This window comes from Desulfofundulus luciae (assembly GCF_030813795.1).
Lineage (GTDB): Bacteria > Bacillota > Desulfotomaculia > Desulfotomaculales > Desulfovirgulaceae > Desulfofundulus > Desulfofundulus luciae.
Genome location: NZ_JAUSUX010000019.1, coordinates 1 through 53,042 on the forward strand (window position 1 = coordinate 1; position 53,042 = coordinate 53,042).

47 protein-coding genes and 1 riboswitch are annotated in these 53,042 nt (G+C 55.4%); of the genes, 37 read left to right on the forward strand and 10 right to left on the reverse strand.

What is annotated here, in order from left to right:
• Positions 1-110: 110 nt before the first annotated feature.
• From J2Z49_RS10780 to J2Z49_RS10790, 3 genes are read left to right on the forward strand one after another with little or no spacing between them, the layout of a single operon-like run.
• The gene (locus J2Z49_RS10780) at positions 111-866 is read left to right on the forward strand and encodes a globin-coupled sensor protein (RefSeq protein WP_072866957.1); all 756 of its coding nucleotides are present in this window, start codon (positions 111-113) and stop codon (positions 864-866) included.
• Between the two features lie 11 nt (positions 867-877).
• Positions 878-1,207: a hypothetical protein gene (locus tag J2Z49_RS10785; RefSeq protein ID WP_307402969.1), complete on the forward strand. Its 330-nt coding sequence runs from the start codon at positions 878-880 to the stop codon at positions 1,205-1,207.
• 11 nt (positions 1,208-1,218) lie between these two features.
• Positions 1,219-2,088, forward strand: coding sequence for a methyl-accepting chemotaxis protein (locus J2Z49_RS10790; RefSeq protein ID WP_307402970.1), 870 nt, complete (start codon positions 1,219-1,221; stop codon positions 2,086-2,088).
• Here J2Z49_RS10790 and J2Z49_RS10795 read toward each other — a convergent pair.
• Both J2Z49_RS10795 and J2Z49_RS10800 read right to left on the reverse strand, forming a co-directional pair.
• Positions 2,056-4,149: a cell division FtsA domain-containing protein gene (locus J2Z49_RS10795; RefSeq protein ID WP_307402971.1), complete on the reverse strand. Its 2,094-nt coding sequence runs from the start codon at positions 4,147-4,149 to the stop codon at positions 2,056-2,058. The genes J2Z49_RS10790 and J2Z49_RS10795 overlap by 33 nt on opposite strands.
• Positions 4,150-4,229: 80 nt before the next feature.
• Positions 4,230-5,321, reverse strand: a complete 1,092-nt coding sequence (locus J2Z49_RS10800) for a DUF2225 domain-containing protein (protein WP_307402972.1) — start codon at positions 5,319-5,321, stop codon at positions 4,230-4,232.
• A gap of 345 nt (positions 5,322-5,666) precedes the next feature.
• Here J2Z49_RS10800 and J2Z49_RS10805 point away from each other — a divergent pair, with 345 nt between their 5' ends.
• The 16 genes from J2Z49_RS10805 (at position 5,667) to J2Z49_RS10880 (ending at position 24,155) form a co-directional block, all read left to right on the forward strand.
• Positions 5,667-6,260, forward strand: a complete 594-nt coding sequence (locus J2Z49_RS10805) for a TetR/AcrR family transcriptional regulator (protein ID WP_307402973.1) — start codon at positions 5,667-5,669, stop codon at positions 6,258-6,260.
• Positions 6,261-6,547: 287 nt separating this feature from the next.
• Positions 6,548-7,771 (forward strand): efflux RND transporter periplasmic adaptor subunit, encoded by a 1,224-nt coding sequence (locus J2Z49_RS10810; protein WP_307402974.1) that lies wholly within the window; start codon positions 6,548-6,550, stop codon positions 7,769-7,771.
• A complete protein-coding gene (locus J2Z49_RS10815) occupies positions 7,768-10,899 on the forward strand; it encodes an efflux RND transporter permease subunit (protein WP_307402975.1) in 3,132 nt (1,043 codons plus the stop codon). The genes J2Z49_RS10810 and J2Z49_RS10815 overlap by 4 nt, the downstream gene beginning before the upstream one ends.
• A 141-nt stretch (positions 10,900-11,040) precedes the next feature.
• Positions 11,041-11,292 (forward strand): thioredoxin family protein, encoded by a 252-nt coding sequence (locus tag J2Z49_RS10820; protein ID WP_307402976.1) that lies wholly within the window; start codon positions 11,041-11,043, stop codon positions 11,290-11,292.
• Positions 11,293-11,342: 50 nt separating this feature from the next.
• Positions 11,343-11,558 carry a heavy-metal-associated domain-containing protein gene (locus J2Z49_RS10825; protein WP_072866856.1) on the forward strand — a complete coding sequence of 72 codons (216 nt, stop codon included), beginning with the start codon at positions 11,343-11,345 and terminating at the stop codon, positions 11,556-11,558.
• Positions 11,559-11,560: 2 nt separating this feature from the next.
• Positions 11,561-13,486 (forward strand): heavy metal translocating P-type ATPase, encoded by a 1,926-nt coding sequence (locus tag J2Z49_RS10830; RefSeq protein WP_307402977.1) that lies wholly within the window; start codon positions 11,561-11,563, stop codon positions 13,484-13,486.
• Between the two features lie 197 nt (positions 13,487-13,683).
• Positions 13,684-14,259 (forward strand): HPP family protein, encoded by a 576-nt coding sequence (locus J2Z49_RS10835; RefSeq protein ID WP_307402978.1) that lies wholly within the window; start codon positions 13,684-13,686, stop codon positions 14,257-14,259.
• A gap of 36 nt (positions 14,260-14,295) precedes the next feature.
• Positions 14,296-14,862, forward strand: a complete 567-nt coding sequence (locus J2Z49_RS10840) for a CBS domain-containing protein (protein ID WP_307402979.1) — start codon at positions 14,296-14,298, stop codon at positions 14,860-14,862.
• A gap of 16 nt (positions 14,863-14,878) precedes the next feature.
• Positions 14,879-16,522 (forward strand): ATP-binding protein, encoded by a 1,644-nt coding sequence (locus J2Z49_RS10845; protein ID WP_307402980.1) that lies wholly within the window; start codon positions 14,879-14,881, stop codon positions 16,520-16,522.
• A gap of 132 nt (positions 16,523-16,654) precedes the next feature.
• Positions 16,655-17,365 (forward strand): response regulator transcription factor, encoded by a 711-nt coding sequence (locus tag J2Z49_RS10850; protein ID WP_307402981.1) that lies wholly within the window; start codon positions 16,655-16,657, stop codon positions 17,363-17,365.
• 439 nt (positions 17,366-17,804) lie between these two features.
• Entirely contained in the window at positions 17,805-19,133 is a 1,329-nt protein-coding gene (locus J2Z49_RS10855) for a cytochrome c biogenesis protein ResB (protein ID WP_307402982.1), read from the forward strand.
• Positions 19,123-19,938 (forward strand): c-type cytochrome biogenesis protein CcsB, encoded by an 816-nt coding sequence (gene ccsB, locus J2Z49_RS10860; protein WP_307402983.1) that lies wholly within the window; start codon positions 19,123-19,125, stop codon positions 19,936-19,938. Before J2Z49_RS10855 ends, ccsB begins: the two co-directional genes overlap by 11 nt.
• 106 nt (positions 19,939-20,044) lie before the next feature.
• Positions 20,045-20,695, forward strand: a complete 651-nt coding sequence (nrfH, locus tag J2Z49_RS10865; protein WP_307402984.1) for a cytochrome c nitrite reductase small subunit — start codon at positions 20,045-20,047, stop codon at positions 20,693-20,695.
• A gap of 39 nt (positions 20,696-20,734) precedes the next feature.
• The gene (locus tag J2Z49_RS10870; protein ID WP_307402985.1) at positions 20,735-22,144 is read left to right on the forward strand and encodes an ammonia-forming cytochrome c nitrite reductase subunit c552; all 1,410 of its coding nucleotides are present in this window, start codon (positions 20,735-20,737) and stop codon (positions 22,142-22,144) included.
• 459 nt (positions 22,145-22,603) lie between these two features.
• Positions 22,604-23,371 carry an ABC transporter ATP-binding protein gene (locus J2Z49_RS10875; protein ID WP_307402986.1) on the forward strand — a complete coding sequence of 256 codons (768 nt, stop codon included), beginning with the start codon at positions 22,604-22,606 and terminating at the stop codon, positions 23,369-23,371.
• A gap of 16 nt (positions 23,372-23,387) precedes the next feature.
• Positions 23,388-24,155 (forward strand): ABC transporter permease, encoded by a 768-nt coding sequence (locus tag J2Z49_RS10880; RefSeq protein WP_307402987.1) that lies wholly within the window; start codon positions 23,388-23,390, stop codon positions 24,153-24,155.
• Here the strand turns inward: J2Z49_RS10880 and J2Z49_RS10885 are convergent.
• From J2Z49_RS10885 to J2Z49_RS10895, 3 genes are all read right to left on the reverse strand, one after another.
• Positions 24,127-25,335 carry a glycosyltransferase gene (locus tag J2Z49_RS10885; RefSeq protein WP_307402988.1) on the reverse strand — a complete coding sequence of 403 codons (1,209 nt, stop codon included), beginning with the start codon at positions 25,333-25,335 and terminating at the stop codon, positions 24,127-24,129. The two genes, J2Z49_RS10880 and J2Z49_RS10885, sit on opposite strands and share 29 nt — an antisense overlap.
• 153 nt (positions 25,336-25,488) lie before the next feature.
• A complete protein-coding gene (gene deoC / locus J2Z49_RS10890) occupies positions 25,489-26,163 on the reverse strand; it encodes a deoxyribose-phosphate aldolase (RefSeq protein ID WP_307402989.1) in 675 nt (224 codons plus the stop codon).
• 60 nt (positions 26,164-26,223) lie between these two features.
• Positions 26,224-27,615 carry an ArsB/NhaD family transporter gene (locus J2Z49_RS10895; RefSeq protein ID WP_307402990.1) on the reverse strand — a complete coding sequence of 464 codons (1,392 nt, stop codon included), beginning with the start codon at positions 27,613-27,615 and terminating at the stop codon, positions 26,224-26,226.
• A gap of 155 nt (positions 27,616-27,770) precedes the next feature.
• A riboswitch (cyclic di-GMP riboswitch) is annotated at positions 27,771-27,860 on the reverse strand.
• A gap of 158 nt (positions 27,861-28,018) precedes the next feature.
• On the opposite strand from J2Z49_RS10895, the gene J2Z49_RS10900 reads away from it, so the two are divergent.
• Both J2Z49_RS10900 and J2Z49_RS10905 read left to right on the forward strand, forming a co-directional pair.
• Entirely contained in the window at positions 28,019-28,453 is a 435-nt protein-coding gene (locus J2Z49_RS10900) for a universal stress protein (RefSeq protein ID WP_307402991.1), read from the forward strand.
• 141 nt (positions 28,454-28,594) lie between these two features.
• A complete protein-coding gene (locus tag J2Z49_RS10905; protein ID WP_307402992.1) occupies positions 28,595-29,116 on the forward strand; it encodes a nitroreductase family protein in 522 nt (173 codons plus the stop codon).
• A gap of 39 nt (positions 29,117-29,155) precedes the next feature.
• Here the strand turns inward: J2Z49_RS10905 and J2Z49_RS10910 are convergent, their stop codons facing one another.
• Complete coding sequence (locus J2Z49_RS10910; RefSeq protein WP_307402993.1) at positions 29,156-29,662, reverse strand: 4Fe-4S dicluster domain-containing protein; 507 nt, start codon at positions 29,660-29,662, stop codon at positions 29,156-29,158.
• A 283-nt stretch (positions 29,663-29,945) separates the two neighbouring features.
• Positions 29,946-30,614 carry a Crp/Fnr family transcriptional regulator gene (locus J2Z49_RS10915; protein ID WP_307402994.1) on the reverse strand — a complete coding sequence of 223 codons (669 nt, stop codon included), beginning with the start codon at positions 30,612-30,614 and terminating at the stop codon, positions 29,946-29,948.
• A 552-nt stretch (positions 30,615-31,166) separates the two neighbouring features.
• On the opposite strand from J2Z49_RS10915, the gene J2Z49_RS10920 reads away from it, so the two are divergent.
• From J2Z49_RS10920 to J2Z49_RS10945, 6 genes are all read left to right on the forward strand, one after another.
• Positions 31,167-32,378, forward strand: coding sequence for a sulfite exporter TauE/SafE family protein (locus tag J2Z49_RS10920; RefSeq protein WP_307402995.1), 1,212 nt, complete (start codon positions 31,167-31,169; stop codon positions 32,376-32,378).
• 90 nt (positions 32,379-32,468) lie between these two features.
• Entirely contained in the window at positions 32,469-33,020 is a 552-nt protein-coding gene (locus J2Z49_RS10925) for a hypothetical protein (protein ID WP_307402996.1), read from the forward strand.
• 68 nt (positions 33,021-33,088) lie between these two features.
• The gene (locus J2Z49_RS10930) at positions 33,089-35,173 is read left to right on the forward strand and encodes a molybdopterin-dependent oxidoreductase (protein WP_307402997.1); all 2,085 of its coding nucleotides are present in this window, start codon (positions 33,089-33,091) and stop codon (positions 35,171-35,173) included.
• Positions 35,174-35,192: 19 nt separating this feature from the next.
• The gene (locus tag J2Z49_RS10935) at positions 35,193-35,702 is read left to right on the forward strand and encodes a 4Fe-4S dicluster domain-containing protein (RefSeq protein WP_307402998.1); all 510 of its coding nucleotides are present in this window, start codon (positions 35,193-35,195) and stop codon (positions 35,700-35,702) included.
• Between the two features lie 17 nt (positions 35,703-35,719).
• Positions 35,720-38,524, forward strand: coding sequence for an FAD-dependent oxidoreductase (locus tag J2Z49_RS10940; protein ID WP_307402999.1), 2,805 nt, complete (start codon positions 35,720-35,722; stop codon positions 38,522-38,524).
• Positions 38,525-38,610: 86 nt separating this feature from the next.
• The gene (locus J2Z49_RS10945; RefSeq protein ID WP_307403000.1) at positions 38,611-40,494 is read left to right on the forward strand and encodes a methyl-accepting chemotaxis protein; all 1,884 of its coding nucleotides are present in this window, start codon (positions 38,611-38,613) and stop codon (positions 40,492-40,494) included.
• Here J2Z49_RS10945 and J2Z49_RS10950 read toward each other — a convergent pair.
• Complete coding sequence (locus J2Z49_RS10950; protein WP_307403001.1) at positions 40,491-40,670, reverse strand: hypothetical protein; 180 nt, start codon at positions 40,668-40,670, stop codon at positions 40,491-40,493. The two genes, J2Z49_RS10945 and J2Z49_RS10950, sit on opposite strands and share 4 nt — an antisense overlap.
• 97 nt (positions 40,671-40,767) lie before the next feature.
• Entirely contained in the window at positions 40,768-41,631 is an 864-nt protein-coding gene (locus tag J2Z49_RS10955) for an HpcH/HpaI aldolase/citrate lyase family protein (protein WP_307403002.1), read from the reverse strand.
• 191 nt (positions 41,632-41,822) lie between these two features.
• Here J2Z49_RS10955 and J2Z49_RS10960 point away from each other — a divergent pair, with 191 nt between their 5' ends.
• From J2Z49_RS10960 to J2Z49_RS10975, 4 genes are all read left to right on the forward strand, one after another.
• Positions 41,823-42,308, forward strand: coding sequence for a hypothetical protein (locus J2Z49_RS10960; RefSeq protein WP_307403003.1), 486 nt, complete (start codon positions 41,823-41,825; stop codon positions 42,306-42,308).
• A gap of 66 nt (positions 42,309-42,374) precedes the next feature.
• A complete protein-coding gene (locus J2Z49_RS10965; protein ID WP_307403004.1) occupies positions 42,375-43,043 on the forward strand; it encodes a DUF421 domain-containing protein in 669 nt (222 codons plus the stop codon).
• A 157-nt stretch (positions 43,044-43,200) separates the two neighbouring features.
• On the forward strand, positions 43,201-43,860 hold the full coding sequence (locus J2Z49_RS10970; protein ID WP_307403005.1) for a ComEA family DNA-binding protein: 660 nt from the start codon (positions 43,201-43,203) through the stop codon (positions 43,858-43,860).
• A gap of 87 nt (positions 43,861-43,947) precedes the next feature.
• Entirely contained in the window at positions 43,948-44,661 is a 714-nt protein-coding gene (locus tag J2Z49_RS10975) for a lytic transglycosylase domain-containing protein (RefSeq protein WP_307403006.1), read from the forward strand.
• A 78-nt stretch (positions 44,662-44,739) separates the two neighbouring features.
• Here J2Z49_RS10975 and J2Z49_RS10980 read toward each other — a convergent pair whose 3' ends face one another.
• Positions 44,740-44,982, reverse strand: coding sequence for an alpha/beta-type small acid-soluble spore protein (locus tag J2Z49_RS10980; protein ID WP_307403007.1), 243 nt, complete (start codon positions 44,980-44,982; stop codon positions 44,740-44,742).
• A gap of 188 nt (positions 44,983-45,170) precedes the next feature.
• On the opposite strand from J2Z49_RS10980, the gene J2Z49_RS10985 reads away from it, so the two are divergent.
• The 6 genes from J2Z49_RS10985 (at position 45,171) to J2Z49_RS11010 (ending at position 52,616) form a co-directional block, all read left to right on the forward strand.
• Positions 45,171-47,627 carry a DNA internalization-related competence protein ComEC/Rec2 gene (locus J2Z49_RS10985; RefSeq protein ID WP_307403008.1) on the forward strand — a complete coding sequence of 819 codons (2,457 nt, stop codon included), beginning with the start codon at positions 45,171-45,173 and terminating at the stop codon, positions 47,625-47,627.
• Positions 47,628-47,765: 138 nt separating this feature from the next.
• Positions 47,766-48,743 (forward strand): GTPase, encoded by a 978-nt coding sequence (locus J2Z49_RS10990; RefSeq protein WP_307403009.1) that lies wholly within the window; start codon positions 47,766-47,768, stop codon positions 48,741-48,743.
• 63 nt (positions 48,744-48,806) lie between these two features.
• The gene (locus J2Z49_RS10995; RefSeq protein WP_307403010.1) at positions 48,807-49,664 is read left to right on the forward strand and encodes a carbon-nitrogen hydrolase family protein; all 858 of its coding nucleotides are present in this window, start codon (positions 48,807-48,809) and stop codon (positions 49,662-49,664) included.
• A 700-nt stretch (positions 49,665-50,364) separates the two neighbouring features.
• A complete protein-coding gene (locus tag J2Z49_RS11000) occupies positions 50,365-51,396 on the forward strand; it encodes an IS4 family transposase (RefSeq protein WP_307403011.1) in 1,032 nt (343 codons plus the stop codon).
• Between the two features lie 257 nt (positions 51,397-51,653).
• Positions 51,654-52,148, forward strand: coding sequence for an Lrp/AsnC family transcriptional regulator (locus J2Z49_RS11005; protein WP_307403012.1), 495 nt, complete (start codon positions 51,654-51,656; stop codon positions 52,146-52,148).
• A gap of 21 nt (positions 52,149-52,169) precedes the next feature.
• On the forward strand, positions 52,170-52,616 hold the full coding sequence (locus tag J2Z49_RS11010; RefSeq protein ID WP_307403013.1) for a GNAT family N-acetyltransferase: 447 nt from the start codon (positions 52,170-52,172) through the stop codon (positions 52,614-52,616).
• Positions 52,617-53,042: the final 426 nt, after the last annotated feature.

The following is a 53,042-nucleotide window of genomic DNA, read 5'->3' on the forward strand; positions in this document are numbered from 1 at the left end:
AACCTTTTTGTGCCCCATATTTCTGTTGTACCCATTAATTACCATATAATGGGGCAGATGGTTATTTATTTTTTCTACGCGATTTTCATGCTAAAAGCGAGGAAGAGACTATGAAGGTAATGGTCGATCATGAAAAATCACGCCAGACTCAGGTCCAATACCTGGCCATTTCACCGGAAGACCTGGAGATTATGGCCCGGTACCGGGATTTGTTTGTGAAAGAAGCCGACCGCGTGGTGGATTATTTTTACGGGCACATTTTGCAGTTTCCCCAGCTCAAAAAAATTATCGAGAGGCACAGCAATGTAAACAGGCTTAAGGAAACCCAGAAGCAGTATTTTATCAGCCTGACTTCACCGGTTTTGGACGAGCAGTATTTCAAGCAACGCCTGTATATCGGGCGCAAGCACCTTGACATCGGCCTTTCCCCCCGCTGGTATTTGGGGGCCTATCAGATGTACTGCCAGGAGATCCAGCGCATTTTAATTGAACATCATGGAGATGATATGGCCGCCGTCCAGCGCGCTTTCAATGCTTTTGCCAGGAGGATCAACCTGGACATGCAGTTGGCAATCGAAAACTATATCATCCAGCAACTGGAACAATTGATGCAAATGCAGCAGGACGTGGGCAAGGTGGCGGGAGTCATTTCCCATATAGCCGATGAAACCAACCTCCTGGCTTTGAATGCGGCCATTGAGGCCGCGCGGGCCGGGGAGCACGGCCGCACCTTCACCGTGGTGGCCCAGGCGGTGCGCAAGCTGGCCCAGCAGTCGGCAAATTCCGCCAAAGAAATTGCCGGGATGATCCAGAAGAACAGTGAAGCTATTATGAAGATGCAGAAGATCAACGATGATAATCTATAGGGGGGCTTGCCATGGGATTGCAAAATGAGGTGTTGTGCCGCCTGGCCGCCAGGGGCAGTTTGTTCCGGGTGTTGTTTCTTTCCATGATAGTGATGGGATTGCTTATCGGGGTGGTTTTCCCTTTCTTTGTGGTAGCCCTGGGATTACCCTCCGGAATGGTCTTCCGGCCGTCGTTTTTTGGAGCCTGTGTACTGGCGGGGCTGCTCGTCGGAGAGATCAACTACCTGCTGGCTCGTTTTGTGCTGGCCATTCCTTTAAAAAACCTGGCCGGGATGGCTGAACGGGTGGCCAGCGGTGATTTGAAAGACGGGGGCGACCTTTTTTGCAGCCGGGAATTATAAGGCGGGGTGACATGGTGGAAAAAGACGCAATTGGACAACTAATCGGTTCGTTTGAACAAATGCGCCGAAACTTGGCCCACCTGATCGGCGAAGTTGCGGAAGAGGCCAGGAAGGCATCGGAGCTGGCCGAGCAGCTTTCCAGCGCCACGGATCAGATCTCCCAGGGGGCCACGGAAACGGCCAGCGCGGCGGTTCAGATTTCCGCCAGCGTGGAGGAAGTGGCCGGGCGGGCGGAAACGGTGGCCCGAACGGCCGGCCGGGCCGCTTCCCTGGCCGAAGACGGCGGCCGGAAGATGGATGAGGTTAGCCGCCAGATCCGTACCATGCATGATACCACACGCCAGGCGGTGGAACGGGTGGAGCGTTTTGCCCGGATGTCCGAGCAGATCGGGGAAATACTGGGCATTATCAGCAGCATTGCCGACCAGACCAACCTGCTGGCGTTGAATGCGGCCATTGAAGCCGCCCGGGCCGGGGAACACGGCCGGGGCTTTGCCGTGGTGGCCGAAGAGGTGCGCAAGCTGGCAGAGAGATCGGCCTCTTCAGCCGAGGAAATAGGCAACCTGGTGTCCGCCATCCGGGAAGAGATCAGCGAGGTTACTGCCCTGATGGAAGGATCGGCCCGGGAGGCGGACCGGGGCCTGGCGGTGGTTGAGGAGGCCGGCACCGCCTTTAAGGAAATTTTAAGTGCGGTGCAGGAAGTGGATTCCCAGGTGGCCGATGTAGCGACGGCTTCCCGGCAGGTGTCGGAGGCGGTACAAAATATCGCCGCCTCCACCGAGGAACAAAGCGCCCTGCTGCAGGAAACCGCCAGCAGCATTGCCACCCTTTCCAGCATGGCCGAAAGGTTAGAGGCTATGGCTGCCCGGTTTAAGGTTTGAAACGCCGATTTCAATGATATCCCCGTTATGCAACTCATCGGTAAAGGATGCTTCTTTACCGTTGAGGGTCAGGCGGATGGGCGGCTTAAGCCCGCCGGGATCCAGGTCAATGTAATTGAAGACATCGATGAAGATGTAACTGGAACGTCCCGTCAGGTTGACGGTAGATCCGTTTACCGTTACGGTGATGCTTTGAGTGAGCTCGGAACTAAAATTACCCCCGGTTATTTCCGGGTGGCGGGGCAATATTTCCTGGGTAGGGTTTTCCCTGCCCACTGGCCGGTAGTCTACCCTGTCTCCATCATGGAGGCGGTAGGTAGGGGGGACAGCCCGACCGTTCACCAGCACCTCCCACGCGTCCAATTCTACCGGAGAGGCGGCCAGGTGCTCTGCCAGCCACTCAAAAAGGGGTTTCACGGAACATATTTCCACCTCACATTCCGGGGTGATTTCCCGGGCCGGTTCGGCGGCCTGTCCGTTGATTAAACAAAGGGCCGCTGTTTCTACCGGCCTGCCGTTAGCGTACACGGTAATGGTGCCCGGGGGTGGCAAAAGATCTGCTATTGTGGCCCGGGCGTCTTTGCCGTTAACGGCCGGGTGGACCACAATCCGGTCCCCGTGGGCCACCCTGGTTTGCATGTTGGCTTCCCGGTCATTCACCAGGATCCTGGCCGGTTGGGAGAGCCCTCCGTAAATCACCTGGCGCTTGCCGTTTAAGGTAAAGGCCAGGTTTTTCCCGTTTTGCCCGATCAGCAGGCGGGGGTTAAAGCCGGTTATAGCCAGCACATTCCCCACGGTAAATTCCCGTGCATTGAAGAGCCGGTGTTCCACCCCGTTCACCATGATGTGGATAAAATCATGGCCCAGTTTGCGTAAAGCAACGAGGGCAATGCCCGCTACTGTTATCCCTTCCGGACCGGGAATTTCATCGTCGCCCTCCACCATGAGTACCTGTTCCAGGCTGCGCCGGTCCCGCAGGACCACCCGGTTTTTGTCCAGCTCCAGATGCCGGGCAATCTTTTCCGTCAGGCCGGGAACCTGCCCGCCGCCTCCTACGCAAAATACCGAACGGGGCGGCCGGCCCCCGTTCTGGGCCAGGATTTGGGTGCTGATTTCCCGGGCCAATCTTTCCAGAGTCGGGTCGATGCGGGCCAGCAGGTCCTGGCAGGAGATGGTATTTTCCATGCCCACGATGTCCGTGTAACGTATGTCCTCACCCCGGACCAGCTCCCTTTTCATGCGCTCGGCGGTGTCAAAATCAACCAGGCAGGTCTGGACAATTTCTTCGGTAATTTCGTCTCCAGCCACGGGGACCATGCCGTAGGCGGTGATGGATCCGTCCCTGGTGATGGCAATATCGGAGGTGCCGGCGCCGATATCCACCAGGGCCAGGTTTAAGAGGCGGTAGTTTTCGGGAATGGCCGCTTCGATGGCGGCAATGGGCTCCAGGGTGAGGCTTAAAGGCTCCAGTTCCACCCGCTGGAGCACGGCGTAGAGGCTGTTGACCACCGAGCCGGGCAAAAAGGTGGCCAGCACATCGGCTCCAATGGTTTTGCCCCGGTGGCCCACCAGGCTGGAAATGGGGTAGCCGTCCAGGTAATAAGAAACGATGCTGTAACCTACGCACGTGAAATCCTGCCCGCTGGGCGGCGGTTCGGCTGCCAGTTCCCGGTGGGCCTGCTGGATGGCTGCCAGTTCCAGGGCGTTCACTTCAGGCCAGTCAATTTCCCGGCCGCCGGTTTCCCGCTCGATGTGGCAGGACCTGGTAATCAGGGAGCGTCCCGCGGCGGCAATGGCCACATGTCGCAGGGGGAAGCCCAGTTCCCCTTCCAGTTCTTTTTTTACCGCCCGTACCGCTTCGGCCACCCCCGGGATGTCGTGGATCTGCCCGTCCAGCATGGTTCTCCGGCGGTGTTCCACCAGCCGCTGCGCCGCCAGCCTTAACCGGCCGTCCTCGGGGACGGCTACCAGTCCGATTACCGTGCGGGTGCCGATATCCAGGGCAAAGATGGTATTTTCAGGAGATGCTTTTAAAGCCATGCCGCATACCTTCCCGTTCATTGGAGTGGGGGTAGGGTATTTTCTCCCGTTATAGTACCATGGATGTTTTATATGGGACAACTTCGCTGGTTATATTTCCGTTAGCGACCTGTTTCCTCTGCGCCGGATGAACCGGCGGCAGGTTGGCTGGTTGATTTAGCCAGTTTCCTGGTTAAGGCAATCCTGTCCCGGGCCTGCTCGTTCAGGGCGGCGCTGCCCCCACGCACAACCACCGACCGGCGAAAGAAATCCAGTGCTCCGGCATATTGACCCAGTCTGAAGTGCAGTTCGCCAATGAGGTAGGCCAGTTGCTGTTCCTGTTTGGTGGACAGTTTCCGGGAACTGTTAAAGTAAGCCTGCCGGAAGTATTCCAATGCCCGGGCCCGGGCGTCTAACGCAGCTTCTTTCTGTTCTCCGTCCTCATACAGCCAGGCCAGGTGCAACCACAGGCGGGCTATTTTGTCCGGTTCCGCGGCCATCTGTTCTGAGTTGAACAGGGCCAGCCGGTGTGCCTGCAGGGCAAATTCCGGTGTTCCCGGGGCGGCCATCATTTCGGGAAAAGCCCTTTGCCTTTCTGCCTTTCCGTCCTGAAGCAGCTTTTTTTGCCTGGCGGAGAGATTTGGAAAATCGGTGCGCTGGTTGGCGTAAAAGCAGGCCGGGCAAACCCAGACGCTGTACAAAAGCGGTTCAAAATCGCGGTAACGCTGGCGGAAATCGCTATCCTGGCCGGTGACGGATAATTTATGTTCAAACACTTTATGCACCGTAAAAATGGTGCTGCACACCGGGCATTTAACCTCTGACTGGTAAAGAAAGGGGTGCCCTGAACCTGTACGGAGAGTTTCTTTTTGAGCGGGTGGTTTATCCCTTGACGCCCGCATGATTTTTGCGGCCAGCTGCGGGTGCATCTTGATTACCTGTTCCAGGTTTTCCTCATTAATCACCAGCACCAGGGAATCTTCCACCGCCCGGGCGTCGCTTTGCCGCGATAAACCTTCCAGCAGGGAGCTCTGGCCGATAAATTCCCCCGGTCCCACAAGGGCCTGCACTTCCCTCTGACCGCCGGTAACTTTGCTGAGCTCGATCTTGCCCTGTAATACTATATACATTTCCCTTTTATGTTCGCCCCGGCGAAAAAGAAACTCACCCGGCGCCAGGGATTGAATTATTTTCGATCCGGTGTAATCTGGCACCAGTAAACATTCCTTTCCAAATTCATCATAAACGCGAAAATACCACGGTTAGGGTGTTGATGTAAAGGTTTGCCATAAGGCTGTCATGTTTAGTTATTCTACCTGTTCAGAAAAGGATCCTGCCTTGGGGTATGAGTTATTTGTTGCGGCTGTTTTTGCCTGCGGGCATAGTGAAATTGTGATATTGCTCACTGCCGGCGGGCAAAGGGCGGGGTATAATGGCGGGCAGGCAGCAATTTTTAAGGAAAAGGTGGCAGCCTTGACAAACTATACCGGGTATGTTAGTTTACAAGTGAGTAATCACTTAATATAATGGAGTATAATTGTTCAGGAGGCAAATTTTACATGGTGCAGCGATACGATACGCAGATCAGGCAGCAGCAAATCGTCCGGGCCACATTGAAGATTGTTGCCGAAAGGGGCATTTCCGGGTTGACCACTGCCGAAATTGCCCGGGAAGTGGGCATTGCCGAGGGAACCATTTTTCGCCACTTTGCAAGTAAAAATGAAATACTGCTGGCCACCGTACGTTATATACGGGACACCCTCCTGGGCTGGAGCCGGGCCAGGGTTGCCGGGGGAGGTGAACCCCTGGAAAAGCTCGGTGATATTTTGCTTTTTCACCTGGAGCTGTTTGAACAAAACAGCGGGATTCCCAAAATTATTTTTTCCGAGCAGGTGCATCTGCACGACGAAAAGCTGCGTCAGCTGATGTCTGAGACCATTGGCGAATACATGGAGCTTATAGGGACCATTATCCGGGAGGGTATGGAGAAGGGACAGTTCAGGCCCGGCCTGGATGTACCCATGGTCGTTGCTGCCTACCTGGGCCTGGTGCAGGTAAGCCTGTTGCGCTGGTCTTTAAGGGGGTGTCAATCATCCCTTACTGAAACACACGGGCGGATTTTACGTTTTTTATCCACAATACTGCAAAATTAATTTTATGTTATTTAGTGAGTGAATACTTGCTTGCTTTCGGCTGTAAGGGCATTGCTCCAGGATAATGACGGGTAATTGCCTGTACCTGTTAAGTCCGTGGGCACGCAAGAACCGTCCATCATGCTTTCCGGCCGGCCTGTCGCCGGTTAAATATGCCGGTAGCCATAAAGGGTCGCTTTTCTGGCACCGGGCAGCAGGGTTTCCAGCAGTCTTAAAGGCTTTCGCTGAGGAAGGCTTTTACTGGCAGGTTAACACTGGATACTCTTGATGTTAAGGGGGCTTAAGCCGTGAATCTTCCGCTGAACTTTCTAAAGATCTTTTCTACCGTTAAAAGACAGGTCAAAGCGGTTCTGCTGGTTATTATCCTGGTAGCCCTTGGCCTGGTGGTAGGCACAAAGATTATGGCCCTGCGCCAGCTGCCGCCACCGGCACAGGCGGCGGGCGTGCCGGTGGAGACGGTGCCGGTTACCGCCGGTACCATCACGGAGAGCCTGAGCTATACGGGGACCATTGAATCCGCCCACCAGGCGTCCCTGGCTTCCAAAGTAATGGCGGAAATTCGAACGCTTACGGTTAAAGAAGGAGACCGGGTGACCAGGGGCCAGGTTCTGGTAGTTTTAAACGATGAAGAATTAAAAGAGCGCTTAAACCAGGCGGCAGCGGCAGTGGACCAGGCCAGAGCGGTTCTGGAACAGGCCGAGGGCGCCCTTTCCGTCAGCCGGACCAACCTGGAAAAGGCCGCGGCCAATTACAAACGCGGGCAGGAGTTGCTGGCCGCCGGAGCTATAGCCCCGTCCGTTTTTGAAAACCAGTACGAACTCCCCTACCAGCAGGCGAAGGAATCGGCGGAACGCACCGCTCCCGCCCAGGTCAGGGCGGCCAGGGCCCAGCTTGCCCAGGCCGAAGCCGGGCTGGCACTGGCCAGGTCAGCCTATCAGGATGCAACCATCAAGGCGCCTTTTAACGGTGTGGTTACAGCCGTACATAACTATCCCGGTGATCTGGCCGTGCCGGGTAAACCAATTCTTACCCTGGACGATACTGGAAAAATGGTTGCGCGGGTTAAGGTGGCCGAGGCAGACCTGCCCTTTTTAAAAGTAGGGCAAAAAGCAACGCTGCGCTATCCCGGGGGGCGGGAAACCGCCTCGCAGGTTTCCCGGATTTACCCGGCAGAAGACCCCCTCACCCGCAGCACCATCGTGGAGGTGCCGGTTTCTTCTCCCGGAGTCAGGCCGGGGATGAGCGTGGAGGTTTCCTTTGTAGTCGGCCAAAGCGAGCGGGTCCTGCTGGTCCCCCGCCGGGCGGTGAAAACGGAACAGGGCAGGGCCTGGGTGTTCGCCGTCAGAAACGGCAGGGCGGTACAGGTGCCGGTAACTCCGGGGTTAAAGAACGAAACGCACTATGAAATAAAAGGAGACCTTAAGCCCGGCGAGCCGGTGGTGGTGTCCGACTTGACCAGGCTTTATGACGGGAAAGAAGTACTTGTGTACCAGGAAAGGAGAAAGTCATGAACTGGCCCGCCTTTGCCATCAAGCACAAATATACGGTGTTTGCCCTGGTCCTGGCCATAGTGTTTTTCGGCCTCTACGCCAAAAACGTAATTAAACTGGAGCTGTTTCCCGATACGTCTCCTCCCATGGTGAACGTGATCACGGTATACCCCGGGGTTGCCGCCTCGGATGTGGCCAGGGAAGTGAGCAAACCGCTGGAGGAAGAACTGGCTACTATCGAGGGAGTTAAGAAGATCTCCTCGTCTTCCCAGGATGGGCTTTCCGTGGTCAGGGTGGAGTTCAACTACGAAAAAGACCTGGACCAGGCGGCGGTGGACGTGCAAAATGCCATCAGCCGGATAAAGGGAAGCCTGCCCGCAGGCATTCAGGAACCGCAGGTGCTCAAGTTCAGCTCCCAGGATAAGCCGGTGCTTACCCTGGCCTTAAGCAGCGATAGCCTGGATCCGGTCGCCTTGCGTACGCTGGCTGATAACGAAATTAAAAACGCAGTGCAGCTGGTGGACGGGGTGGGGGCCGTGGACGTGCTGGGCGGCCACCGGCGGCAGGTTAATGTTTACGTGGACCGGCACCGTCTGGAGGCTCTTAATATTTCCCTCGACCGGGTGGCGGCGGCCATCGGAGGGGGAAATATCAGCCTGCCCGCCGGGCGGGTTACCCGGCGGGAGCAGGAATACATAATCAGGGTCACGCAGGAGCGCCTGCATCCCGGGGAGCTGGCCAACATCCTCCTCGAAAACCGCGGCGGCCACAACATATACTTGAAAGACGTGGCCCGGATTGAAGATTCCAGCCAGGAACAACGCAGCAGCTATAACTTTAACGGCAAGAATTCCCTGGCCGTTCAGATCATCAAAAAGCGTGAGGCCAACACGGTTGAAGTGGTTGAGAGGGTAAAAGAAAAGCTGGCTGAACTGGAAAGGCAATTTCCCGAAATAAAGTTTGCCGTAGCTGATGATGATTCCATTTTCACCCTGCAGGTAGTGGAGAACATGACCGCCAGCGTCAGGGATGCCCTCATCTTCACCACGGCCATTATTTTGCTATTCCTCATCAGCTTGAATGAATCGGTCATCGTTGCCTTTTCCATGCCCCTGTCCCTGCTGGGAGCCATTGTCCTTATGAAGGCCTCCGGCCTGTCGCTGAACATTATCACCCTTTCCGCCCTCATTTTGAGCGTAGGCATTGTGGTGGATGACTCCATTATTGTGGTGGAAAATATCATGCGCCACCACCATGAGCTCGGGAAGGACATCCGCACCGCGGCCATTGACGGTGCAAGCGAGATCATGCTGCCCGCGGTGGCCGGTACGGCCACCATTGTGGCGGTGCTGATTCCCCTTTTGTTTGTAGGCGGGTTCGTGGGTCAGATGTTCAGCCCCCTGGCCAAAACGCTCATTTACGCCATCAGCTGTTCCCTGCTTGTTTCCCTGACCATTATCCCCCTGCTCACAGTTATGCTGGGCGGCAGGCGCTGGGCGGCGGCTGAAAGGGCGTTAAACGCGGCAATTGCTCCTTTTACGAAAGCCATGAACCGCCTGAAAGACTCCTACGCCCTGCTGGTCGTCAGGGCCTTGAAAAGGCGAAAGATGACCCTGCTCCTGTCCCTGGGGCTAATTTTGCTGAGTATCAAACTCCTGGGCCTGATCGGTATGGAAGTGCTGCCCAGGATGGACGCCGGGTCGCTTTTGATCAGTTTGCAAACCTCCCCCGCCAGTTCCCTGGAGAAGACGATCGGGGTGGTGGCGCGGGTGGAGGAATTGCTGGACAGGGAGCCGGCGGTAATTGCCTACAGCACCCGCATCGGTTATGAACCGGGGTCGCATTACATGGGCGGTACCGGCGCCCTGGGGGTAACCCAGGCGGAAATCACCGTAACCCTTACCTCCCGGAAGGAAAGGAAGGAAACCATCTGGCAAATCGAAGAACGGCTGCGCCGGGAAATGGCCCGCATTCACGACATTGAAACCTTTGTGGTGAAGGAAGTCGGCGGTACGGCTAAAAGCAGCACCGCCGCGCCCATAGACGTACGCATCACCGGGGATGATGTGCGGGTGCTGGATTACCTGGCCGGTGAGGTGCTTGCGCAGTTAAAAACCGTACCCGGTGCGGTCAACCTCTACCGGAGCTGGTCGTTAAACACGCCGGAGGTAAACATGGTGGTGGACGAAACCCGGGCGGCGGCCCTGGGCCTTACCCCGGAAAAAATAGCCCGGCAGGTTTATGCTGCCCTGGAGGGACTGAGGGCGTCCTCCCTGCAGGTGGAAAGCCGCAAGGATACCGATATCGTGGTACGCTACCGGCCCGAGGACCGGGGTTCCCTGGAAAGCATGCTGTCCGTCACCGTCACCTCTCCCCTGGGCGTGCAGGTGCCGCTGCGGGAGCTGGTACATGTGGAGATCAACCCGGCGGCCAGCGTGGTTACCCGGGAAAATCTCCTGCCCTCCATTGATATTCTGGGTTATACTGAGGGGCGGCCCTTCAGCCACGTGATTGCCGATGTGGAAAAGGCACTCCGGGAGGTGAAACTTCCCGAGGGCTACAGGCTGGAAGTGACCGGTGAAAAGGCGGACCTGCAGGAGTCCGCCGGGGATTTAAAGCGTGCCCTGCTTCTGGCCGTGGTGACGGTGTATTTGCTGCTGGTGGCCCAGTTCAGGTCCTTCATTCACCCGGTAACCATTATGATGAGCATTCCTTTAGTGCTCTTCGGGGTAGCCCTGGCCCTGCTGCTGAGCGGCAAGAGCGTTTCTTTGCCGGCAATACTGGGACTGATTCTGCTTATGGGTACGGTGGTGCGCAACAGCATTGTGCTGGTGGAGTTCATCATCCGCGCCCGGGAGGCGGGCACGACCAGGGATGAAGCCATCGTGGAGGCGGTGCGGGTGCGCTTCCGGCCCATCATGATGACCGCCCTGTCCTGCGTGGTGGGGATGCTTCCCCTGGCCCTGGAATGGGCGCTGGGTTCGGAAAGGTTTTCTCCCCTGGCTATAACCGTTATCGGGGGAATGCTGGTGGCCACTTTGCTGACCATGGTGGTCATACCGGTGGTGTACTCGCTGTTTGATGATCTGGTGGACAGAGCTCAATTTAAACCGGCAGGGGTTAAAAATATGGAAACCGGTGCGAATTAAGCCCGTGGACAAGCAAGAACCGTCCCGGCTGGCCACGTTACTTGTCGTGAAATAAATCATTCCAGAACTATGATCTGGATCAATGTTTTGGTGGCAGAAATATGCTAGGGTAAGGGAAAACCACGAAAGGAGCGGGTAAATATGGAGATCAAACTTTTTGGTGCGGATGGGTGTCCGGTATGCCGTCAGCTGGAACAAACGGTCTTCGATGTCCTGGCCGAGATGGGGGTGGCCGCGGCGGTCAATAAGGTCACCGATCCCGGGGAGCGGCTGCAGTACGAGGTTTACCGGCTACCCGGTTTGATGATAGACGGGGAGTTGAAGGCCAGCGGACGGGTGCCGGCCCGCCACGAGCTCATGAACTGGGTGAAGGAAAGATCAGCTAAGTCTTAATAAAACGGGTAACCGGGTAACCAGTAGGCGGAAAGGGGGTTAGAGCTGTTATGCAAACCATAGTTTTTCGCCTTGAAGGGCTGGCCTGTCCCGAATGCGCCCGGAACACCGGAATAATACTGGAAAGACAAAAGGGAGTTAAAAAGGCCGTGGTGACCTATGCCACGGGAAAGGTGAAGGTGGAATATGATCCGGCGGTGGTAACTCCTGAGGAAATCGAAAAGGTCATTGCTAAAACCGGGTACCGGATTACCGGGAGGGGTTAGTTATGTTCAGCTTCCCGTCACAAAGAGAAAGTGCCGTTCCCGTTGCCCCGGTTGGTGGCTTGTTCCGCCTGGAACGCTTGAGGGCGCTGTGGGTGGCTTATGACAAGCTTATAATCACCTTGGGTTCTGGACTGCTCATCCTGCTGGGTTACCTGGCCGGCCGCCTGGGCTGGCCGGCGGCGGCCAACAGGTTGATGGTGCTGGCCACTCTCCTGGCCGGCTACCGGGTTGCTGCGTCAGCCTGGCAGGCTTTGCGCTTCCGGGTGGTGGGCATCAATGCCCTGGTTACCCTGGCCGCCCTGGGCGCCACCATTATCGGCGAATACTGGGAGGCGGCCGTGGTCACTTTTCTGTTTTCCCTGGGAAATTATCTGGAAGCCCGGACCATGGACAAAACCCGTGCCGCTTTGAGGAAACTGATGGAGCTGGCACCCCGGGTGGCCCGGGTGCGCCGGGAGGGAACCGAAGTGGAGGTGCCGGCGGAAGAGGTGGAACCCGGCGAGCTGGTCCTCATCCGTGCCGGGGATAAAATTCCGGTGGACGGCATGGTGGTCCGGGGGCGGGCGGCGGTCAACCAGGCGGCCATCACCGGGGAGTCCCTGCCGGTGCAGAAGGAGCCCGGGGACCACGTGTTCAGCGGTACCGTGAGTGAAAGCGGCTACCTGGAGGTGGAGGCAGAACGGACCGGTGAAGAAACCACCTTTGCCCGGATCATGCAACTGGTGGAAGAGGCCCAGGAGGAAAAGGCCAGGATCCAGCGCTGGCTGGAAAACTTCGCCCGTTACTACACTCCCGGTATTATGGCGGTTTCCGCCCTGACCTACCTGGTGACCCGGGATGCCCTGCTGGCCCTGACCCTGCTGGTAATTGCCTGTCCCGGGGCGCTGGTAATTGCCACTCCCGTTTCCATTGTAGCCGCCACGGGAAATGCCGCCCGCCACGGGGTTCTGATCAAGGGTGGGGAGCACCTGGAAAAGGCCGGGCGGATCCGGGCAGTGGTTCTGGATAAAACCGGCACTCTCACCCGGGGCCGGCCGCAGGTAAGAAAGGTGCGGGTGTGGCGCGGGTCGGAAAAGGAAATGTTGCTAAAAGCTGCTGCCGTGGAAAAACTGTCTGGGCATCCCCTGGCCAAACCCCTGGTGGAAAGGGCGGAGTCCCTGGGGACGATTCCCCTGGCAGAAGATTTTCAGGTTTACCCCGGTTGCGGGGTAACCGGTACGGTGGACGGGGAGATTATCCGGGTGGGTAACCGCCGGTTGATGCAGGAAGCCAGCATCCCCGTTCCGGTGGATGTGGAAAATTACCTGGCAGGCGAAGAGTCTGCCGGACGGACAGCCGTCCTGGTGGCCATAGGGGAGGAAATTTGGGGAGCGGTGAGCATCGCCGACGGGATCCGGGACGAAGCGAAAAATCTGGTTTCCCGGTTGAAGGCTGCCGGAGTACGCAAGGTGGTCATGCTCACCGGTGACAACCAGCGGGTGGCCCGGGCCGTGGCCCGGGAACTGGGAATGGACGAATATCAGGCGGAGGTTTTGCCGGAAGGGAAAGTGGAGGCCATCCGTCGTTTGAAGCAAGAAGGCCTGGTGGTGGCCATGGTGGGGGACGGGATCAATGATGCCCCGGCCCTGGCGGCTGCCGATGTGGGTATTGCCATGGGGGCGGCAGGGACCGACGTGGCCATGGAAACGGCGGACATCGTCCTCATGTCCGACCGCCTGGATAAGCTCCCCTACGCCATCGGCCTCAGCCGTCAGACCTTGAAAAATATCCAGCAAAATGTCACCTTTGCCATTCTGGTGGTGGCAGTTTTGCTGCTGGGTGTTATGGGCAAAAAGGTGGTGCTGGCTTCCGGCATGCTTATCCACGAAGCCAGCGTACTCCTGGTCATCCTGAACGCCATGCGACTTATGCGTTACCGGAATGGATGAGAGTTCATGTAGAAGTCGTATTTATTTTGTGGAGCTGTCCGTCAACCGTGTTACCCACGACCGGGTGGTTCTTTTAAAAGCCGCGAACTGATGGGTAAGATGATGGAGAGCAGATGGCCGTGGTGCATGGGATATCTTTCTTTTATAAGGAGATAGAAAGTAATTTAGAATTAATTTAGCTTGAGGAGTTGATTTTAGTGAGCATAAGTCCGGACTCCCCTCCCGGTATTGAGAAGCAGGATGTTGGGCAGCCGTACATAGCCATTTATTTGCGCAAAATGCTCGGCAGCAGACGTACGGCTCCCTTATCCGCCCCTTCGTGGAAGGAACTTCTCGTTTCCTGGTTTGGGACCTTTTCAGGTATCGGGGTGGTGGCCGTCCTGACCCTGGTTTACAACATGCCCATGATTGTGCCCTCCTTTGGCGCGTCTGCCCTGTTGATTTATGGTTTGCCCGATGCTCCCCTGGCCCAGCCCCGGAATGTCATTGGCGGGCATATTATTTCGGCCATATGCGGCGTAACGGTTTACGCCCTTTTCGGCCTGACCTGGTGGTCCGCGGCGCTGGCCGCCTCCCTGGCGGTACTGCTGATGCTCATTACCAGAACCGCCCACCCGCCGGGCGGCGCCACCGCCCTGGGAGCAGTGCTGGCCAAGGCTTCCCCCATGTACATACTCACGCCCGTGGCCCTGGGCGCCGCCATACTGGTACTGGTGGGGCTGATCACCAACAACCTGCTGCCGGAAAGAAAATACCCGAGATACTGGCTTTAATTAGTGAACCAGGTATAAATGGAAGGGGTTGCAGAAATGAGCAACAGGCCGGCTGTTATTCTGGAGGATGTGGAAGCCGCCCTGCAGCAAGCGGGGAAGGTGATGGATATAACTCCGGAGGATTTGCTGACTATCGTCGATTTGACCCTGGACCAGGCGGAAAAACGTCAAAGTACCTTTGAAGGCAAACAGTGGATCGGGGAAATAATGACTGTACCGGTGATTACCTGTACGCCCGATACCACCATTGAAGAAGCAGCCCGCATCCTGCTGGAAAAGAATATTCACTGCCTTCCCGTGGTTGACCAGGGGGGCAGACTGGTGGGGATCGTCACAGAATCGGATCTTATCTTTCAGTTTTCCGCAGTTCCCGCCGGCGGCTTCCTTCTGGACCTGCTTATGCGCAAGAAATTACCAAAATCCGGTCATACCATTGGGGAAATTATGGTTAAAAAGGTGACCACCGTTCATCCCGGTGATCCCATTCAAAAAGCCATTCAATTGATTATAAAACATGGTTACGGGAGAATTCCCGTGGTGGATGGGGACAACAGGGTGGTGGGCATCGTTGCCCGCAAGGACATCCTGCATTTCCTGAAATGATGCGGGTGGGATGATTATGCGGGGTAGTTTGAGCCGGAAGTTTATGATCCGGATTACCGCAATCCTGCTTTTGATTACCGGCATAAACCTTGGGCTGGATTATTATGAGCAGAAAAATCAGATCCTGCAGGAGTTAAAGGAAAAGTCCCGGGTGATTACCGGCCAGCTTCTGGCCACCAGGGAGTTTATCGCCCGTAATCAGGACCGGATCAATTACGATTCCCGGGGCCATTTTGAATTTAAAGGCCTCAACCCGGCGGCGGTGGGCCGGGGTGTGGGGGAGATATTCAACCAATCCACCGGTTACCACATTAAACAGACCCGCCTCAATCCCCGCAATCCCGGGAATGCTCCCGATGCCTTTGAAATAAAGGGACTGCAAGCCCTGGCCCAAAACCCTTCCTTGACCGAGTTTTACGGTTTTGATGAGCAGAACGGACAAAAGGTTTTCCGGTATATGGTCCCTTTGCGGGTGGAGGAATACTGCCTGCAGTGCCACGGGGAACCGGCGGGACGGCCGGATATTTCCGGTTACCCCAGGGAAGGTTACCGGGTCGGCGATCTGGGAGGGGCCATCAGCCTGATAGTGCCGGTGAACAATTTGCTTGCCGCCCTGCGGCACAACCTGCTGCGCCACCTGGGCTTCTTTTTTATTCTTTTGCTGGTCATCCTTGGCGTGGTTTACTTTTTAATACAGCGTTTGGTCACCGGGCCGTTGAACCAGTTGCGCCTGGCCGCCGTGCGCCTGGGGGAAGGGGAACTGGATCTGTCTTTTCCCAGGTTGGATAGCAGTGCGGAGATCGGCCAGCTGGCCGCCCAGTTCCGCCGGATGGCCCGGCAGTTACACGACCTGTATACCGGCCTGGAGCAAAAGGTGCAGGAGCGTACGGCCCAGCTGCAGGCGGCCAATGAACTCCTGGAACGGCAGCGGCAGGAATTGGAGAATGCCAACCGGGAGCTGGCCCGGGCCAGTGAGATGAAGTCTCGCTTTTTGGCCGGGATGAGCCATGAGATGCGCACACCCCTTACTTCCATCATTGCCTTCAGCGAATTGCTGCTGCAGGAAATAAGGGAGGAAAACAGGTTACAAAGGCAGAATTTACAGGAAATCAAAGCCAGCGCCCGGCGTCTGCTGGCTTTGATTGAGGACTTGCTGGATCTGGCCAGAATTGAGGCCGGCCGTTTCCAGCTGCACCGGGAACTGGTGGATCTGGCTGATATTTTCGAATCCATTGATAAAACCTTGAGCCCCTTGATTGAAGCCAATGGTCTCGGCTGGTACTGGGAGGTGGAGCCGGATGTGCCCCTGATGGAGGTGGACGGGGAAAAGATTCGCCGGGCCATTTTAAACCTGGCCCACAATGCGGTGAAGTTCACCCCTCCCGGCGGGCGGGTGGAGATGCGGGCCGGATTCGACCCCGGGCGGAAAGAGGTGTTCATCCGGGTGGCCGACAATGGTATGGGCATCGAACCGGAAGAGCTGGACCGGGTCTTTGAACGATTCTACCAGGCCGGCAATTCCCGGGCGCATAAATACGGGGGGTCCGGCCTGGGATTGTCCCTGGCCAGGGAACTGGTGGAACTGCACGGGGGATATATCAGTGTAACCAGTAAACCGGGGGAAGGCAGTACCTTTGTGATTCACCTGCCCGTAGCTTGAGCGCCGTGGGAGCCGGTTGCCCTCTCAGTTGCATGGTGCAAGGGCTATGCCTGAGGGAGCTCGTTAGAACGCTTATACCCTGACATGATTATGCAATATGGGTGGTTTTTTGGTTGGCATTGCACTTAAGGCATGTACGTTAATGCAGGGGGGAGAATTTTGGCCCGGATTCTGCTGGTAGATGACGAGATCAGCATCAAGCGGGTGGTGGAGCAGACCCTGGAACGGGAGGGTTTTACGGTGGACTATGCCGCCGACGGGCTGGCGGCCCGGGAGCTCTTTGCCCGCCGGCGGCCGGATCTGGTCATTCTGGATGTCATGCTGCCTGAGATTGACGGGTTTGAGCTCTGCCGGCGCTGGCGGGAGGTGAGCGACGTGCCCATTCTCATCCTTTCCGCCAAAGGGGACATTGTGGATAAAAGTGTGGGGTTTAATTGCGGTGCCGATGACTATTTAACCAAACCTTTCAGCCCGGTGGAGCTGGCTTTGCGGGTCAAGGCGCTGCTGCGCCGCAGCCGGCAGGGCCGGACGGACCGTTCGGACCGGGTGGAAGCGGCAGGCCTGCAAATAGATGCCTTTCAGCGCCGGGTGTGGGTGGAGGGGAGGGAGGTGGAGCTCACGCCAAAGGAATTTGACCTCCTGTGGTTTCTGGCCCGCCACCCCGGCCGGGTATTTACCAGGGAGCAAATCTTTGCACACGTCTGGGGCGATGACGTGTTAAGCGATTTGAGTACGGTAACCGTATTCATGCGCCGGCTGCGGGAAAAAATCGAGGCCGATCCCCGCAAGCCCCGCTATCTGAAAACCATCTGGGGTGTGGGTTACAAATTTGTTGCCGAGTAATGCCTGAATTTCATTTCCCTCACCCGCCATCAGTGAATATTCAGTGAAGCCGCTTTCCCAGCGATGGTGCTATTCAGCACCATCGCTGCGTAATGAGCCCAGAACCCACAGATGTTCGGATGTTGCTAAAGGAAAATATACACGGATTAATACAATTCACTTCGAAATCACCTTAATTACCTTATACCGGTGAGTGCCGGGCGGGTACACTGGATATACGCCCCAGAGTTATTAATAGCTTTTAAGTTTACCTTAAGAATTTGTTAATAAATCGTTTCTGATATATTAACAGGTTTATGTTAATTTAATGTTAAAGTAGTCACAAGCACTTGCCTTTTACCGGATTACCATAAAAAGGTTTTGAATTATTCCTGTTTTGGCGGAAAATGTGCTTTTCTTAAAACCAAAACTACTATTATTTGTAAAAGGATGAATGTCCGTGGTAGAGCGAAACTTTATCAATCGTACCTGGCGTTTGTTTTCTTCCATGCGTTTCGGCTTGATTCTGCTTTGTATCCTTTCCGCAGCCCTGGCCTTTGCTTCCTTGTTCGCCCCCGGTACCGGTCAGGGATACGGGGAGACGGCGTGGCTGGTGCAGGTGCTGGGCCTGGATAACATATACCGTTCCTTCCTGTTCCGCCTCCTTTTCGGTCTATTATGCCTGAATCTCATTGCCTGTTCAATTAGCCGGTTATGTACGTTAAAAGCAACCACTTTCCCGTCCCCGGAACAGATCAAAAAGGACAACATTGAACAAATGCCCCTGGTTTACCAGGCCAGCCTGGAAACCGGCGGGCTTCTGGCAGAAGACCGCCTGGTTGATTTTTTTCGCCGGCGCCATTATTCCGTGCGCAAATACCGCGATGGGTCCACCACCTGGCTCTATGCCAGCCGGGGAAAAGCGGGCCCCTGGTTCAGCTTCGGGCTGCACATCTCCCTGGTGTTAGTGGTGGCCGGCTTTGCCTGGGGGGGAGTGGCCCGGTCGGAAACCCGGGTGGTCCTTCCCGTGGGCGAGCAGGCGGAAGTGGTCACGGGTTCCCACCAGTCTACCGGAGTGGACCGCTTTACCATCAGGCTGGATGACTTTACCACCCTTTACGATGCCAGCGGGGCCATTGATAACTGGGTGAGCAGGGTGACCATCATTGCCAATGGCCGGGAAGTGCAAACGGAGGATGTCATGGTCAACCACCCCTTTAATTATCGCGGCTATCATTTATACCAGTATTCCTACGGCCAGGCCTTAAAGGTGGAGCTTGCCGGTGGAGCACAGGGAAAGCCCCAGGCGGCGGTCCTTTTCCCCAACCGGTTTTACCGGCTGCCCGGCCTGGATCAGTACGGCATATGGTTTGGCTCCTGGAATGAAAACGGTACGGTGGACTATGCCCTTTACAAGGGGCACCAGGAAATAGCTGCGGGTACCCTCTCCACGGGCGAAAGCATTACCCTGCCCGAAAGTGCCGGGATCTTAAGCCTGGCCGGAACCAAACCCTTTTCGGTGCTGCAGGTAAAGCACGATCCCAGCATCCCCCTGGTGTTCGCCGGTTTAACCCTGATGAGTATCTTTTTCTTCCTGACCATGTTTGTGCGGCACAGGCGGTACTGGCTGCGTATGGAAGAGACGGCGGGCGGTGGGCTGAGCCTGGTTCTGGGTGGCGTAGCTTCCATGCATACCCGCGCCCTGGCCCGGGAGGAGTTTGATGGAATGGTCCGTGAAATAGAATCCAGCCTGGCCCGGTGGAAAGGGGGTGAACAGGATGTGGCTTGAACCGCTTGCCTTTAAAATTGCCTTTGGTGCCTATCTGGGGGCGGTTATTCTTTACCTGGCCGATTTTATGGCGGACAAGCCGGCTGCCGGCCGCTGGGCCGCAGCGGTAGCCTGGCTGGGTTTGCTGGGCAATAGCGCCGCCCTGGGTGCCCGGATTGCCGTTACCGGCAGGCTGCCCCTGGCCAACCTTTACGAGTACGGGTTATGCTTTGCCTGGGGGATCATGCTGGGTTACTTGTTGCTGCAGCTGAAGGTAAAGATTAAGGGACTGGGAGTATTTACGACCCTCATGGGCTTTCTGGTAGTTGCTCTGATATCCATGCTGCCCCGGGAGACCGGCGCCCTGATGCCGGCGTTGCGCAGCCAATGGCTGACCTATCATGTATTAACGGCCATTGTGGCCTACAGCGCCTTTGCCCTTTCCTTTGCCGGTGCGGTGCTTTACCTGATCGCCAGCGGGGATTCCCCCCTGTTTGCCCGCCTGCGCCGGCGCCTGCCGGACCGGGAGGTTCTGGACCGGCTGGTTTACCAGGCGGTAGTCATCGGCCTGCCCTTTCAAACTTTGTTGATTGTCACCGGGGCCATCTGGGCCCAGTATGCCTGGGGGGCCTACTGGAGCTGGGATCCCAAGGAAACCTGGTCTTTGATCACCTGGCTGGTGTACGCTGCCTACGTCCACGCCCGGTTTATGCTGGGCTGGCGGGGCCGGCCAGCGGCCTACCTGGCAGTGGCCGGTTTTATCGTGGTCATGTTTACTTTTGTGGGCGTTACCTTTTTAATGGCCGGCCAGCACAGCTACGCCTGAGGACCGTCCGGGATATCATGGAAGGGCCATTGTGCAAATATTTTAGAAACATTCCCGGCCGGCTGCCGTCCGGCGGGTGGTTTCCGGGGGAAGGGGGGTGGGAACAATGTGGGAAGATGCCGTGAATGAGGGAAAACGCGCCGGTATTGGTGACACCCGGAATAAGTCTGAACCGGGAGGGATACCGCCATCCGGTGCCGGTGATACCTCGCAGCCGGCGGAAGGCAGTGCCGGGGGGACAAATGGTGGGGATACCGGAGCCGGTGGCCGCCGGCAGAACTCTCCACCCTGGAAAGGTGCCGTTTACCGCCTGCGCCGCCGCATATGGTCCCTCCTGACCGGCCTGCTGGTGATGGTGGTGATCCTGACTGCCGGTACAAAGGCCGTGGTGTCTTACACCGACCGCCCGGAATTTTGCATCAGCTGTCACGTGATGGAACCCCAGTATGAAACCTGGTTCCATTCGTCCCACCGCCAGTGGGCGTCCTGCAGCGACTGCCATGTACCCCACCAGAACCTGGCGGCCAAGCTGGTGGGCAAGGGTGTCGACGGCACCCGGGACTTTTTCCTCTTCTATACCAACCGTGTGCCGGACCCCATTCACCTCAGCGACCGGGGCGGCCGGATAGTGCGGGAAAACTGCCTGCGCTGCCATGGTAATCTGATGGAGAACGTGATTGACCATGAGGACAGGGATTGCTGGGAATGTCACCGTTCGGTGCCCCACGGGCAGGGAACACGGTTATTAATCAATTAACCACCATAGTTTTTACGGATGCGAAAGGAGGAGATATTCTTGAAAAAAACCTGGTGGGCCTGGTTGCCGGTACTGATCCTCCTGTTACTGGCCGGATGCGCCCCGCCCAGGGCCGAAATGGTCAAAACGGCTTCCATCCCTCCAGGGGAAGTGGACCCTGCCGTTTGGGGAAAGGTCTACCCCCTGGAATACGATAGCTTCATGATGACGAAGGAGGGGGGGCAGGGCGAAAGCAAGTACAAGGGTTCTGAGCAGAAGGACAAATTAAGTGAATATCCTTTCCAGCTGGTGCTGCTGGACGGCTGGGGTATGGGGGTGGAATTCAACGAGCCCCGGGGGCACGTCTACATGCTCAAGGACCAGCTGGATGTAGACCCGTCCCGGCGCAAGGCAGGGGGCGTATGCCTTTCCTGCAAGTCGCCCTATGCACCGCAGTTGAAGGAACAGATGGGCCTGGCTTACTTCCAGCAGCCCTATGACCGGGTGCACGCCATGATCCCGCAGAATCATGCGGAACTGGGGTTATCCTGCATTGACTGTCATGACCCGGCCAATATGGATTTAAAGTTAAGCCGCTGGTTTGTAAACGATGCCCTGAAAGCCCTGGGCAAGGATCCGGCGGGTTTAACCAGGCAGGAAAAGCGCACCATGGTTTGTGCCCAGTGCCATAACACCTACGTCATTCCCAAGGATCAGAACATGAAGTCCGTGGGCCTCTTCCTGCCCTGGCAGAAATCCCAATGGGGTCACATCACCATTGAAGACATTGAAAGTGTGATCAAGTCCGACCCGGCCAACCTGGAGTGGAAGAACACCCCCACCGGGATCAAGCTGGGTCACATCCGTCACCCGGAATTTGAGCTGTATTCCAACGGCAGCGTCCACTGGCGGGCCGGGGTGGCCTGCGCCGACTGCCACATGCCCTACGAGCGGGTGGGCAGCAGCAAGATTTCCTCCCACCACGTGCAGAGCCCGCTGAAGGACAACATGAGGGCATGCACCCAGTGCCATGACCAGAGCCCGCAATGGCTGCGGGATCAGGTGATCCATATTCAGGACCGGGTGAACAATATGTATACCCGGGCCGGAAACGCCGCCGCCCAGGCGGCCAAGGCCATCGAACTGGCCAACAAGACGGCCGGGGTGAACCAGGAACTTCTGAACCAGGCCAAGCAGCTTTATGAAAAGGCCTACTACCGGGTGACCTTTATTGGCGCAGAAAACAGCATGGGCTTCCACAACCCGGAAGAAGCCCTGCGTGTGCTGGGTGACGGGCTGTATTACGCCGACCAGTCTTTGATGAAAGCCCGGGAAGCCCTGGTGAAAGCGGGGGTACAGGTGCCGGATAAATTTGACCTGGAACTTTCCAAATACGCCAAACGGGGTACCAAGGGCGTCCCCTACCGGCCGGAGCAAAACCTGGAGTTTACCTTTGACGGGACGAAATAGGTTGACAAAGCATGTATATTAATTTATCACCTCGTTGATTATGAAGTTTTATTCAAAAGCAGGTAACATAAGGAAACTCCCCCGCAAGATCGGGGGAGCTTCTTTGTGTGCGCCCGGCATGGGCGTTAACTTGGTGGTGAAAGTCCACTGCAGGCGAGGCAGCACGAGTCTGCCAGCCAAGGGAGCTAGCCGCCCCCTCCTACTCGATGGCGAGGGACACCGCTACTTTGATATGGCGGAGTACTGGGGGTGGAAGGCCAACCCGGGAAACGGTGCAAGGGGGGAGTAATGCCGATACCTGCATAAGCGTGGCCTAAAACGGGATGTTCTTACCTGCCGGAGGGAATTTACACCATAATTTGGACTTGACCGGCAGGAGATTACAAGTATAGTAAGAACTTAATAGTACGAACTTATGAGTTTCGAGATTTCAAGATTTTGGGGATTTGGTGATGGTGAGTGGCGATCTATGCTGATGGTTTTTTTCTGGATCGGGTATGGCGTACGGCTGCCGGCAATGAAGGGCAGCCGGTCACCATACTTGAGGACGTTACGGCTCATTTTCCCGGGGGTACCATCACGGCCCTGGTGGGGCCGTCGGGTTCGGGTAAAAGTTCCCTGCTGCGTCTTTTAAACCGTCTGGATGAACCCAGCCGGGGCAGGCTTTACTGGCGGGGCAAACCTCTGGAAGGGTACCCCGTGCGGGAACTGCGGCGTCAGGTGGGCATGTTGTTTCAAACCCCGGTCCTTTTTCCCGGTACCGTAGAAGAAAATCTCCTTTACGGTCCCCGGGTTACCCGCTCGGCCCCGCGCATAGAGCCGGCAGAGTTGCTGGAACAGGTCGGGCTGGACGGCGAGTTTTTGCGGCGGGAGGTAAGCGGTCTTTCCGGTGGTCAGGCCCAGCGGGTTGCCCTGGCCCGGGCACTGGCCAACCGGCCGGCGGCCCTTTTGCTGGACGAACCTACTTCAGCCCTGGACCCGGAGGCCCGGGATGAGATAGAGCTGTTAATCACGCGGCTGCAGCGGGAAAATGCCCTCACCGTGGTGTGGGTAACCCACGATGCCGCCCAGGCCCTGCGGGTAGCCCGGGTGCTGGCCGTCATGCAGAAGGGGCGCCTTACGGCCTGTGGCCCGAAGGAGGATTTCATGTGCGGCGAGGTCGATCCCTGGGTGCGCCAGTTCTTCCAGGAGGGCCGGCACACCACGCACGGGTGCTGCCGGTCGTGAGGAGAGGTGAAATCCCTTGACCGATGCAGCCCTTTTATCCACCCTGGCCCTGGTGCTGGTGTCCGTGCTTTTGTCTTTGTGGCAGCAACTGCGCCTGGAGCGGGATTTGCTGGTGGGGACGGTTCGCACCTTTTTGCAGTTGCTGGCTATCGGTTATGTGCTGACCTTTGTGTTCAGGCAGAATCGCTGGTATTTTACCGCGGGGATATTGCTGCTGATGACCCTGGTGGCCGCCCACAATGCGGCCGGAAAGGGTAAAAAGATCCCGGGGATATTCTGGCGGGTGATCCTGGCCATTGGGCTGGGGGAGGTAGTTACCCTGGGCTTGATGCTCTCACTCCACATCATCGGGGGTAGTCCCCGCTTTGTCATTCCGGTGGCGGGGATGATCGTCGGCAACGCCATGGTGGCTGCCGGCCTGGTTCTCAACCGTTTTCAAGCCGACATCCGCCTGCAAAGGCGGGAGGTGGAAGCCGCCCTGGCCCTGGGTGCATCTCCCCGGCAGGCGGTGGAAGGCGTTCTGCAGGCGGCAGTTAAAGGGGGTATGATGCCCACCATTGATTCCATGAAAACTGTGGGGCTGGTTACCCTGCCGGGGATGATGACCGGCTCCATCCTGGCCGGAGCTGATCCCCTGCTGGCGGTAAAGTACCAGATCATGGTTATGCTGATGCTCAGCAGTGCCACGGCCATTTCCAGCATTACCCTGGGGTTTACCCTTTACCGGGCTTATTTCAACCAGGCCGAGCAGATGATCATACCGGGAAACTCTGCTCGGCCGTGAGCAGTTCCAGCCAGCGTTTTAAATAAATGGGCAGGATAAAATTCTTTTTCACGTGTTCCCTGGCGTTTTGCCCCAGTTTTTCTGCCAGGGAGGGATCGCGCAATATTCTGACCACCGCCCGGGCCATTTCTCCGGTGGTGGCGGCGGCCAGCCCGGTCTGTCCGTGAATTATCTGCACCGTAATGCCGCCTACGGGGGAAGCTACCACCGGGCGGGATTTCCACATGGCCTCGGTTACGGTTAGCCCGAAACCCTCCCGTACCGACTTCTGGACCACCACTGCGGCAACCCGTTGCAGTATATTAATTTCCAGATCGCTGGTGGGGGGGAGCTCCAGGATAAAGATGTCCGGGTCATGGGCGGCTTCTTGCCGCACTTCCTGGAGCACCTGGATGCCCTCGGGGTCATCGGTGGCTCCGCCCCCCGCCAGCACCAGGCGGCACGGTACTTCCTTCCGCACCAGGCGAAAGGCCTGTACAACCCCCACCGGGTCTTTGAGGCGGTCAAACCGGGAAATTTGTACCACCAGGGGCAGGTCGGCCGGTATACCCAGCCGTTCCATAACCGCGGCAATCTCACTGGATGATACCTCCCGGTTTTTGTCCGCCAGGGGGTCGATGGCCGGGGGCATGAAGTATTGCCGGTGGCCCAGGTTCCGGGCGTAGGCCTGGATATGATAGATGGCGGCGTCACAACGCCTTGCCCAGGGGCTCAAAAAATCCCACACCTCCCGGTCCACGTCTACCGGGTCAATGTGGCAGTACCACAGCCAGCGGCCCGGGTGGCCGGGACGGATTTCGGCCAGGCCCAGGGGCTGCTGATCGTGGAGAATGACAAAGTCCGCCCGGGGGTCTACCAGGTCGTAGTTTTCCCGGGATATCCGGCGGTAGGTGTCCAGCATGGCGGGCGTTGTTTGCACGGGCACGCCGTGAAAGGCGTTGTGAAAGGTTTTGGTCACCCGGAAAAATTCCTCATCCCCCCTGATGACGTCCCAGCGCACCTCCAGGCCCGCTTCCTGCATCATGGGCACGAGGCGTTTTAAAATTTCCGCCACCCCGCCGCCGGTAAAGGTGGAATTGATGTGTTGAACCCTGCACCCCTTGAGCTGCCGGGCCAGCTCGTAAATTTCTTCAATGAGTTGTTCCCCAGCAACAGCCTGATAATCCCTGATACCGGTCATGAGTAACCCTCTTCCTCTGCAGTGTTTTCTAAACCCTTAGTATATTCGACCGGAAAATATTTTTCCTCCACCTGCCCTGGTTAGGTGGAGGAAAAATATTTGCGATGGTTCTAGGTAGTTAAGTTGAAATTTCAGCATGAGCAGCTTGCACTTTTACTGTGCCTGCAGGCCGGCCAGCAGGGCCGGGCCGGCGCTTGTGCCCAGCCTGGCGGCCCCAGCCCGGATCAGGGCCAGGGCCTGTCCGGTGGTACGAATACCCCCCGCGGCTTTTACGCCCATTTCCGGGGGTAGGTTTTCCCGCAACAGCCCCACATCTTCCACCGTGGCCCCGCCCGGGCCGAAACCGGTGCTGGTTTTTACATAGTGGGCGCCCGCCTGCCACACCAGCCGGCAGGCGGTGATTTTCTCCTCGTGGTTTAAGTAGCCCGTTTCGATAATCACCTTGACCAGCCCATCGGGCAAAAGGGCGGTCACTGCCTCCACCACTCCCCGGATATCGGCCACGACCAGGTCGTGGTTTCCTTCCTTCAAAGCGCCGATATTTATGACCATGTCCACTTCCCTGGCCCCGTTATTTATGGCCTCTTCAGCCTCTTTCTTTTTTACGGATGGCGTGGTTGCCCCCAGGGGAAAACCAATCACCGTACATACTGCCACCGTGGAACCGGCAAGTATTTTAGCGGCGTACTCCACATGCGCGGGATTGACGCATACGGCGGCAAACCCTTCCGCCATTGCTTCGGCACAAAGCCGCCGGATGTCCCGGGTGGTGGCCGTGGGCTTAAGCAGGGTATGATCGATTATGGCGGCCAACTGGTTTCTGGTCAACTGCCAACCCCCCTTGTACAATTTACTGTTCTCCAGGCAACTGGTGCAGGGAATCAGTTGTTACCCGCCGTGCCCGAAAGACTCCTTCCTGCCCTGCCTTTGCAGAAGGTTTAAAAGCAGGCTCCAAACCAGCCCTACTGCCAGCGTGGCGACCAGCACCAGGGTGGTCGGAAATTTCAGCCAGGCTAGCAAATAAACTGTGGCAATGATAATGGAAAGGATCATGAGGGGAAAAGCTACTTTAAAGAAACCCAGGAAGCTGATGGGAATACCCCTCTTTTCAGCCATGCCCACCACCACTACGTTGGCCGAAGCACCGATGATGGTGCCGTTGCCACCCAGGCAGGCTCCCAGGGAAAGGGACCACCACAGAAAGTTGAGGTTTTCAATACCCCCCAGGCGGCCCATGTCCTGGATTAAAGGAATCATGGTCGCTACAAAGGGGATGTTGTCCACAAAGGCCGAGGCCAGGGCCGAAAGCCAAAGGATCAGCATGCCCGCCGGCAGGAGCTCTCCTCCGGTAACCTCCAGGGCAAAATGGGCGATGGTTTCAATGACCCCTACTTCTTCCAGCGCTCCTACCAGGGCAAACAGGCCGATAAAGAAGAATATGACGGGCCATTCCACAGCGTGCAGGGCATGTTCCGGGTCGGAACGGGTGATTACCAGCAACAGGGCCGCCCCGGCCAGGGCTATTACCGAACTTTCCAGGTGCAGGAACTGGTGCAGGGCAAAGCCGGCAATGGTTAACCCCAGAACCCATAGGCAGGGTTTGAGCAAGGAGGCGTCTTTAATCTCGTCCCATTCTTTTAGCTCCAGGATGCTTTTTTGGTTCTCGTGGTTTGTAACCAGATCCCGGCGGTAAATGAGGCGCAGGATGGAGATGGTCACGACATAAATTACGACAACCACCGGGGTAAGGTTAATCACAAAATCCATAAACCCGAGCCCCACGGCGCTGCCGATCATGATGTTGGGCGGGTCACCGATCAGGGTAGCCGTGCCCCCAATGTTGGAAGCGATAATTTCAGAAATTAAAAAGGGCAGGGGGCTTACCTTTAGTTTATGGGCGATGGCAAATGTAACGGGCACGATGAGCAGTACCGTGGTTACATTGTCCAGGAGGGCTGAAAGTGCAGCCGTGACCAGGGCAAGCGCAGCCAGGATGCGCAGGGGTTCCCCCCGGGCCATTTTGGCCGCCTTGATGGCCAGGTACTCAAAGACTCCCGTTTCACGGGTAACACCCACGATGATCATCATCCCGGTCAGCAGGCCAATGGTGTTCCAATCGATGTAGTGGACGGCCAGTTCCGGGGTAATGATGCCGGCCAGTATGACTATCGCGGCACCACAAAAGGCGGCCACGGTACGGTGAATCTTTTCCGAAATAATTATAGCATAGGTGAGTAAAAAGACGGACGTAGCTAAAATAACTTGCGTTTGAGGGGTCAAATTTCCCATCTCCTTTCCTTCATAGTGTTTCGACAATCGTCCGGTCTTACTACGTTTGAGGAAACCACCTCCGTTGAACGCAAAAATGTGACTAATTTTCAGGTAAAATTAAAGGGGGGGGTAGTCAAATGACTACCCCCCCCGGCAGTCGGTACCGTTGCAGCCTGGCGATCATAGTCCTGAAAAGGACCTTAGACCCATGGCTTTAGCGTCCCGGGCTTTCGCCCGGTTTGCCCAACCCGTAAGCACCGTATTCTTTTTGATTTTACTTATGTAGTATTTTAGCTGATCAATCCCTGTGGAGGCAATAGAGATTTAATTATGTTTCTAATAATGCAGGTTTTTCCCGCTGGAACGTAGAAGATCCTGCAATAAAGATTGTCTTCGGGGGAGGTAGTGGTTTGTGAAAATCCTTCTGGCCGTGGATGGTTCGGAGAATTCACTGCGTGCTGCCAGAGAGGCTTTGCGCTTAAGCAAACTCAACCCGGAAGTTGCAGTAACGGCTTTATACGTGGGGCCTTCCTGTTATAAACTTTTCCCCGAACCCGGAGTTTGTGCCTGGCTTCAGCAAAAAGAGCTGGATCAAGAAATAGAAGCCCGGGCGGAAAAAGTCTTTGCCGCCGTAGAAGAGATTTTTCGGGCGGAAGGCCAGGCCATAGCCACGGCGGTGGAACGGGGGGATGCGGCCGAAGCCATTTGCCGGCTGGCCGCGGAGGGTCAATTTGACCTGATTGTCGTTGGAAGCCGCGGTTATGGCGATGTTAAGTCCCTTTTTCTGGGCAGCGTGAGCCATAAAGTGCTGCACCTGGCCCCCTGCCCGGTAGTGGTTGTCAGGTGAAGTAAGAGTCAATTGTATTTGCCCGGGCTTATACCGGTGAAAAGTAAGGGCGATTTCTTAAGAAGGCGGTTGTGAAAACACACGAGATAAGCGTCCCGGGGTATAATATAAAAGTACTTTCCTGCGGGAGGGAAATTGATCATGTCCACGATTCTGTCCCTGGTGAGAAGCCGGTATTCCGTAAGGCACTATAAGTCCGACCCGGTGCCCGAGGCACTGCTGGATCAACTCCTGGAAGCGGCCCGCTGGGCTCCATCTGCCGGTAACCTGCAGCCCTGGTTTTTCTACGTGGTTACCCGGCAGGAAAAAAAAGAAGCCCTGGCCCAGGCCGCTTTAAATCAACGCTTTATTGCCCAGGCACCCGTGGCGATTGTGGTATGCGCCGAACCGGAACGCTCGGCCCGGGTTTACGGTGAGCGGGGGCGGCGGCTTTATTGTTACCAGGATACGGCTGCGGCAGTACAAAATATTCTCCTCACCGCAAATGCCCTGGGCCTGGGAACCTGCTGGGTGGGTGCTTTTGACGAGGACCGGGTGAGGGAGTGCCTGGGTATCCCCGCTGAGCGTATACCCGTGGCCATTGTTCCAGTAGGATACCCGGCCGACGATCCGGCCCGCAGGCCCAAGAGAAGAGAAATAGAAGATATTGTAAGCTACATATAAGCAACCGGCCGTATTTCCGGCCGGTTTTTTTGGTAACGGCTATACATTTCCTGTAAATCTCCTGCGGGCATAGCGGGCCCGTTTTATGGCCGGTATGCGTTCGGCCGGACCAAAGAGAAGGCTGTTGGTGGGACAGGCGGTAACGCATGCCGGTTTGAGCCCCGCATCAATACGGTCTTTGCAGTAATCGCATTTAACAGCTATACCCTTCTCTTCATCCCACTGGGGCGCACCCCAGGGGCAGGCCATAATGCAGCTTTTGCATCCCACACACAGTTCCTGGTCAATGAACACAATGCCGTCTTTTGGTCGTTTTTGTACGGCCCCGATGGGACAGGCCTGCACGCAATAGGGATCCTCGCAGTGATGACAGGTCGTGAAAACATACGTTGCCCTTGCCTGACCGTTTCTGACAACAGGGCTGGTCACAACAACCTTATTTGGCTTGGGCCCCACCCCAAGACCCTTGTTTACTTTGCACTGTACTTCACAACTGCGGCAAAAAATGCACCTTTGCTCGTCCTGGTACAAATAATAGCGGCTCATCAGTTAACCCCCTGACTTTTTGCTCACCTTACGGTTGCAAAGACATGCTGTAACGCCAGGCTTCCCCCCACCAGGTCGGTGATGTTTTTCCCTTTGATATTGACTATAGTTCGATATATTCATTAGAACACCTTCTTAAAAGTATTAATTTTTTTAATAAGCATTCAACGGAATTCATAGCAGTCTGTTCCGGGTTTACATTAAGTAAAGCGAGGAAGAAAAAAACAAACCCCGAAAAACGGGGTTTGTACATAACTGGGGCAGAATTGTAAGGACAGGCGATTTACATAATCCATCGAGCCAGCTTATCGGGATCCACAATGCTGATAGTTCTTCCTTCATAAGCAATGCTTTTTTCCTGCTTGAAGGTGTTCAATAGGGAGGTTACCGTTTGCCGGGAGGTTCCCACCATATTTGCCAGTTCTTCGTGGGTAAGCTGCACGCCCAGTTTAATGCCGTTTTTGGTTTCCATGCCGCAGCGTTCGCCCATTTTTAACAGGGTCAGGGCCAGCCGCCCGGGAGCCTGCCAGCAAACCATCTCGTGAATTATCTGTTCCGCTTCCCGCATGCGCACCCCCAGCAATTTGGCAACTTTAATCGCGAGAAAAGGATGGGCACCCATTAGCTCTTCAAATTTGTTTTTACGCAAAACCACCAGGCTGACGTTGCTGATTGCACCGGCAAAGCAGGTGCGTTCCCCTCCCCACAGGGCTTCGGCCAGACCCATTAGCTCCCCGGGGCTGCGGATACTGCCTACGGTAACCCGGCGGCCGTCGGCATTTAAGCGGTAGATTTTTACCCAGCCGCTTTCCACCAGGTAGACCCGGTCGGCCGGATCACCGGCGGCAAAAATGACATGACCTTTCGGGTAATGCACCGTAAATCCAGCCTGGCGAATAATTGCCTTTTCCACGTCATTTAATGCTGCTGTTTCCAGGTGCGGTAGTGACATGCCGTCTATCCCCCCCGGTAAAGAAAGGGTTGTTTACAACTATTTATTCGAAAAATTCTTGGAACTATTAAGTAACAAACGCCTCCGCGCAAAAAAGAAGGTTAACATGTTTAGCATTTATTATATTCCCAATTAGCCGGGTTTGTCAATGGTTGTTCCGGAAAGCAGCACAGTGTGTGTGCTGGGGTTGAAAAACGCCCTTATGAAAATATGTTTAACAAGTGTCGGATGGATGACAATTATATTGTCTTTAAGATGACCTTTATATTGTCTTGCTTCTGACATTAACATGTTATTACATTGATTATATTTAATTATAACACATAGGGTGTATCTTGTTTTAAAAAACCATTCAGGGAGGTGAATTTTTTGTGCGGTGCTCGTGTCAAGGGAGGTGATTCCGCAGTACATTAAAATCTGGTTGTTTTCTCATGCCTTTATTATTCTTATGTGATTGTGAGTACAAACTTTATTCCCATTTCTTATATTTTTCGAATGAATAAGCGCTTGAACTTATAGGAGTGTTCATCACTGATTACGGGGGAGGATTGAATGAAAAAGGGGATTATCAATAAAATTGCCCTGGCCACACTGCTTCTGATGCTGGCCGTTCTGGTTTTAGGGGCCAGCGGCGTGGGGGCGCAGCAGGAAACAGGGAAAAACGCTCAAGTGCAGGTGGTAGGCAGTGACCTTGGCCTGAAGGGAAAACTGGGCAAAGCGATTGCTAAAGCCCCGGTGGGCACGGGCAAGGGGCAGATCGATCCCAACGCGCCCAGGGGAGCCTTTGGCATTCCCGGAGCGCCAAAGATCAACTACCTGGTCGCTATCCTGTGGGCGATCTGGGTGGGCTGGATCTTCTCCACGGTGGGCGCCTTTGGAGGCATCATGGCCGGGGTGGGTCATATGACCGTTTACGGCCTGGGTGACTATATCAAAACCTTTAAGAAAACTGCCCCCCAATTGAACAAACTGCTCACCGACAGCATCCGTACCTCCAACCAGTGGCTGGTAGGCCTGTCGTCTTTATTAAGCACCGTCAACTATCTCAGGGCCAAGCGTTTGGCCTGGCCGCTGGGCCTTGCCCTGGGATTGGGTTCTATAGCGGGGGCTGTGGCCATTCCCGCTCTGACCGGCGGCAAGGTCAGCTTCAGCCAGTACCAGGGTTGGTTCGGTCTCTTTGTGTTTGTTGTGGGTGGCGTTCTTTTGTATGAAACGACCCCCAGGGGGCAGGCCAGCAAGAAGGCGGCCAAAGAAGCGGCCAGGGCCTTTGAGCAGAGCATCAAAGAAAAGAAAGACGAAGCTATCCAGGGGATCACGGTCACCCAGTGGGGACTGACGAACATTAAGTTCTCCTTCTTAGGTGTGGAATTTCGATTCAATCCCATCTGGGCCTTCATCGGCGGTGTTGTGATCGCTGCCATTTCAGCCTTCCTCGGTGTGGGCGGCGGCTTTTTGTACGTGCCCTACCTGACCAGTATCGTGGGCCTGCCCATGTTTGTGGTGGCGGGTACCTCCGCCATGGCCGTTCTGGTGAGCATGCTGACCAGTATCACCACCTACATCACCGTGGCCGGTGCCGCCATGGACTGGGGCATGATTGGGGTGGAGTTAATCGGTGTATTTATTGGTTCCATGATTGGCCCGCGCACCCAGAAATACATCCCGGACATCTGGCTGAAGAGATTGTTTGTCGTTCTCGCCCTATACGTAGGCCTCGGTTACTTCAGCAAGGGATTCTTTGGGAAAGCCTGGGTACCGATGTAAGAATTCGCTTAACAAATATTCCGCGCCAGGTTCCCCGGGCTACCCCGGGGAACCTGGCTGCGACTACCTGATAAACGGGGGCTTGAAAATATGGGCCTTTGGGAACTGGTGGATAAGTTCTTAATTATTTTTTACAGGATCAGCGGCCACCCGGTTTTTGATTACTTTCTGGGTACTTTCCTGGTGGCGCTAATGGCGGTAGTCATCGGGGAGTTCACCATCTCCGTAGTGTTTCTGGTGAACAAAAACCACCTGGACCGGCTGAACACCCGGCTGGCGGATTTGCAGCAGCTGACCATGGCGGCTTTAAAACTGGGGGACAAGAAAAGCTATGACGCATGCAACAAAGAAGCCAACGACGCCTTTGGTCGGGTTTTCTTCAACATGTTTGGCCTGTCGGCGGCCGCCCTGTGGCCCGCTTTCTTTGCCCTTGCCTGGATGCAGCAGCGTTTTGCCGGCATCGACTTTCCCATACCCTTTACCGGCCTGGCCGTAAATTACGTGTTTACTTTTCTCATCTGCTACATCCTCGCCCGCGTGTTTTTCGGGCGGGTAAAAAACCGGCTTCCCTATTTCAGGGGCATACACCAGATGCTCATGGCCTATGAAGAAAACTCCGGCAAAAGCCAGGTTGTTTTATAAGACGCCATGTCGCTATCAGCGGCAAAAGCGCTCAGACAACTAAAAACTAAAACTTGGAGGCTTCCCTTATGGAAACTGTCTACAGCATTTGTTTCATGTGCACGGTAAGATGTCCCATTAAAGTAATGGTGGAAAATGACAACGTTAAGCTGATTGAAGGCAACCCCCACGTTGCCGGTATTGAAGGGAGCATCTGCCCGAAAGGGGCAGCCGGGGTCAGCCTTTTAAACGATGACGAGAGACTGAAAAGGCCCTTAATCCGCACCGGCCCCAGGGGGTCCGGTCAATGGCGGGAAGCATCATGGGAGGAAGCGCTGGACTACGTGGCGGCAAAGCTCGCCGAGGTCAAAGAAAAATACGGCGGGCGCAGCATCGCCCTGACCGAAAGGGCACACCTCAACTCCCACATCAGCAAAACCTTTATGAAGGCCCTGGGGTCTCCCAACTATTTCACCCACGACTCCTGCTGCAAGGGCTCCCTGAACACCGCCTTCCGGACCTTAACCGGCTATACCGACGGGCAGGTGGGCGTGGACCTGGGGAAGGCCAAGCACGTGATCCTTTACGGCCGTAATCTTTTTGAATCTTTGGAACTCAAACCGGTCAAGCAATTGATCCAGGCTCTTGACAGTGGGGCCAAACTCACTTACATCGACCCGCGGGTAAGCGTTACGGCCACCAAGGCCCACAAATACCTCATGATCAGGCCCGGAACCGACCTGGCCCTGAACTATGCCTTAATGCACGTGATTTTAAAAGAAGGCCTGTACGATAAAGAATACGTCAACCGCTGGGTTCTCGGTTTAAAGGAACTCCAGCAATTTGTCGAGCCCTACACCCCGGAATGGGCGGAAAAGGAAACCGGCATTCCCGCTTACGAAATTGTTTCTCTGGCCCGGGAGGCCAGCGAGGCCAAACCGGCGGTAATATTCCACTACGGATACCGTTGTTCACACTATCTCAACGAAATTTACTTCAGAAGATCCATTATCATGTTGAACGCCCTCATGGGCAGCATAGAAGCTCCCGGAGGCCTCTTCTTCAAGAAAGGCGCCAGGGATGTGGGCAAAAAGCCCCTCAACAAGTTAACGGATCAAGACCTGCCCAGGGTAACCGAAGAAAGATGCGACGGGGTGGGCACCCCCAAATTTCCTCTGCCCGACCCGGCCCACGGGGTGGTTCAGATGCTGCCGAAGGCCATACTGGAAGAAGATCCCTACCCGGTGAAGGCGTTGCTCGTCTGGCGGTTTAACCCGTTGCTTTCCATACCCGACTACGAAAACACAAGGCGTGCTCTGGAAAAGCTCGACCTCGTCGTTACTATAGATATCCAGTTCAGCGAAACGGCCTGGTATTCGGACGTCATCCTGCCGGAATCCATCTACCTGGAAAGGGGAGACTCCATCCAGGAAGCAAACGGCTTAAAGCCCGCATTATACCTGCGCCGGCCCGCGGTGACACCCCGCTATGACACCAAACCGGGATGGGAAATCATGAAGAACCTGGCCGACCGGCTGGGCATCGGCCAGTACTTCCCCTATCAAACGCTGGAAGATCTGTGGGCTTACCAGTTGCAGGGCACCGGCATCAAAATCAGCGACTTTGACGCCAAGGGCTATGTATCCTTGAGCGACGAGCCCATTTACTGGGACCGCAAAGACGGGATCAAGTTTAAAACCCCCTCCGGCAAAATTGAATTTGTGTCCAGCTTGCTGGAGGAAAACGGGTTCCCGTCCTTCCCGGCCTACGAACCCGTTGCCGCGCCGCCGGAAGGATACTTCCGCCTGATGATCGGCAGGACCGCGGCTCATACCCATGTATCGACGCAAAACAATCCGCTTTTAAACGAGCTGGTGCCTGAAAACGTCTTATGGATTAATACCCGCCAGGCAGCAAAGCTGGGCATTAAAAACGGCCAGATGGTGGAAGTCATATCCTCCCGGGGCCGGGATACCATCCGTGCTTTTGTAACGGACCTCATCCACCCGGAAGCCGTTTTCATGCTGCACGGTTTTGGTCACAAGGTACCCGTGCAGTCCAGGTGCTACGGCAAGGGAGCCATGGACGCCATGTTGCAGGAAAACGTCACTGATATGGTGGGTGGCAGCCCGGCTTTACAACATATCTTCGTCACCGTAAGGCCAATTAAGTGATATGTTGGGAGGCTAATCAATGAGCAAGTATTACCTGTACCAGGACGAAAAAAGATGCATTTCCTGCCGCAGCTGTGAAGTCCAGTGCAAGGTCAACAAGGGGATTGATGTGGGGCCAAAACCGAACCAGGTGGTGGTGGTAGGCCCGGTTAAGATAGATAGTCGGCCGAAGGCAACCAATGTTTTTATCGCTTGCTTCCATTGTGAGGAACCCTGGTGCGTACCGGCCTGTCCCACCGGCGCCGTGCAGAAACGTGCCAAGGACGGCATTGTGTTCATTGACCAGGAGTTATGTGTGGGGTGCAAGAGCTGCATCATGGCCTGCCCATGGGGGGCGCCCCAATGGGACGTTAAGAAAGGCAAGGCCGTAAAATGCGATTACTGCAAAGACCGTATTGATGCGGGGCTCAAGCCGGCATGCGTTACCGCCTGTCCCACCAGCAGCCTCCTCTTTGGCCCGGCCGAGCGCATGCCGGACATAAAACGAGTCCGCTATGTCCACCAAATAGTTACGGTGGGGCATAGTTAAAAAGGAGTAGGGTTTCTATGGCAAAAGTTACCTGCAGCGTTAAAAAGGCAGAGGAAATTGTAAAATCCTATTTAGATTTTTACAGGCTTTGCGGCCAGTGCCGCTCAAATCTAAACACGGCTTTAAACCTGCTGGGCAGGATACGGAGCGGAAAGGCTCGCCTTGGTGACCTGGAGGGCCTGCTGACATTGGTTAACAGGTTGCACCTTACGTGCCACTGCGGCCAGGGTAAGCGTGTGGCGCCGGAAGTTATGAATATTTTACGGGAAGACAGGGACGATTTCATTGTGCACATTGAGAACCGGGTATGTCCCGCTTCCGAGTGTCCCCAGTTGGTGCTCGCACCCTGCCAGGCGGCCTGTCCGGCAGGTATCGATATCCCAAATTATGTTGCACTGGTAGGACAGGGCAAGTATACCGAAGCTTTGCAGCTAATATTGGAGGATGTTCCCTTGCCCGGTGTTCTGGGGCGTATTTGCGAACATCCCTGTGAGCGTGCCTGTCGCAGGGGTGAGGTTGACGCACCCATATCTATCTGTGCCCTGAAAAGGCTGGCTTACGACCAGGTCCGGGAGATCAGGGAAAAAATAAACCTTTTTTCGCTGCGACCCGTAAGAAAATCCGACAAGAAAGTTGCAGTGGTCGGTTCAGGCCCTGCCGGCCTGTCCTGCGCCTATTTCCTGGCTAAGAGAGGTTACGCCGTAACTATCTTTGAAGCCATGCCCGAGCCGGGGGGAATGCTCGCCTACGGCATTCCCCCGTACCGGCTTCCCCGGGAAGTTCTCCGGGATGAAATATCCCGCATCCAGGCCATGGGCGTGGAGATCAGGTTGAACAGCCCAATTACCGGGGAATACGGAATTGAGGCTTTGATGAAAGACGGTTACGCGGCAGTGTTTTTAGGTACCGGAGCCTGGAAAGGCTCCATCCCCATCCCCAATCATGAGTGCTTCAAGGGTGTTATGGACGGGGTGACCTTTCTCAGGACAGTAAACCAAAGTTTGTTGACGGGAACCGGTGAACCTGAGGTGGAGGTCCGCGGCAAGAGAGTGGTTGTTGTGGGCGGCGGCAACGTGGCCATTGACGCCGCACGGGTAGCCCGGCGTCTTGGGGCCCGGGAAGTGAGGATCATTTACCGGCGGACGCGCCGGGAAATGCCTGCTCTGGATGAAGAAATAGAAGCGGCCGAAAGGGAAGGAGTAATCCTGGGATACCTTATTTCTCCCACGGGGCTGGGGGGTCAGGACCGGCGTCTCCAGTACATTGAGTGCATACGCAATACTTTGAGCGAGCCCGATGCAACCGGCCGCTGCTGGCCGGTCCCCATCAAGAATTCAGAGTTCAAGATGGAAGCCGACATAGTTATTTTTGCCGTAGGTCAGAAGCCGGACCTTTCATTTATCAATGAGGGGCGGGAGTCACCGGATGTACTGGTTTCCCGGGATCGTATTGTCGTCAATCCGGATACCATGGAAACATCCCGGCCGGGAGTTTTTGCAGGGGGCGATGTTGTTACCGGGCCCGCAAGCGCCATCAAGGCCGTTGCTGCCGGGAAACGAGCGGCTGCCGCTATAGATGCCTATTTGCGTGGAGAAAAACCTTCAGCCGCCATAAAGTATCCGGTTAAAAGAAAAATTGCCGCCCTTATGCAGGTTACTGCTCAGGAAAAAAGTCACTCCCGGGTCTATTCCTTTGAGGAACAGTACCTGCCCGCGAAACAACATACGTTTGAGGAAGTAATGGAGGGTCTTGGACCGGAAGCCGGTGCGGTGGAAGCAGGCAGGTGCCTGCGGTGCGATCTTTGCATTGCCTGCGGGAAATGTGTTGATACCTGCCGCAAAGTGGGGGCAGAAGCCATTCAACTGGGTTACGTTGAAGGCAGCAGGGGAACTGCAACTGATTTTGCACGCCCGGGCGATAAATGTATCGGATGTGGCAGTTGTTCCGTTAATTGTCCTACCGGGGCCATAACCATAAACGATGAAGGCGGCTTCAGGGAAATGCGCATGGGCGGGACGCTGATGAGCCGTCTGGAACTGTTTACCTGCCGGATTTGCGGTCAACCCTATGCCACATCAAAACATCTTGACTTTGTGAATGAACGTTTAAAAGATTGCCCGAGCCGCCTCCACAGCACAACCGATATATGTCCCGACTGCTTACGCCGGGTATGGGCCCACCAAATCTGCGGCAGGGAGTTCCACCCGGTAGATTGGACCGAACTGGTTTCCATGGGGTTGGAACAAGAAGCTCTGGAAACAGAAAAAGATACGGTTGAAATCTTCTGGACTTCCCGGGAGGAACGGGAGGTCATGGAGCGGATAAGGCCCCAGATGCAGAAAATTCATGCTCTGGTCAGTGAACTGTCTACGGTTGTCCATGGCCCCGGCCGGCTCTCTTTAGAAGCGGGTCGGATCCTGAAAATGATTACCGATGTGGCTGAACAGGTCAACCTGCTCGCTCTCAACGCTTCAATTGAAGCCGTCAGGATTGGGGGCCAGGGAAACGAATTTTCCGCATTGTTGAATGAGGTGCATGAACTGGCCGCACAATCCACCCGGGTGGCGACGGAGATTGGTGTTTTCACCCACAGGGTGCGGCAGGAGATTTCCTCCGGCGCTGGCGGGGAGAACGATGCCGGTGACGGCAGTTTTGCCGCGGGGGAGGGTGTCCTGCTTACCGTTGAAACGAGAAAGCACTTCAATGACATTGTGCAACATGTAGAGAACGTTATCCGGCAGGTGGGGAGGGTGGCCCGCATTGCCGGGGAATTAAGTGCCAGGCAGGAGGAAACTGTCCTGGTCGAGGAAAAGTCGGCCTAGTATACGATACCCGGAGTGTTTTGGAACCATGCACTCCGGGTGTACCTTGAATGCGGTAATGCGGATAGAGCGAGGCGATTAAGGCCATGAAAGATTTTCTTGCCAGCATCAAGACCCGCATTTTGCTCCCGTTACTGGTTTTATCGGCGGCAGGCTTTGGACTGCTGGCTTTTTACAATTACAGCCAGACTAAGAGTTTGATTATCCAGCAGGAAAAACAGCACTTTCAGTCCATACAGGCCTTTGTGGAAAACGACCTGGCTGAAATCACCCGGAGCATTCGACTGGGTATAGAAAGCGTGGTTAATAACCCCCAGGTGCAGGAAGCATTTGCGGCCAGGGACCGGGAAAAGCTGAAAGCACTTACCGCTCCCATCTGGGAACAAGTTAAAGACGACGGAATTGAACAATTCCAGTTCCACCTTCCCCCGGCCACCGCCTTTTTACGCCTGCATATGCCCAACAAATATGGGGATGACCTTTCTTCCTTCCGAGCTACGGTGGTGGAGGCCAACCGGAGCAAAAAGCCGGTGGCCGGCCTGGAAGAGGGACGGGGCGGTTACGGTTTTCGCGTGGTGATCCCGGTGTTCTACCAGGGCCGGCATGTGGGCAGCGCCGAGTACGGCCAGGGATTTAACCAGGCTCTATTAACCAAATGGAAGGAGCGGCTGGGGGCGGATTTTTTTGTTTACCGGCGCGGGGACAGGGGTATCTCCCTGGTGGACAGCGGCAACCTGCTGGCGGCTACGGCGGACAAAGATACATATCCTGTGGACGAGGGTTTAATTAAGGCCTGCCTGGAACAGGGGAAGGCTCAGGTAACGTACATAAACGACGGCCGCCAGGCGGTGCAGTTGCTTCCCTTGAAGGACTACTCCGGGGCGACCGTTGCCTATGTCAAGGTTGTTTTAAACCGGGAAGGGATGCTGTCCCAACTTAATGCAGCCATGTTTAATCTTTTTACCGTTTTCCTGGTTACCGGTATCCTGGTTTTAGGTATTATCTACATGCTTCTGCGGCGTTCCTTGAACCCCATCACCAGGCTGGTGGGAGAAATGGCGCGCGCGGGCGAGGGTGATCTCACGGTTTCTCCCGTATGCTCTTCCCGGGATGAAGTGGGCCACCTTACAAACAGTTTCTGCCGCATGATTGAAAGCATTCGCTCCCTGGTCGGCCAGGCGCTTGCCACCGCACGCCAGCTTTCGGCGGCAGGCCAGGATTTATCGGTTTCCATTCAGCAGGTTTCCGCGGGGGCCCAGGAGACGGCAGGTATAGCCGACAGCCTGGCCCAGGTTGCCGCCCAGTTGAATCATGGGGTTGAGGAACTGGAAAAGGCTGCCGGGGACGCATCCCGCACGGCCCGGGGAGGGGAAGAGGCCATGGAACGGCTGCGCTCCCAGATGGAAAAAATTCAGGGCCTGGTTAGTGAGCTCTCCACCGTCGTTCATGGCCTGGGGCGGCGTTCCCAGGAAATAGGACGTATAGTGGAAATGATTACCAACATAGCTGAACAGACCAACCTGCTGGCCCTCAATGCTTCTATAGAAGCAGCCCGGGCCGGGGAACACGGCAAGGGATTTTCCGTGGTGGCCGATGAGGTGCGCAAGCTGGCCGAGCAGTCCGCCCGGGCGGCCACGGAGATCGGCGTTTACATCCATGAAGTACAACAGGAAACCGCCAGGGGTGTTAATGATATGGAAAAAAGTGTACAAAGCATGCGGGAGGGCGTCCAGCTTGCTGTTGAAACCGGGAAACACTTTAATGCTATCGTACAACAGGTCGAGCACATTGCCCGGCAGGTGGACCGGGTCGCCCGGGCCACCGGTGAAGTAAGTGCGGCCAGCCAGGAAGTGGCCGCCGCGGCCGGCGAACAGTCGGGAACAGTGGAGCGGATAGCCCGGGCCGCCAATGAGCTTTCTTCCATGGCCGAAGAACTGGAAGCCCGTGTGAGCCGTTTTAAGTTGAATTAACCCGGTTCTACTTCATCTAAGGAAAGGGTAGTTACCCTGGTAAATTCACCGCGTTCCTTTTCTTCCGGGGTGGCCGCCTGCTCCAAAAGATCTTCATTTCCCGGCGCAAACCGGGGTTCCTTTTTCCCGGGTCTTTTCACCCCTGGTGCTTTGTTCCTGGCCGGCATGGTTTCCATTCCACCTTTTGTTCCTGCCTGCCTGTGTGATTTAGGCAAGGGATTGGGAGAATGCTTAATTTTAAAATTTCCCAGGGCATTGTTCCCTATGCATTGTTCATTTACCAAGGCCCCGGGCGGCAGCCAGCAACTGTTCAGCCCGGCGCACAATGGGCAGTTCTACCATTTTCCCTTCCACCTGTATGACGCCGCTGCCGGCGGCCTGGGCCCGGGCAAAGGCCTCTACCACCTTCTCCGCCCAGGCGATTTCCTCAGCGCCGGGGGTGAAGACCTCATTCACCGGCGCCACCTGGGCCGGGTGGATCACCAGCTTGCCCTGGAAGCCCAGTTTACGGGCACGGCGAGCGTCTTCCACCAGGAAGGAAATGTCCCTGAAGTCGGGGTTTACGGTATCCAGGGGCGGGGCGATGCCTGCCGCCCGGGAAGCCACCACCAACTGGTTGCGGGCGAAAAATAATTCTTCGCCCTCCAGCGAGTAGGGCACGCCGATATCCATGGTATAATCGTTGCCTCCAAAAGCCAGGCAACTTACCCGGGGGGCGGCGGCAATTTCCCCGGCCCGGGCTATGCCCCGGGCATTTTCTACAAAGGGGATTAATTTAATCTTGCCTACGGGTAAATTATGTTGCTGCTCCAGGAGGGAGAGCAACCAGTCTACCCGGCGTACCTCTTCCCCCGACTCGGCCTTGGCCAGCATCAGCCCCTCTACGGGCAAATCCACCACCATTTGCAGATCCTGCAGGATATGGGGCGAGCTGGCACCGTTTATGCGCACAAAGACGGGGATGGGACGGGGAACACTCAGGGTTTGGCGGATCTGCTGGCGGGCTTTTTCCTTTTTGGTTTCGGCAACGGCATCCTCCAGGTCGAGGACGACCGCATCGGCCCCGGCTGCAAAGGCCTTCTCTCCTTTACGCGGATCGTCACCGGGAGTGAAAAGAAGTGTGCGTAGTGGAAACATTCAGAAAGCACCATCCTTATTGAAATTATTCCCGGGGCTTTTCGCAAAATCCGGTTCAACCTGCTACTTGCCAGCGGGCTCTTTTTTATGGGACAATGGTGTTATAGATCAGTTTGGCATCTTGTTTTTAACCCTGGTATAATTGCTTTTTATTCTTTCCGTACGGGTTTAAATCCTGCCGTTGTTAACAGGTGGTGGAGGTGTGGGTTTTGCGGGAAATTGCCTTGCCGGATTTTATTGGCGAATCGGAGCACGGAATGATCGTAATGGTTTCGGCGCTGGAGGATGAGCTTGAACCGCTATTCCGGCGCTTTAACCGGGGCGAAAAGGTTCCCTACCGTTTTGGCTGGCAACTGGTACCCATTGATGGCCGGAACTACCTGGTCACGCTGGACTTAAACTGGGAAGGCGGGCACGAAGTGGCCATCGGTTTTACCCCGGAAATGTGGGATATCCTGCCTGCCGTACGGCACAAAGACCTCACTGTCGTCACCGACTGGGACCTGGTTGGCCAGGAGACAAAAATTTCCCCCTCCAGGGCCCTGGTTATCCGCCAGGCCTACCGGGGGTTGGATGAATTAATCCGGCAGGTGGCCCAGGTGATGCCGCCACTGGAGGAATTAGAAAAACTGCAGGAAATTCTGGCCGGGTGCGTGGATCCGGGTCAGCTTCATTAATTCATTTTCCAAAGAATAACCCGGCCTTCCCGGGGGCCAAACTAGAGGAGCGAGGGGGCCGGGTCAATGCTGCTATCAATTTACCGCACGGTGCTAATTTATTTTATTGTGCTGCTGGTAGTTCGCCTGATGGGCAAGCGGGAAATTGGTCAGCTTTCGCCCTTTGATTTTGTGGTGGCCATCATTATTGCCGAACTGGCGGCCATTCCCATGGAGTCCACCAGTATTCCCTTATGGAGAGGGATCATTCCCCTGGTTACCCTGGGAATTCTGGAAGTCGTGCTCAGCTTCCTGGCCCTGCACAGTCCCTTCCTGCGCCGGCTGCTGGACGGTGAACCCCAGGTGGTAATCCGGAACGGGCGCATTATCAAGGATGAACTGCGCCGGGCGCGCTATAATTTAAACGACCTTCTGGCCCAGCTCAGGGAGAAGGGAATTGTAAATGTGGGTGACGTGGAGTTCGGGGTGCTGGAAACTTCGGGCAAGCTGAGCGTAATCCCCAAATCCCAAAAACGTCCCGTTACACCTGAGGATCTTGGCCTGCCAACCAGTTATGAAGGTTTACCGGCCGTGCTGGTGATGGATGGGCAGGTTTTAAAGGACAACCTGCGTCTGGTCGGCCTCGATGAGGCGTGGCTGAGGGAACACCTGGCTGCGGCCGGCCTGGAGCCAGAGCGGGTTTTTCTGGCCACCCTGGGCACCGACGGCCGGCTGTTTATTAATGAAGAAGAATGAGGTAAACAGCCCACCTGCGGCGAGTTAAGTAGTTAGTAGTTATTACGATCTGGAACACAACTCAGTGAAGTTCATATCTAGCTTTATTTTCACAGAAAAGAAGGAATATGCATTTTAAAGTAGAATTAACTGGTAAAAATAAGGCGGGGCGGAACGGATGTTTGAAATTACAAGGCGCCACCAGCTAATTATTTTGATCGTTGCAGCCATACTGATTTTTGGTGGTGGCTATCGCTATGCCTTATGGCAGCAGCGGACCGGTGCTGAAAGCAAACCGGCATTGGAACAACTAAATCCTTCGGAGAACCTTGAAGCAAAAGAATTGGTGGTTCATGTTGCCGGTGCAGTGGAAAAGCCGGGAGTATACCGCCTTTCAGCCGGTGCGAGGGTGCAGGATGCGATCAAAATGGCCGTTGCCATTCCGGAAGCGGATCTGGATTTGTTAAACCTGGCCGCACCCCTGGCCGACGGGCAAAAACTGGTTGTTCCGCTAAAACAACCTGGTTTAAACGGGGGCGCGGTGCCTTTGCAGAACATGTCTGGTTCTGCTCCCGTTAATGCCACTTTGCGCAATAATCCTTTTGCTCAACCATCTGGTAATTCACCAGCCTCCGGGGCTGGTTCGCTGGTGAACATCAACACCGCCGATCAAAAGGAACTGGAAACCCTGCCCGGAATCGGGCCTTCCCTGGCCCAGCGCATCATCCAGTACCGGGAAACCAACGGGCCATTTAAAGTGCCCGAGGACATTAAAAATGTTTCCGGCATCGGGGATAAAAGGTTTGAGCAGCTCAAGGATCGCATAACGGTATATTAGCCAGTTTAAAGTCTTCCCTGTCCGCCGCGTTTTATCCCAGAAGGTGCGTGGTTCCGTTATTACGAGGAACAAATGGAGGAAAAATCAATGTTTGTCCCCCTGGTAAACCCGTTTCCTCAAATCAGTAACAGGCAGGTCGGTTTCCCGATAGGGACTCTCAATACTCCCCGGCAGTCCTTTGCCCTGCTGCTGGCAGCAGCGCTGGAATCTTCCGCCGGCAATACGATGGACGGGAAGAGCAAACAGATAGATGACAAAAATATCACGGAGTTGCTGTTGCCTTTCTTTTTACTGGCAGCAGGCAACAGGGAACTTTTAACGTCCCTGTGGGTTGTTTTTAACTCCTTGCTGTCACAGGAGGAGAACGGGCAGCGTTATTTTCCTGCCACTAACAACAATAGTCGAGCGGCCGATGCCGGTGGGTTCGATGCCCTGATCAACGATGTGGCTAAAAAGTACGGTTTAGAACCGGCGTTGCTCAAGGCGGTGGTCAAGGTGGAATCGGGGTTCAATGCCTTCGCCCTTTCCCCCGCCGGGGCGCAGGGGTTGATGCAGCTCATGCCCGCCACGGCTACGGCTCTGGGAGTGCGGAACCCGTGGGACCCCCGGGAAAACCTGGAGGGGGGCGCCCGTTATTTGAAATCCCTGCTGGAGCGTTTCGGAGGCAATGTCAACCTGGCCCTGGCGGCCTATAACGCCGGCCCGGGGGCGGTGCAGCGCTACGGCGGCATTCCTCCCTACCGCGAAACGCAGCAATACCTGCAGCGGGTAGCTGCTGCAAGACATGAGTTTTTGGTGTAAAAAAGCAACCCGGCTGTTAAGCCGGGTTCAAACGTTTTATATGCCTTCCAACTGGCAGATTTTAGATCTAACCACTACCTAAAAGTCATCTTGAAGGTTCAGCCGGGCTTTGCGATCCCCTTCTTCGGCCAGCGCCTCTTCCCCGGCCTTAACAAGTTTACGTACCATGTTTCCGCCAATTTTCCCCGCTTCCCGCACGGTCAACTCATCCCCGGCATTGGCCAGATCATCCTCCAGGCCCAGTTCCCTGGCCGTCTCCCACTTAAGCCTATCCAGTTGCCTTTCCGTACGCAGCTTGTCGTTGTCCTTCTTATGACCCATTAGATCACCCCTGAGATTAGGATGCCTCAATCGTCTGATTGCGTATACAAGAACTAATTGCGTTAATACCATACAACGAGTAAGGCTGTTGACAAGGTAGTGCAGGTCGTAGCCTCTTTTGTTTTAGCGCGACAGGAAGATGGAACCCAGTGGCGAACAATTCCCTTGTTACTATCTGTCATTTTGGGGTGTTGTTGTTGGTTTCCAGGCCCCTGGTGTATTTGACCCTGGCTTTTGCAGCCGGCATCTTCCTGGCGGGCAGTTGGGGGTTGTCCCCCAACACGGCCCTATTGATTTGTGGTGCCCTGTTTTTCGCGGCCGTGCTGGGGTATTTTTTTCACTGGTCTTTTAACCGGTGGGTTATTTTAAGCCTGTTCCTGGCCCTGGGTTTCGCCTGGGCTACTTTGGCGGCTGGCCGTGTCAACCCCGTCCTTGATGAATATGCCGGACACTGGGTGACCCTGGAGGGCACCGTCAGCCAGGAGGCGGATGTCCGTTCGGACCGGGTTTACTACTGGCTGGATGTGCAGAGGATTTCCCTGGGCCGGGAGGCCCGGGAGCTCCAGGCGCTGGTACTTGTGCGGGCCGCCGCGCCCGGGCCGGTTTATTCCTACGGGGATCGTTTGCTCCTGCATGGTTTGCTTAACCGGCCTTTGGACCCGGGCAATCCCGGGGAGTTTGACTATCGCGCTTACCTGGCCCGCCGGGGTGCCGGTGCGGTCCTTATGGTGCGGGATCCCGCTTCCATTCAGAAGCTTGGGGTGGGCGGGCACCCGGTGGTGCGGGCGGTTCTGCGGGTTAAGGAAAAACTCCTCACGGTCGGCCGGGCTACCCTGCCGCCGGAGAAAGCGGCCCTTTTAAACGGAATTGTCTTTGGCAGCCAGGGGCAGATAGACCGGAAGACCTGGCAGCTTTTCAGTGAATCCGGTGTGGTTCACATCTTGAGCGTCAGCGGCCTGCACGTGGGCCTCGTTCTGGCAGGGGTACTGGCCCTGGTCAGGTTGCTGCGCGTGCCCCTTTTTCTTACCGCTCCTATTGTTACCGCGATATTGATCCTTTACGCCACCTTATGTGGTTTGGGTCCGGCGGTGACCCGTTCCACCCTCATGGCCCTCATGTTTCTCTGGGCCCACCACCTGGGCCGGGCAAGGGACTGGCCTACCACCCTGGCCGTGGCCGCCCTGGTCAGCCTCATGGTCAAACCCCTCTCCCTTTACGACATTGGCTTTCAGCTTTCCTTTACTGCCACCTGGGGCATCCTCTACCTGGGACCGGCGCTGGACGGGTTGTTAAAAAATATCATCCGGCATACGTGGTTAAGGGGGGCCCTCTGGGTTTCCCTGGCTGCCCAGCTGGCCACCCTGCCCCTGATAGCCTGGTACTACAATTTGATTTCCCTGGTATCTTTATTGACCAATCTGGCGGCAGTTCCTCTCACGGGGTTGATCCTTGCCCTGGGTACGGCGGCTGCTCTCCTGGGCCTGGTTATTCCCGCCCTGGCCGGTTTGATTAATATCAACACCTCCATGCTCCTGGATCTTTTCATGGGCCTGGTTTCCTTCTGCCGGGTCTTGCCCGGTTCGGTAATCTATGTTCCCACGCCGCCTTTTTTCCTGGTGGTGGCCTGGTATCCCCTTTTGTTTTTGGGAGTTTTGCTTGTCTCAAACGACGGCCGGGCCGCTTTGCGCCAATTTTTCAGCCGCCATCACCGCTTATTGCCGGTGGCTTTCATGGGCGGAGGACTTTTGATATCTATTTTTCTCTTTAAAAGTCCCGGGGAAAACCAGCTGGTGGTCCATTTCATCGATGTGGGCCAGGGGGACAGTATTCTCGTCCAGACTCCCGGCGGCAAAAACATGCTGGTGGATGCCGGGGGCTGGCCGGGGGAATTGGACTCGGGGGAAGGGGCCGGGGAGAAGGTGGTGGTGCCCTACCTGCGCCGGCTGGGTGTCAGGCGCCTGGACGTGCTGGTGATCACCCATCCCCACGAGGATCACGCGGGGGGAATGAAGGCAGTGATCGAGGCTTTTCCGGTTGATTTGGTCCTGGCGTCACCGGTGGGCGGAACGGGGAATCCCCCCGTATCTGCTGGGGCTCATTCCCAGTCTTCCGACAAAGTCCCTTTAACCTATAGCACTCTTATTGCCGGACTGGCCGCCCGGGGTGTGCCTGTGAAGGTAACGGGGGCCGGGGATCGCCTGCACCTGGACCCGGCCCTGGATATCCAGGTACTGGGGCCGCCCCGCCCGCTGCTTTCCGGCACCCGGTCTGATTTGAATAACGCCTCCCTGGTGCTGCGCCTTTGTTACGGGGAAGAAGTGCTGCTGCTTACCGGGGATATTGAGGTGGAAGCCCAGCAGGCCCTCATGGATGCAGGCGTCAATCTGGGCTGTACCGTGCTCAAAATACCCCACCACGGCAGCCGTTACCTCCTACCTTCTTTTCTGGAAAAAACACACCCGGATGTAGCGGTGATTTCCGTAGGGCGGCATAACAATTTCGGGCACCCCGCCCCGGAAACGCTGGAACGCCTGGCCCGGATGCCGGTGCGGGTTTACCGCACCGACCTGGATGGGGCGGTTATCTTGAGGATCGACGGCAAGCACATCTTTGTCAGGACAGGCCGCCAGCGCCGGGCGGCTTGAGGGGGTTTGGTGCCGGGTCAAGTTTTAAAGCAAATCGTGTGCCCCCCCCAAACATCCCCGGATTGCCTTATCCCGGTTTTTAAGCTAAACTGAAGCCAAACCGTTTTTAATACTATTTTTAAGAAGGGGGAATAGCCAGTGCCTGCCAACCTAACCCCCCAGTATCACGCTGCGGAAGAAGCTTTTCGCAATGCCACCACCGTTGAGGAAAAAATCGCCGCTCTGGAAGAAATGCTGGCCGTAATCCCCAAGCACAAGGGTACGGAGAAGCTTCAGGCTGACATTAAACGGCGGCTGGCCCGTTTGCGGGAAGAAGGTCAAAAGAAAGCCACCCTCAGCCGGCACGACCCCTTTCATATTGAAAAACAGGGAGCCGGGCAGGTGGCCCTGGTGGGTTATCCCAATAGCGGCAAATCAGCTCTCGTTGGGGCGCTAACCAGAGCCAGGGTGAAGGTGGCGGACTACCCCTTTACCACTACCATTCCTTTTAGCGGCATGATGCCTTACGAGGAAGTTTACGTCCAGATGGTTGACACCCCGCCTCTTACCGCCGAAGGATTCCCCCCAGGGCTGGCCGGTTTGCTGCGCAACGCCGACGCTCTGTTGCTGGTGATCGACAGTTGCGCCGGTGACTGTATAGATCAATTGGAAAATTCCCTGCTACTGCTGAACGAACGCAAAATCATCCGCAGCGAGATTCCTCCCGGGGTCAGGGCCGTACCTCCTCACCGGTTGATCATAGTTGCTAACAAAGCTGAACAGCCCGAGGGAAGGGAAAATCTTTCACTGCTGCAAGAACTGTTGCCGCCCCACCTGGAAATTTTACCGGTTTCTGCCGCAACAGGTCTCAACCTGGAACAGCTTAAAACCAGGCTGTTTTCAGCCCTGGAGGTTATTCGCGTTTTTACCAGGTCCCCGGGCAAAGAGCCCGACCTCACCCGCCCCTTTATTTTACCCCGCGGCAGCAATATTCTGGATCTGGCCGGGAACATTCACAAGGATTTTTTGAAAACCTTGCGTGGAGCACGCATCTGGGGGTCGGCCCGTTTCCCCGGTCAGAGTGTGCCGAAGGAATATGTCTTGCAGGACAGGGATATTGTGGAGCTGCTGGTATAAGAAGATTAAGCCAACACCGGTAAAACTCTACGCCAGCCACGATTTACACTAAGGAGGGAAAAAATGTCCTCTTTAAAGCTGGCCATTGTTCAATTCCCCAGGGATAGAACAGATCTTGAACAGAACATCGTGCAAATGTATAAGTTTTTGGATAAAATTACCGCGGACGTAGATGTGGTTTTGCTGCCGGAGGACTGGCTGGGAGCAACAGTGATTGACTGGGATGATTACCAGGAGATCATTATTAAATTATTCCACGGAGCCATCCTCTTCCGGGGCAAGTCCGGGGGGTATATCCCGGATGGTTCTCATGTTGCCGGGGGCCCATCTCCCACTCCCGTGTTTGTGTCCGGCGCTCAGTATGTCCGGGCGGAGGGAGGCATATTTTCCCGGGGCATGATCCTGGGCGGCGAACTGTCCGCCCCCGTTTTCTTTGAAAAACAGTTCCCCTCCCAGGCCATTGGCGAAAGGAACTATGTAAAGCCCGGCAGTTTATTACCGGTGATCGAGCACCGGGGCACACCTCTCGGTGTGGCGGTGTGTGTGGATATCATGTACCCGGAAATAGTGCGCAACCTGGCCTTAAGGGGGGCATTGTTAATCTTGAACCCGGCCAATATCCCGGTTGCCCGGATGCCCCTCTGGCAAAGCGTTGGCATCACCCGGGCCTGTGAGAACACTGTTTTTGTGGTTGCAGCCAACAATACCGCCACCAGCTACCCCGACGGCCGGGAAGTGCGGGGAGAAAGTTTTGTGGCCTATCCCGACGGGTATACCCTGTTATCCTGTGGCCGGGAACCGGGGGTATATTACTTCGACCTGGATCTGTCCCGGGTGAACAAGGTTCGCCAGAGATGGCCCTACCTGGAGGACGTGCGGTCAAACAGGGAGAGTATTTGCCGGAAGTATTACAGTGAATAGCCTCCATGACATAACTGCATAGATAAGTTATAAGTTGATAACCCGGTTATCTAAAAGGCCTTGTCAATCCCACGGCGGGTCATTTTGTCCATGACCGGATGTTCTTTTAGGAGCGCAAACCAGCACTCGATCGAACTCCGCCGTCGTATAATTTCTGTGAGTTGGTACTGCTCCGGTGGGGATAATAGAATAAACGGGGCTCATCTGTTACGTTTATTCTAACCACGGGGCCATAAGAGTTGCTACAATTGCAATGGTTCTGGCACTCTACCTGCTGGACAACGGCTTTGGGGCATCTGGAGGCCCGCTACTTTCAGGAACTCGTCAAAGTAAAATATCACTGAAAACGCGGCTGATTACCGGATAGTGTCTGACTTTTTATTTTGCGAAATTTTGCTCATGAGTAACGTGAGCAAAAACAACAACCAACCAGCTTATGTGAATTTGAGCAATTTAATAGTGCGGCCAATTACGCCAGGAGAAGAAACGTCCTGGAACGACTTGATGCGCGCTAGTGTCAACCTGAGTGATCCCCAGTTTTTAGAAGGAGATATTAAGCGAAAAGGGCAGGAAAAAAGGATTCTCCCCCGAATAATGGCTGTTAAAGGGCAAAAACAGCAAAGGGGGAGAATCCTTGATGGGCCTCAATCGGTTTGTTGCTTTATTTATAACATGGTTGACCGGAATACACAAGACCCAAGTGAAAACTCTGGCGGTGCTGGTGTATGGACTTTTACGCTTGCCCCGGCTAGGGGTAGCATCTTTAGGACGGGCCTTACCCGGGCCGGCGGCGGAGAAGCACCGCATCAAGAGAGTAGACCGTTTTTTGGGCAACCGTCGGCTGCAGGTGGATAAATGCGCGCGCCCGCTGGCCGGAGCCATAGTGGGGGCAAAGGAACGGGTGTTCGTAGCCATTGACTGGACGGACCTTCATGATGGTGCCCATCAGGCACTGGTAGCCGGAGTGGTTACCCGAGACCGGGCACTGCCGGTATGGTGGCAAGTGGTTGCCAAGGAACAACTTACGGCCAACCAGAACCGCATCGAGGATCGTTTTGTAGCCAAATTACGGCAGGTCCTACCTGCGCACTGCGAAGTGATAATTTTGGCGGACCGCGGCTTTGCCCGGGTGAGTTTTTTGCAGAGATTAGAGGCTTTAGGGTTCAAGTATGTAATTCGGGCGCAGGGAAACGTTTGGGTGGAATGGGAAAGCTACACTGGGGTACTGAGTAAGTTAAAGGCGTTGCCGGGAACGCAAAAGGATTTGGGCCTGGTTTATTACCAGAAGCAGGTACGCTGGCCAGTACGGCTGGTGGTGCGTTTTAAGCCGGGGCAGAAAGAACCCTGGTTGCTGGTCACCAACGTTGTCGAAGCGCGTGCCGAACGCATTGCCGACTGGTATGCACGGCGTATGGAGATCGAGGAATTTTTCCGGGACTTAAAGAACGAGCGGGCTGGTTTTCGGTTACGGGGGCTAGTTTTGAGGGCGGCGATGCGTTATAACCGTCTTTTTCTTCTGATAGCGTACGCTTACTACTTGCTAACTGTGTTGGGTGATTGGGCCGAAAAAAGACAGCTGCACCGGCGGCTGATGGCTAACACAGAGCGAAAGCGGACTCTGGGACTTTGGCGTGTGGGGTACTATATTTTTCGTTCCTGGTCGAGCGGACGAAGGGGCCGATGCCCCTGGGTATTCAATGCCTGGCCCGAGATAGCTTACAGCGGAATGTAGCAGGCACAAAAGGTGGGGATACCTGAGAGTGTCAACCCCTTGACAACTTAATTCGTATAATCTATAACAAATCTATAAAGCCAAACTGGAATATTGTTACCCAGTCAAGGATCTGTAATCAGGAAGCAAAGGTGCTTTCTTCAGGGCGGCTGTGTCCTGTGAAGGACCTTTTTTTTACCGGAAGGGAAAACAGGAATTGTATTAAAAACGGCAAAGCAACAAATTATGGTTGAAGATCAGGAAAAAGGATGATACATGTGCAAGCGCTGGATGCTGTTGATTTAGCAATCCTGAAAACCCTCCAGGAGAATGCCCGCTCTTCTTACCAGGAAATCGCTACCCGGGTTGGTGTTTCACGTGTCACCGTGCATGAAAGAATCCGAAAGCTCATGGAGAGCGGCGTCATCGAAGGTTTTCATGCCCGGGTCAATGCCCAACGCATCGGTTATCAGGTAACTGCCATCGTAGGTTTGATCACCATTCAGGGAAAAGAGGCGTACCGGACGATTGAGGAGTTGCAGCAGCTTACCGAGGTGGAGGAAATCCATGTCGTGACGGGGCGTTATGATTACCTTGTCAAAGTACGGGCGAAGGACAACGAGGACCTTCAGCGCATCCTCTTCAATAAAATTGATCAGGTTTATGGTTTTCAGCGGGCTGAGACGATGGTGGTCCTCTCCTCGCCGGTGGAGAAGTGCGGAATCGATCTGTACCGGGTGATCAATGACATCCAGGGCGCCCCACAAGGATAACAGAAAGCGGAGGGAAGAAGTGTGTTAATCATAAGTAAGGCCGGCAAGGAGGATATTGAGCAAATGTGCCTGCTGCTGCAGGAACTTTTTGACCTGGAGAAGGACTTTACTCCCGATTGGGAAAAGCAAAAAAAAGGACTGGAGTTGATTCTGGATAATCCCCAATACGGTTCCCTTTTGCTGCTGAAAAGAGACCAGGAGGTTCTGGGTATGGCCAACCTCCTTATTACAATAAGCACGGCAATGGGATGCAAAGTCATTTTACTGGAAGATTTTATTATTAAAAAAGAAGAAAGGAGAAAAGGACTGGGTAGTTATTTTATGGAAGCCATTAAAGACCTAGCCCGGAAAGAGGGCTACGGCAGGATTACCTTGCTGGCTGATAAGGACAACAGGCCGGCCCGGGAGTTTTACAGATCCCAGGGATTTCAAATGTCCAATATGGACTGCTGGCGCTATATACTGTAGTTCCCGGCTCCAAACAAATGCATAATTAAAAGGCAAAATTGTTTTCGAATAGTAGTTGACTTTACTGTTTTGTTGTGATAATATAAGCTTAAACAAACAAAGCGTTATCTAAATGTTAATTGCAAATATGTGATACGCAGTTGTATCACTGCGGCGAAGACGCCTTTTGTCAGGGAGCAGTCCTGCGGAAGGCGTTTTTCTGTTCTGCGGTATCATCTATTCCAACGGAAGCTTGCTGCAGAATTTTACGGTTTGCAGGGACCGGAGAACGAGCATAGGAGCCTTTCTCCGGCGGGTACGGTTATAATAAATTTGCCGGAGAGCGAGGGCGTGTATTTGCTACTATAAAACTGATCCATTTTTAGCCCCTGTGATATTGTCAAACTGATCCACCCTGGAAGCCGTGGTAGACAAAATGATACTGTG

Excerpts from the sequence above, each read along its gene's own strand:
- J2Z49_RS10780 (WP_072866957.1), top strand. The coding sequence starts at position 111 with ATGAAGGTAATGGTCGATCATGAAAAATCACGCCAGACTCAGGTCCAA.
- J2Z49_RS10785 (WP_307402969.1), top strand. The coding sequence starts at position 878 with ATGGGATTGCAAAATGAGGTGTTGTGCCGCCTGGCCGCCAGGGGCAGT.
- J2Z49_RS10790 (WP_307402970.1), top strand. The coding sequence starts at position 1,219 with ATGGTGGAAAAAGACGCAATTGGACAACTAATCGGTTCGTTTGAACAA.
- J2Z49_RS10795 (WP_307402971.1), bottom strand. The coding sequence starts at position 4,149 with ATGAACGGGAAGGTATGCGGCATGGCTTTAAAAGCATCTCCTGAAAAT.
- J2Z49_RS10805 (WP_307402973.1), top strand. The coding sequence starts at position 5,667 with ATGGTGCAGCGATACGATACGCAGATCAGGCAGCAGCAAATCGTCCGG.
- J2Z49_RS10815 (WP_307402975.1), top strand. The coding sequence starts at position 7,768 with ATGAACTGGCCCGCCTTTGCCATCAAGCACAAATATACGGTGTTTGCC.
- J2Z49_RS10820 (WP_307402976.1), top strand. The coding sequence starts at position 11,041 with ATGGAGATCAAACTTTTTGGTGCGGATGGGTGTCCGGTATGCCGTCAG.
- J2Z49_RS10825 (WP_072866856.1), top strand. The coding sequence starts at position 11,343 with ATGCAAACCATAGTTTTTCGCCTTGAAGGGCTGGCCTGTCCCGAATGC.
- J2Z49_RS10830 (WP_307402977.1), top strand. The coding sequence starts at position 11,561 with ATGTTCAGCTTCCCGTCACAAAGAGAAAGTGCCGTTCCCGTTGCCCCG.
- J2Z49_RS10840 (WP_307402979.1), top strand. The coding sequence starts at position 14,296 with ATGAGCAACAGGCCGGCTGTTATTCTGGAGGATGTGGAAGCCGCCCTG.
- J2Z49_RS10845 (WP_307402980.1), top strand. The coding sequence starts at position 14,879 with ATGCGGGGTAGTTTGAGCCGGAAGTTTATGATCCGGATTACCGCAATC.
- J2Z49_RS10850 (WP_307402981.1), top strand. The coding sequence starts at position 16,655 with ATGTACGTTAATGCAGGGGGGAGAATTTTGGCCCGGATTCTGCTGGTA.
- ccsB (WP_307402983.1), top strand. The coding sequence starts at position 19,123 with ATGTGGCTTGAACCGCTTGCCTTTAAAATTGCCTTTGGTGCCTATCTG.
- nrfH (WP_307402984.1), top strand. The coding sequence starts at position 20,045 with ATGTGGGAAGATGCCGTGAATGAGGGAAAACGCGCCGGTATTGGTGAC.
- J2Z49_RS10885 (WP_307402988.1), bottom strand. The coding sequence starts at position 25,335 with ATGACCGGTATCAGGGATTATCAGGCTGTTGCTGGGGAACAACTCATT.
- J2Z49_RS10905 (WP_307402992.1), top strand. The coding sequence starts at position 28,595 with ATGTCCACGATTCTGTCCCTGGTGAGAAGCCGGTATTCCGTAAGGCAC.
- J2Z49_RS10910 (WP_307402993.1), bottom strand. The coding sequence starts at position 29,662 with ATGAGCCGCTATTATTTGTACCAGGACGAGCAAAGGTGCATTTTTTGC.
- J2Z49_RS10915 (WP_307402994.1), bottom strand. The coding sequence starts at position 30,614 with ATGTCACTACCGCACCTGGAAACAGCAGCATTAAATGACGTGGAAAAG.
- J2Z49_RS10920 (WP_307402995.1), top strand. The coding sequence starts at position 31,167 with ATGAAAAAGGGGATTATCAATAAAATTGCCCTGGCCACACTGCTTCTG.
- J2Z49_RS10925 (WP_307402996.1), top strand. The coding sequence starts at position 32,469 with ATGGGCCTTTGGGAACTGGTGGATAAGTTCTTAATTATTTTTTACAGG.
- J2Z49_RS10930 (WP_307402997.1), top strand. The coding sequence starts at position 33,089 with ATGGAAACTGTCTACAGCATTTGTTTCATGTGCACGGTAAGATGTCCC.
- J2Z49_RS10935 (WP_307402998.1), top strand. The coding sequence starts at position 35,193 with ATGAGCAAGTATTACCTGTACCAGGACGAAAAAAGATGCATTTCCTGC.
- J2Z49_RS10940 (WP_307402999.1), top strand. The coding sequence starts at position 35,720 with ATGGCAAAAGTTACCTGCAGCGTTAAAAAGGCAGAGGAAATTGTAAAA.
- J2Z49_RS10945 (WP_307403000.1), top strand. The coding sequence starts at position 38,611 with ATGAAAGATTTTCTTGCCAGCATCAAGACCCGCATTTTGCTCCCGTTA.
- J2Z49_RS10950 (WP_307403001.1), bottom strand. The coding sequence starts at position 40,670 with ATGGAAACCATGCCGGCCAGGAACAAAGCACCAGGGGTGAAAAGACCC.
- J2Z49_RS10955 (WP_307403002.1), bottom strand. The coding sequence starts at position 41,631 with ATGTTTCCACTACGCACACTTCTTTTCACTCCCGGTGACGATCCGCGT.
- J2Z49_RS10965 (WP_307403004.1), top strand. The coding sequence starts at position 42,375 with ATGCTGCTATCAATTTACCGCACGGTGCTAATTTATTTTATTGTGCTG.
- J2Z49_RS10970 (WP_307403005.1), top strand. The coding sequence starts at position 43,201 with ATGTTTGAAATTACAAGGCGCCACCAGCTAATTATTTTGATCGTTGCA.
- J2Z49_RS10975 (WP_307403006.1), top strand. The coding sequence starts at position 43,948 with ATGTTTGTCCCCCTGGTAAACCCGTTTCCTCAAATCAGTAACAGGCAG.
- J2Z49_RS10980 (WP_307403007.1), bottom strand. The coding sequence starts at position 44,982 with ATGGGTCATAAGAAGGACAACGACAAGCTGCGTACGGAAAGGCAACTG.
- J2Z49_RS10995 (WP_307403010.1), top strand. The coding sequence starts at position 48,807 with ATGTCCTCTTTAAAGCTGGCCATTGTTCAATTCCCCAGGGATAGAACA.